This window comes from Pseudomonas sp. Ost2 (genome assembly GCF_018326065.1).
Taxonomy (GTDB): domain Bacteria; phylum Pseudomonadota; class Gammaproteobacteria; order Pseudomonadales; family Pseudomonadaceae; genus Aquipseudomonas; species Aquipseudomonas gingeri.
Window position 1 is genome coordinate 820,001 of sequence record NZ_AP021904.1, and the last position, 56,904, is coordinate 876,904.

Here is a 56,904-nt window from a genome sequence, read left to right on the forward strand (position 1 = left end):
TTCTGGTTATTGCGATGGAGGGACGGAGAAGGCTAGGCCAGCTTGGCGTTGGTTGTCCAAGTTTAAGGTGGTAGGCTGAGATCTTAGGTAAATCCGGGATCTTAAGGCCGAGAGCTGATGACGAGTGTTCTTTTAGAACACGAAGTGGTTGATGCCATGCTTCCAAGAAAAGCTTCTAAGCTTCAGGTAACCAGGAACCGTACCCCAAACCGACACAGGTGGTTGGGTAGAGAATACCAAGGCGCTTGAGAGAACTCGGGTGAAGGAACTAGGCAAAATGGCACCGTAACTTCGGGAGAAGGTGCGCCGGTGAGGGTGAAGGACTTGCTCCGTAAGCTCATGCCGGTCGAAGATACCAGGCCGCTGCGACTGTTTATTAAAAACACAGCACTCTGCAAACACGAAAGTGGACGTATAGGGTGTGACGCCTGCCCGGTGCCGGAAGGTTAATTGATGGGGTTAGCTAACGCGAAGCTCTTGATCGAAGCCCCGGTAAACGGCGGCCGTAACTATAACGGTCCTAAGGTAGCGAAATTCCTTGTCGGGTAAGTTCCGACCTGCACGAATGGCGTAACGATGGCGGCGCTGTCTCCACCCGAGACTCAGTGAAATTGAAATCGCTGTGAAGATGCAGTGTATCCGCGGCTAGACGGAAAGACCCCGTGAACCTTTACTATAGCTTTGCACTGGACTTTGAATTTGCTTGTGTAGGATAGGTGGGAGGCTTTGAAGCGTGGACGCCAGTTCGCGTGGAGCCATCCTTGAAATACCACCCTGGCAACTTTGAGGTTCTAACTCAGGTCCGTTATCCGGATCGAGGACAGTGTATGGTGGGTAGTTTGACTGGGGCGGTCTCCTCCTAAAGAGTAACGGAGGAGTACGAAGGTGCGCTCAGACCGGTCGGAAATCGGTCGTAGAGTATAAAGGCAAAAGCGCGCTTGACTGCGAGACAGACACGTCGAGCAGGTACGAAAGTAGGTCTTAGTGATCCGGTGGTTCTGTATGGAAGGGCCATCGCTCAACGGATAAAAGGTACTCCGGGGATAACAGGCTGATACCGCCCAAGAGTTCATATCGACGGCGGTGTTTGGCACCTCGATGTCGGCTCATCACATCCTGGGGCTGAAGCCGGTCCCAAGGGTATGGCTGTTCGCCATTTAAAGTGGTACGCGAGCTGGGTTTAGAACGTCGTGAGACAGTTCGGTCCCTATCTGCCGTGGACGTTTGAGATTTGAGAGGGGCTGCTCCTAGTACGAGAGGACCGGAGTGGACGAACCTCTGGTGTTCCGGTTGTCACGCCAGTGGCATTGCCGGGTAGCTATGTTCGGAAAAGATAACCGCTGAAAGCATCTAAGCGGGAAACTTGCCTCAAGATGAGATCTCACTGGAACCTTGAGTTCCCTGAAGGGCCGTCGAAGACTACGACGTTGATAGGCAGGGTGTGTAAGCGCTGTGAGGCGTTGAGCTAACCTGTACTAATTGCCCGTGAGGCTTGACCATATAACACCCAAGCAATCTGCTGCTTTGAGCTGAAAGGCGAAAGAGACCAGATTGCGGTGTATGAAGACGAAACGAACCGAAAGTTTGCGGCTCACAAAACACCGAATATCGATCACATACCCGATTTGCTGAAGCGCGGCCTCAAGGCCACGACTCGGTACCCGAATTTCTTGACGACCATAGAGCATTGGAACCACCTGATCCCATCCCGAACTCAGCAGTGAAACGATGCATCGCCGATGGTAGTGTGGGGTTTCCCCATGTGAGAGTAGGTCATCGTCAAGATTAAATTCCGAAACCCCAATTGCGAAAGCAGTTGGGGTTTTGTTTTTGGGGGCCAAAAGAGCGGCAAGCGGTCAGCTTCAAGCGGCAAGCCAGGGTGGGTGCGGCCGCAAGAACGATACAGGACTTGTGGGAGCGGGCTTGCCCGCGAAGAGGCCGGCAAGGGCGACGCAAGCCTCAAGGGCCTCTTCGTGGGCAAGCCCACTCCCACAGCGCCAGACCGTCTGCAGTATGCAAGGCTCCGGCTCATCGCCGGCAAGCCGGCTCCTACAAGGGACGGGGATGAGGCAATCTCTACGGCGTCCCGACAAGCCTGCTCCCACAGGAGGTGCTAAAGTCCTGCCTTCGTTTTGAATTCTCCAAGGAAGTCGGCATGCCGGACGCGACATCACTCAACCCTGCCTTCATGGTTGTCCAGAGCAACAGCCCTGAAGAACTGCGCAGCCTGGTGATCAACGTGATGCGGCGTTACCCCCTGGCGCCCCTGGAGAATGAGATCGCCCTGGTTCAGAGCAACGGCATTGTCCAGTGGCTGAAGCTGGCCCTGGCCGAAGACGCCGAAGACGATGACTCGGGAGGCTGCGGCATCGCCGCCGCCATCGACGTGCAACTGCCCGGCACCTTCATGTGGCAGCTCTACCGCATGGTCCTGGGCCGTGACGAGATCCCGGCCAAGTCGCTGCTCGACAAGGCCCCGCTGACCTGGCGCCTGATGCGCCTGCTGCCGGAACTGATCGACCAGCCGCACTTCGAGCCCCTGCAGCGCTTCCTTACCCATGACAGCGACCTGCGCAAGCGCTACCAGTTGGCTGAACGCCTGGCCGACCTGTTCGACCAGTACCAGGTCTACCGCGCCGACTGGCTGGAAGACTGGGCCGCCGGTCGTCACCAGTTGCGCAGTGGCCGTGGTGAAGCCAAGCCGCTGAGTCCGGCCAATTGCTGGCAGGCCGAACTCTGGCGTGCGTTGCTGCTGGATGTCGGCACCGAGGGCATGGCCCAGAGCCGCGCGGGCGTGCACCAGCGCTTTATCGAGCGCATCAACAGCCTGACCGCGGCGCCAGCGGGCCTGCCTTCACGGGTGATCGTCTTCGGCATTTCCTCATTGCCGGCCCAGGCCCTCGAAGCCCTCGCCGGCCTGGCACGTTTCAGCCAGGTGCTGCTGTGCGTACACAACCCCTGTCGCCACCACTGGACCGATATCGTCGCCGACAAGGACCTGCTGCGTAACGAATACAAGCGCCAGTCGCGCAAAGCCGGCATGCCGCTCGCCCTCGATCCCGAAACCCTGCACCAGCACGCCCACCCGCTGCTGGCCGCCTGGGGCAAGCAGGGGCGCGACTACATCAACCTGCTCGACAGCTACGACGACCCCAACAGCTACCGCGCGGCCTTTCGCGACGGTCGGATCGACCTGTTCAGCGAGAGCCTTCCGGCGACCTTGCTCAACCAGTTGCAGGACGACATCCTCGAACTGCGTCCCCTTGGCGAAACCCGCGAACTCTGGCCGGCCGTCGACCTCGATCAGGACCACTCGATCCGTTTCGAGATCGCCCACAGCGCCCAGCGCGAAGTGGAAATCCTCCACGACCAGTTGCTCGCCCGCTTCAGTGCCAATCCCGACCTGCGCCCCCGCGACGTGATTGTCATGGTCCCGGATATCGACAGCTACGCCCCACACATCCGTGCGGTGTTCGGCCAGCTCGAACGCAACGACCCGCGCTTTATCCCGTTCACCCTGGCCGACCAGGGCCAGCGTGGTCGCGACCCCTTGCTGATCGCCGTCGAACACCTGCTGAAACTGCCGGACAGCCGTTTCCCGGTCAGCGAGATTCTCGACCTGCTGGACGTTCCCGCCCTGCGCGCCCGCTTCAATATCGAAGAGCGCGACCTGCCGACCCTGCATCGCTGGATCGAAGGCGCCGGTATTCGCTGGGGACTGAACGCCGAGCAACGTGCTGGCCTCGGCCTGCCCGGCGAACTGGAACAGAACAGCTGGCGTTTCGGCTCGCGGCGCATGCTGCTGGGCTACGCGGTCGGTAGCGGCGACGGTTGCGAAGGCATCGAACCGTACGACGAGATTGGCGGTCTCGATGCTGCCTTGATCGGCCCGTTGATCGCGCTGCTCGATGCCCTGGAAATCGCCCACCAGGAACTCTCCGAACCGGCCCGTCCGCAACAGTGGGGCGAGCGCCTGCAAGCGCTGATCCAGCTGTTCTTCCTGGCCAGTACCGAGCACGACGATTACCTGCTGATCCAGCTCGAACAACTGCGCGCCACTTGGCTGGAAACCTGCGAAGCCGTCGACCTGCAGGAAGAACTGCCGCTGACCGTGGTGCGTGAAGCCTGGCTGGCCGGCCTCGACCAGGGCCGCCTGTCCCAGCGCTTCCTCGCCGGCGCGGTGAACTTCTGCACGCTGATGCCGATGCGCGCAATTCCCTTCAAGCTGGTGTGCCTGCTCGGCATGAACGACGGCGATTACCCGCGGGCCCAGCCACCACTGGACTTCGACCTGATGGGCAGCGACTACCGTCCCGGCGACCGCTCACGCCGTGAAGACGATCGTTACCTGCTGCTCGAAGCCCTGCTCTCGGCACGGGAACAGCTGTACATCAGTTGGGTCGGCCGCAGTATCCGCGATAACAGCGAGCGCCCGGCCTCGGTACTGATCGGCCAATTGCGCGACCATATCGCCAGCGGCTGGCGACTGCCCGACGCCGGCGGCGAACAGCTGTTGCACGCCCTGACCCAGGAACACCCGCTGCAACCGTTCAGTGCCCGCTATTTCCACGAAGGCGACAGCGGCCTGTTCAGCTATGCCCGGGAATGGCAGCAACTGCACGAACTGCAAGAGACGAGCCCGCCCATCTACGAACTGGCCGCCTACCTCCAGGAAGAACCGCTGACCCTGGCGCAACTGCAAGATTTCCTGCGCAACCCGGTCCGGCACTTCTTCAGCCAGCGCCTGAAAGTCTTCTTCGAAGCGGCCGAAGCACCTTTGGCCGACGAAGAACCCTTTGTCCTCGATGCGCTGCAACGCTACAGCCTCAGCGACAGCCTGCTGGGCGCAGCCCTGATGCACGCCGACAATCCCGAGCAAGCGCTGCGCCAGCAGGCCCGGCGCCTGCAAGGCAGCGGCCTGCTGCCGATGGCCGGCTTCGGCGAGTTGCTGCAAGACGAACTGATCGAGCCGCTGCCCGACCTGCTGCAACGCTACCAGCAACTGTTGACGCTGTGGCCGACGCCGGTGACCAGCGCCGTGCCGGTCAGTGTCGATGCCAGCGGCGTGCGTCTCGAAGGCTGGCTTGCCGGCTTGCACCAGCGCAGCGATGGCGGCTACCTCGCCGTCACCACCATTCCCAACAGCATCGGTTCGCTCAAGACCCGCAAATGGCATCGCCTGACCCGGCCCTGGGTCGAGCATCTGGTGGCCTGTGCCTGTGACCTGTCGATGACCACGGCGCTGGTCGCCAGTGACGATACCCTGCTGCTGCCGCCGTTCGAGCCGGAGCGGGCCCGCACCATTCTCGGCGAGCTGCTGCTGGCCTGGCAGGCCGGCATGCGCCGGCCATTGCCGGTGGCGGTGAAGACCGCCTTCGCCTGGCTGTCCCAGCCCGACCCGCTCAAGGCCGACGCCGCCGCCCGCAAGGCCTACGACGGCGACGGTATCAACAGTGAGGGCGAGCGCCGCGAAAGCGCCGCCCTGGCCCGGCAGTTCGCCGACTACGATGCGCTGATCGCCAGCGAAGAATTCACCGGCTGGTGCGATACCCTCTATCGACCGCTGCTCGAAGCGCCGTGGCGCGCCCTCGCGGCCGAGGAGGCGCGCCCATGACCGCTACCAAGACCCCGCTGGCCCTGGCCTTTCCATTGCGCGGCAGCCAGTTGATCGAAGCGAGCGCCGGTACCGGCAAGACCTTTACCATCTCCGCGCTGTACCTGCGCCTGGTGCTCGGCCACGGCGGCGAAGCGGCCGGTTTCGGGCGCGAACTGCTGCCACCACAGATCCTCGTGGTGACCTTTACCGACGCCGCCACCAAGGAACTGCGCGACCGGATCCGCACGCGCCTGGCCGAAGCCGCGCGCTTCTTCCGCAACGAGACGGCCGCCCCGGACGACCTGATCGCGCAATTGCGCGCGCAATACAGCATCGAGCAGTGGCCCGCCTGCGCGAACCGCCTGGACATCGCCGCGCAATGGATGGACGAAGCGGCCGTATCGACCATTCACGGCTGGTGCCAGCGCATGCTGCGCGAACATGCCTTCGACAGCGGCAGCCTGTTTACCCAGACCCTGGAAACCGACCACAGCGACCTGCTCGGCGAAGTGCTGCGCGATTACTGGCGGCTCTACTGCTACAAGATGCAGGGCGACGCGTTGAACTGGGTGCGCGCCAACTGGGGCGGCCCGGCGGCCTTGTTGCCAAGGGTCAGGGCCCTGTTCGGCAGCGACAGATCCGCTGGCGAACGACAGGATGATGTCGAGCCCGCCGAACTGATCGATGCCTGCCTGCGCGAGCGCCGCGCTGCCCTGGTGCAGCTCAAGGCCCCCTGGAAACAATGGGCGGCCGAACTGCGGGAGATCTGCCTGCAAGGCGTGGCGAACAAGACGGTCGACGGCCGCAAGATGCAGGCACGTTACTTCGAACCCTGGTTCGACAAGCTCACTGCCTGGGCCGACGACGATACCCAGGAGCAACTGGATATCGGCACCGGCTTCACTCGCCTGACCGCCGATGGCCTGGCCGAGGCCTGGAAGGGCGACGCCCCGCGGCATCCCGGTCTCGACGCCATGCCTGGGCTCAAGGCCAGCCTCGATGCCCTGCCGACGCCCGACGCCGCGGTGCTGGAACATGCCGCCCGTTGGGTCGGTGCACGCTTCGAAGACGAGAAGCGCCGCCGCGCCGAAATGGGCTTCGACGATATGCTGCTGCGCCTCGACGCGGCATTGCAGGCCGACGGCGGCGAACGTCTGGCGAGCCTGATCCGCGAACAGTTCCCGGTGGCCCTGATCGACGAATTCCAGGACACCGACCCGGTGCAGTACCGGATCTTCGAAAGCATCTACCGCATCGAAGACAACAACCCCGACGGCGGCCTGTTCCTGATCGGCGACCCCAAGCAGGCGATCTACGCTTTCCGTGGCGCCGATATCTACACCTACCTGCGTGCCCGCCAGGCCACCAGCGGGCGCCTGCACACCCTGGGCACCAACTTCCGTTCCAGCCATGCCATGGTCGACTCGGTCAACCACGTCTTCGCGTGCGCCGAGCAGCGTGAACAGGGGCGCGGCGCGTTCCTGTTCCGCGATGGCGCGCAGAACCCGGTGCCGTTCCTGTCGGTGGCCTCCCAGGGCCGCAAGGAAGTGTTCGAGATCGACGGACAGCCACCGGCGGCGCTGAATCTCTGGCAGTTGTCCTCCGAGCAGCCGTTGTCCGGCGCAGTCTATCGCCAGCAACTGGCAGCGACCTGCGCCAGCGAAATCGTCGCCCTGCTCAATGGCGGGCAACAGGGCCGCATCGGTTTCAGCCGCGATGGCCAACTCAAGGGCGTCCTGCCTTCCGATATCGCCATCCTGGTCCGGGACGGCAAGGAAGCCCAGGCGGTGCGCGGCGAACTGGCCGCTCGTGGTGTGCGCAGTGTCTACCTGTCGGACAAGGATTCGGTCTTCGCCGCCCAGGAGGCCCACGACCTGCTGGCCTGGCTCAAGGCCTGCGCCGAGCCGGATGTCGAACGTCCGCTGCGGGCGGCCCTGGCCTGTATCACCTTGAACCTGCCGCTGGCCGAACTGGAGCGCTTGAACCAGGACGAACTGGCCTGGGAAGCGCGGGTCATGCAGTTCCGCGGCTATCGCACGCTGTGGCGCACCCAGGGTGTGCTACCGATGCTGCGGCGCCTGCTCCACGACTTCCAGTTGCCCCAGGCCCTCATCGCCCGCAGCGACGGCGAACGGGTGCTGACTAACCTGTTGCACCTGTCCGAGCTGTTGCAACAGGCGGCCGGCGAGCTGGATGGCGAACAGGCGCTGATCCGCCATCTGGGCGAACACCTGGCGCTGTCCGGCCAGGCTGGCGAAGAACAGATCCTGCGTCTGGAAAGCGACGAGCAACTGGTCAAGGTGGTGACTATCCACAAATCCAAGGGCCTGGAATATCCGCTGGTGTTCCTGCCCTTTATCTGTTCGGTCAAGCCGGTGGACGGCAGTCGCCTGCCGCTGCATTACCACGACAGCGAAGGCCGCGCCCAGGTCAGCCTCAAGCCCACCGCCGAACTGATCGCCCAGGCCGACGACGAGCGCCTGGCCGAAGACCTGCGCCTGCTCTATGTGGCGCTGACCCGCGCGCAGCATGCCTGCTGGCTGGGTGTCGCCGACTTGAAGCGCGGCAATAACAACAGCTCGGTGCTGCACCTGTCGGCTCTCGGTTACCTGCTGGGTGGCGGTGCCGTGCTGGGCGAGTCCACCGGCCTGGCGGGCTGGCTGGCGCAACTGCAACAGGACTGCCCGACCCTGGCCTGGGGAGAGCTGCCAGAGCCCACCGATGCCTCGTTCCAGCCGCCACGCAACCAGGCAACCCTGCTCGAACCGTTGCTGCCCAAGCGCCGTGCCGCCGAGCACTGGTGGATCGCCTCCTACAGTGCCCTGCGCATCGGCGATCAGCTCAGCAGCGACAGTGACGAAGCGCCGGAAAGCCCCCAGGCGCAGAAACTCTTCGACGATGAGCGCCTGGACCCGGACGCGCCCCGCGAAGTCGCCGCCAGTGGTGGCGATATCCATCGCTTCCCGCGGGGCCCGAACCCCGGCACCTTTCTCCACGGTCTGCTGGAATGGGCCGGTGAGGAGCGCTTCACGGCCGATCGCACGCTGATCGAAAAGGCTGTCGCGCCGCGCTGCAACCTGCGGGGCTGGAAGGGCTGGATCGAGACCCTCAGCGACTGGCTCGCCCATCTGCTGCAAGTACCGTTGCGCCTCGGCAACGACCAGCCACCGGTGATCCTCGCGGGCCTGGACAGCTATCAGGTCGAGATGGAGTTCTGGTTCGCCAGCCACAAGGTCGACGTGCACCAGGTCGACGAACTGGTGCGTCGCCATACCCATGGCGGCGTGGCGCGGGCGGCGGCCGAGCCGGTGTTGCTCAACGGCATGTTCAAGGGCTTTATCGACCTGACCTTCGAACACCAGGGCCGCTATTACGTGGCCGACTACAAGTCCAACTGGCTGGGCGCCGACGATACCGCCTACACCGAGCAGGCCATGGCCGCGTCGATCCTGGAAAACCGCTACGACCTGCAATACGTGCTGTACCTGCTGGCCCTGCATCGCCAGCTCAAGGCCCGTCTGGTCGACTATGACTACGACCGGCACATGGGCGGCGCGCTGTACCTGTTCCTGCGCGGCACCCGTTCGCCCAGCCAGGGCGCGTATTTCGCCCGGCCGCCACGGGAGCTTATCGAACACCTGGACCTGCTGTTCCAGGGCAAGCCCGTGCCGAAATCCGCGCCCGCCTGGGAACAGGGGAGTCTGCTATGAAACGTTCCTTCGCCGAATTGCTGCCCACCGCGTTGAGCGACGACAGCCTGGCCGAACTGGCGCCGCTGAGTCGCGCCGAAGACCTGCTGCTGTTGCTCGAACGCTGGCTCGAACGCGGCTGGGTGCGGGCGCTGGACAAGGCCTTCGTGGCCTTTCTCCATGAGCTCGATCCGAGCGGCGATCCGCTGGTGCTGCTGGCGGCGGCCCTGACCAGTCACCAACTGGGCCACGGGCATGTCTGCCTCGACCTGTTCGAAACCCTCAAGGAACCGGACTTCGCCCTGTCGCTGCCACCGGAAGGCGATGTGCAGAGCGGTGCGATGCTGTTGCCCTCGCAACTGCTGGTGGCCCTGGACGGTGACGCGTGGTGCCGGGCCTTGCAGGCCAGTTCGCTGGTGGCGCTGGCCGACGATCATGGCGCCGGGGCCGGGCAGCGGCCGCTGGTCCTGAGTGGTCGGCGCCTGTACCTGCGACGTTATTGGGGCTACGAGCGGCGCATCGACAACGCCTTGCGCCAGCGCCTCGCCGAACACGAAGCCAGCCCCGACGATCTGCCGCGGCGCCTGAGCGAACTGTTCGGCGTGGCGGCTGCCGGCGAGCGCATCGACTGGCAGAAGCTGGCCTGCGCCCTGGCGACCCGTGGTGCCTTCAGCATCGTCACCGGCGGTCCCGGTACCGGCAAGACCACCACCGTGGTGCGCCTGCTGGCCTTGCTCCAGGCCCCGGCGGTGGAAGCCGGGAAACCGCTGCGCATTCGCCTTGCGGCGCCGACCGGCAAGGCCGCCGCGCGCCTGACCGAATCCATCAGTGCCCAGGTGCGCTCATTGCACATCGATGAAGCGGTGCGCGCGCGGATCCCCAGCGAAGTGACCACGGTGCACCGCCTGCTGGGCAGTCGTCCCGGCACCCGGCACTTCCGCCATCACGCCGGCAACCGCCTGCCGCTGGACGTGCTGGTGGTGGACGAAGCCTCGATGATCGACCTGGAAATGATGGCCAACCTGCTGGACGCCTTGCCGGTGCATGCACGGCTGGTGCTGCTGGGGGACAAGGACCAGCTCGCCTCGGTGGAAGCCGGCGCGGTGCTCGGCGACCTGTGTCGCGATGCCGAGGAGGGCTGGTACAGCGCGCAGACCCGCGACTGGCTGCAAGCGGTCAGCGGCGAGGACCTGAGCGCCAGCGGTTTGCGCGAAGACCTCGATCACAGCCATCCGCTGGCCCAGCAAGTGGTGATGTTGCGTCACTCGCGACGCTTTGGCGAAGGCAGCGGCATCGGCCGGTTGTCGCGGCTGGTCAACCAGCAGGCGGCGGACGAGGCGCGTGCCCTGCTGGCGGCGGGCAGTCATGCCGATCTGTTCGCGCTGGCCCTCAAGGGCGAGCAGGACCGCGCGTTCGAGAAGCTGGTGCTCGACGGCCAGGGCAGCGAGCGCAAGGGTTATCGGCACTACCTCGGGGTGATGCGCGGCCAGCGCCCGGCGGCGGGCGTCGACCTTGATGATCCGCGCTGGTCGGACTGGGCCCGCGCCGTGTTGCAGTCCTTCGACGAATTCCAGTTGCTCTGTGCCGTGCGCAAGGGCCCATGGGGCGTCGAAGGCCTGAACCAGCGCATCACCGCGGCGCTGTTCGCCCATCGCCTGATCGACAGCGACCAGCACTGGTACGAAGGGCGCCCGGTGCTGATGACCCGCAACGACTACGGCCTGGGGTTGATGAACGGCGATATCGGCATCGCCTTGCGCCTGCCGGAGCGCGACGGACCGCAAGCCGGCCAGCAGGTGCTGCGCGTGGCGTTCCCGCGCAACGACGGCCAGGGCGGCGTGCGATTTGTCCTGCCGAGCCGGCTGAACGACGTGGAAACCGTCTACGCCATGACCGTGCACAAATCCCAGGGCTCGGAGTTCGCCCATACCGCGCTGATCCTGCCGGAGGCGCTGAACCCGGTGCTGACCAAGGAACTGATCTACACCGGGATCACCCGGGCCAAGGACTGGTTCAGCCTGATCGAACCCCGCGGCGGCGTGTTCGAAGAGGCCGTGCGGCGCAAGGTCAAGCGGCTGAGCGGGTTGATGCTGGAGCTGGGAGAGTAGTTGCCTGTACCGGCCTCCTCGCTGGCAAACTGCACTGAGAACCTTGTGGGAGCGGGCTTGCCCGCGAAGGGGCCCGCGAGATCGCTGAAGACTTCCAGGCAATCCCGATTCCCACAGGCACCGCGTTCGCTTCAGTCGAGCTGCGCCACCGCCACCTTCGCGGCCGCCTCGATCCCCATGAAGCGCCGCACCCGTTCACCCCGCGGCTCTTCACGAATCGCCCCGGGACTGGCATCCAGTTGCACCACGCCGTTCTCCATGAAAATCACCCGGTCGGAAATCGACATCGCAAAATCCATCTCATGGGTGACGATCAGCATGGTCATGCCTTCATCGGCCAGGTCGCGAATCACCTTCAGGACATCGCCCACCAACTCCGGGTCCAGTGCCGAGGTCGGTTCGTCGAACAGCATCACTTCCGGCTCCATCGCCAGCGCACGGGCGATCGCCACCCGCTGCTGCTGGCCACCGGACAACTGATGCGGATACTTGTGGGCATGGGCCAGCAGGCCGACCTTGTCCAGCAGCGCCAGGGCCCGCTGTTCGCCCGATACGCGCGCCGCGCCGTGGTAACGCGGGGCCAGGGTGATGTTGTCGAGAATGCTGCGGTGCGGGAACAGATTGAAGTTCTGGAACACCATGCCGATGCGCCGTACGCCGCGGCGTACCTGCGCACTGTTGGGATGGTCGGCGGCACTGATGAAGCTTTCGCCGAACAGCACGATCTCGCCCTGATCGATGCTTTCCAGGCCGTTGATGGTGCGGATCAGCGACGTCTTGCCCGAGCCGGACGGGCCGATGATCGACAGCACCTGGCCGCTGCCGACGTTCAGGTCGATGCCCTTGAGCACCTCATGGTCGCCATAGCGCTTGTGGATATTCTGCAATTGCAGGGCCGGCGCGGCCCCGGCGACGGCCTTCGTACGGGCTGCCGCGGCCAGCGCTGGCAAGCTCGCCCGCAGGCTGGCGGCGGCGCTGTCGATGAGGGTCCGAGGCTTGCGCTGGCTGAGGTCCAGATACTGTTCCAGGCGCTGCAACAGCCAGCCGAACAGACTGACGATCAGCACGTAGTACACCGCCACCGCGCCAAGGGTTTCCATCACCAGGAAGTTTTGCGCGTAGAGGCGCTGGCCCACCGTGAGGATCTCGGTCAGGGAAATCACCGAGATCAGCGACGTCAGCTTCACCACCGTGATGTATTCGTTGATCAGCGTCGGCAGCGAGATGCGGAAGGCCTGGGGAATCACGATCAGGCGTTGCAGCCCGAGCAGGCCGACGCCCAGGGCCCGGCCGGCCTCCTTCTGGCCCTTGGCGACCGAGATCAACCCGCCGCGATGAATCTCGGCCATGTAGGCCGCTTCCGTGACCACCAGGGCGAACAAGCCCGAATAGAACGGGTTCGACAGTACACGGCCGGTAACCGGAAACAGCTGAGGCAGGTTGTAGACGAACACCACCAGCACCAGCAGCGGGATACTGCGGAAGAACCAGATGTACACCACTGCCGGCAGACGGAACCAGGCCGCGCTCGACAGCTTGGCCGAGGCCAGGACAAAGCCCAGCAGCATGCCGATAAACCAGGCCAGGGCGCTGAGCTCGACCACCGTGACACAGGCCTGCCAGAAGGCCGGCATCGAGAACAGCGAGAAGAAATAGGGCCAATCGAATTGCATGGGAACCTCGGTGTGGCTGTATCGCAGGTTGCGGGGGATCCTTTGCATCCACTATCCCTGTAGGAGCCGGTTTGCCGGCGATGAGGCCCTCGAGCCTTGCATCGCCTGACCGGTCGCTATCGCCGGCAAGCCAGCTCCCACAGTTGATCGTTCCCACGCTCCGCGTGGGCATGCAGCCCGTGACGCTCCGCGTCACAAGCGCCGACGCGAGCGCCCGGCGAGGCATTCCCTTGCCGCGCGCGGGAACGATCAGGGCGGTTGTTACTCCGCCGCCTCCAGACTGTACTTGCTCAGGATCGCCGCATACTCGCCGCTCTTCTTCGTTTCCTCGAAGGCCTTGAGCAAGGCCTGGTACACCGCGTCATTGCCCTTCTTCACGAAGATCCCGAGGGTCTGCTGGTAGATCGGATGCTCGGTGGTCACTACCACCCGGCCCTTGGTCCGTTCGGCGATCATCTTCGCCGCGCCGGCAATCTCCACCTGCGCCTGGATATTGCTCGACAACAGCGCCTGGGTGACTTCCGGCGCCGACGGATATTCACTGACCGTGATCGCGCCCTTGCCCTTGGGCACGCAGTAATCGGTGGACAGCTTCTGGAACTGCGCGACCCAGGTCGTGCCCTGCTCCAGCCCGACCTTCAGCCCGCAGAGGTCTTCCGGAGTGGTCGGTTTCAGCGCGCTGTCCTTGGGCACCATGATTGCCGCGCCGGTCTTGGCGTAGGCAATCGTCATGGCCTGGGTCTGGCGCTCGGGAGTGATGTACATGCCGGAAATGATCGCGTCGAACTTGCCGGCATTGAGGCCCATGATCAGGCTCGGGAACTTGGTGTCGATAAATTCCGCCTTGCTGTCCATGTGCCTGGCCAGCGCCTGGGACAGCTCCGGATCGGAGCCGACCACGTTCTTCTCGGCGTCATAGGACTCGAACGGCGGGTAGGTGATTTCCATGCCGACTTTCAGTTGGCCGGGGGTGGCGGTCGCGGCGGCGAAAACGCTGCCGGCGCAGAGCAGGCCGGTGGCGACCAGGGTCAGGCGGGGGAGGTGCTTGAGCATGTGCGATAACTCCAGGATGAGAAGGTAAGCGGCAGGTTCAGGAAGGCTGCGCCTGGTTTTTCAAATGACCGAAGCTCGATGGCTTGCGGGCTTTTTCCGGCAGGGCGATCTCGCCGTTTTCCACGCGCTTGCGCAGGTACTGGTAGGTCTGCAGGGCCTGGCCATACATGTGTTCGCCGATGGCGATCTGTTCGTATTCCTGGCCGGCCCGGGCAAAGCTGGGCAGCGGCTGGATCAGGGTATGGAAGTCGCAGGCATAGAACAGCGGGAAGGAGTAGCGCTCCTCGCTCACGGTGCGCACGCGGTGGGCGGTGGCGACAAAGGTGCCGGCGGTCATCACTTCGAGCATGTCGCCGATGTTCACCACGAACGCGCCGGGAATCGGCGGCGCGTCGATCCACTGGCCCAGGTCGTTCATCACCTCCAGGCCGGGCTTGTCGGCCAGCAGGATGGTGAAACACTCGTAGTCGGTGTGGGCACCGATACCGGGGGCGTCCTGGGCGGCATCGTCGAACGGGTAGTGGATCAGTCGCAGCTTCGATGGCGGCCGGCTGACCAGGCTGTCGAAAGTGTTTTCCTCCAGCCCCAGGGCCAGGGCGAAACCGCCGAACAGCTTGCGCCCGAGGGCGAACACGGCGGCGTAGTAGGCCTGCACGGCTTCCTTGAAACCGGGCAATGACGGCCACTCGTTCGGCCCCAGCAGAGGCGTGCCGGCGAGCACCAGCGGATCGTCCGCCGGCACTTCGAAACCGATGTCGAAGGCTTCCTTGTGGTCCGGCTTGCCCTTGGCGTACACCTCTTCGCCCTCGGGCACGAAACCCTTGTGGCTCTTCGACGTGCCGATGTAGTGCTGCATCTTGGCTTCGAGCGGCTGGGCGAAGTAGTCCTTCGCCGCCTGGCGCAGGTTGGCGATCAGTTGCGGATCGATGCCGTGCTCGGTGATGTAGAGGAAGCCGACCTCGCTGGCGGCGGCCCCCAGTTGCTCGGCGACCGCCAGGCGATGCTCCAGCTCGACGCTGAACAGCCCGGCGATATTCACCACCGGAATGCTCTTGAAGTTGGCTTGGGCCGGACTGTTATGGCTGTTCTCAGGCATGACGCAAACACCTCACGGGTGGGTTGATTGGCTGAAGCGGTCGAAGTGCGCGCGTTCGGTCCCGGCCATCCAGACGTTCAGCGACCACAGGTCGGCGACCGGGACATTGGTGAAGGGCAGGTGATGCAGATAGCCGTCGGCGCCGAACTCCGGGGTCAGGGTGCTGACGGCATAGCCGCGGGCCTGCTGGGAACGCCAGATGCTTTCCCAGTGGGCCTGGTGGAAGGCCAGTTCGCGGGCGTATTCCGGGGCGCCGGGGTGTGGCACCTGAGGGCCCTGGTCATAGCCGACCCGGGCCTGGATATGGTGGACGCGTTCGACAAACGGCCCCAGGTCATCGGCCGGATCGTCCAGCAGGCGTTCGCAGGTGACGATCCAGTGGCTGATATCGCTGGTGAAGCGCAGGTCGGGCAGTTGGCGGATCAGTTCGAGGGTCAGCCAGGGGTTGAACAGCGAACGCGAGCGGTGGGTTTCGAAGCAGCAGGTCTGCCCCGATTGGCGAGCCAGGTCCATGGCCGCACCGAAGAATTCCACCTGTTGCGCCAGGGGCCAGCGGTCGTTGCCGGCCAGCACGTTGACGAAGCGCGGCTCCAGTTCGGCGGCCCAGGCCAGTTTCTGTTCGAGATCGCGCAGGTGCTCGGCGGGCGGCGCGGCCTGCTCGGGGAGCACGTCGTAGGCGGTGAAGACCGTGCTGATATAGCCCAGTCGATTGGCCCGCAGGAAGGCGGCGAACTCGGCGCGTTCCCGGGCCTGCAACGGCAGGCGCGCTTCCATGCCGTCGAAGCCGGCGCCCAGCAACTCGTCGAGTGCCTGGGCCTTGCTCGCGGTGTAGCCCCAGAGGGTGCGGAAAATCTCCAGTTTCATCGGTGAACCTCAACCAGACCTTGAGCTGCTCGAAGCACGCCACGGCACATGGCCAGGGCGGGCGGTTACGGCAGTAGCAAAAGGTTTCGTCGAGCCGGCTCTCTGTGGAGCCGGTCTCACCGCGAGGCGGGGAGGGATCAATCACGCTGGCGTCGATCTTAGACAGCCACGGACGCAGAGAAGAATAGGAAACCTCAAATCCATACTTCAGAGATTCATGAACTATTAGCCGGCTATCTACCGCCTTGGCTTGACGCTGGCAGGCCAGTGATATGCTATCGTTGCGGCATCATTCCTACATAGTTTCAAGAGAATCCCTGCATGAACGTGGCTGTCTGGACGACAGAGCGGTGGTTTGGCTGGAGACAGCTGGGGCTGTCCGCCATGCTCTGTTTGTTCACGCACTTGAGTAGTGCCCAGGACACCGTCGCCCCTGGCGCCGCCGACCAGCGCGCCCAGGCCGTCACCCAGGTGGTGCTCGGCATCCTCAGTTATGCGCGCTGGCCGGTGGAGCCCGCGCAGCTGCGCTTGTGCATCATCGGTCCCACCGAATACACCGACGACCTGGTCAAGGGCACCACCCAGGCCACCGGCCGGCCGGTGCTGGTGCAGCGCCTGCTGGCCGACAACGCCACCGTCGCCAGCGCCTGTGATGCGGTGTATATCGGCAAGCTCACCAGTGACGAACGCAGCCGCCTGTTCAACGCCCTCAACGGCCATGCCGTGCTGAGCATCAGCGAAGGTGGCGATCAATGTACCGTCGGCAGCCTGTTCTGCCTGCGCGTGGCGGACAGCCAGGTGTCGTTCGAGGTCAACCTGGATTCGGTGGCCCGCAGCGGCGTGCGCATTCACCCGAGTGTCCTGCAACTGTCCCGTCGTCGGGCCGCACAGCCATGATCGGTCTGCACAAGCCGGAAGTCCGCCGCAGCCTGCGCTCGGTGCTGGGGCGCGGGCACCTGATGGCGGCGCTGGCGGCGGTCGGGCTGGTCAGCGTGTCCCTGACCTTTCTCGGCGTGCTGGCGCTGCGGGTCTATGCCGATCACAACCTGCACCTGATCGCCCGCTCCATCAGCTACACCGTCGAGGCGGCGGTGGTGTTCAACGACAGCAGCGCGGCGACCGAAGCCCTCGACGTGATCGCCGCCACCGAGGAAGTGGCCGACGCCCAGGTGTTCACCGCCAACGGCCAGCGCCTGGCCCACTGGCAGCGACCGGAGACCGGTCTGATGTCGCAGTTGGAAACGCAATTGGCGCGGTCTCTGCTCGAACAACCCATCGAACTGCCGATCCTGCACCAAGACCGCGAAATCGGCAGCGTGCGCCTGACCGGCCATGGCGGCAGCATGCTGCGCTTCCTGCTCAGCGGGCTGGCGGGGATCCTGGTCTGCAGCGTGCTGGCCGCCTGGCTGGGCCTGTACCTGGCCCGCCGGTTGTTGCGCGGGATCATCGTTCCGCTGCGCAGCCTCGCCGAAGTGGCCCACGCGGCCCGCAGCGAGCGGGCCTTCGATCGTCGCGTGCCGGCGGCGGAGATCGTCGAGCTGGACAACCTCGGCACCGACTTCAATGCCCTGCTCGACGAACTGGAAGCCTGGCAGACCCACATCCAGAGCGAGAACGAATCCCTCGCCCACCAGGCCAGCCACGACAGCCTGACCGGCCTGCCCAACCGGGCGTTTTTCGAGGGCCGCCTGATGCGTGCCCTGCGCAATGGCGCCAAGCAGGGCGAGCGGGTCGGCGTGCTGTTTCTCGACAGCGACCGCTTCAAGCAGATCAACGACAACTTCGGCCATGCCGCGGGCGATGCGGTGCTGATGGCCGTGGCCACGCGGGTGCGGGCGCAGTTGCGCGAGGACGACCTGGTGGCGCGCCTGGGCGGTGACGAGTTCGCCGTGCTGCTGACACCGCTGCACGCGATCGAAGACGCCGAGCGCATCGCCGACAAGATCATCGCCAGCATGGAAATGCCGATTGCCGTGCCCGGTCAGGCCCAGGTCGTGACCTCCCTCAGTATCGGTATCGCCGTCTACCCCGATCATGGCACCAGCCCCGGCACCCTGCTCAATGCAGCCGATGCCGCGATGTACCAAGCCAAGCGCCTTTCCCGAGGCGGGCAACACACGGCGGAGTCGGAGCACTCCGCAGCCACTGTTCAGATCAGGAGTTGAACCCTTGTATACCTTTACCCAGCGTTCCCTGCGATTCTTCGGTGTCTTCCTGTTCACGGCGCTGCTGGCCCTGGCCGGCTGCCAGACCGCCCCGCAAAAAGGCCTGAGCCCGGCGCAGATCGCCGTGCTCAAGCAACAGGGGTTCGAACTGACGGACGAGGGCTGGGCCTTCGGCCTGTCGGGCAAGGTGTTGTTCGGCAGTGACCTGGAAGTACTGAACAAGGAAAGCCACGACATCGTCGAGCGCATCGCCAAGGCCCTGCTCGGCGTGGACATCCAGCGGGTGCGGGTCGACGGTCACACCGATGCGTCGGGCAAGGAAGCCTACAACGAACAGCTCTCCGTACGGCGCGCCAACAGCGTGGCGACGGTGCTGGAGCAGACCGGCATGAAGAAGGAAAACATCGAGATCCGTGGCCTGGGCAGCCGCGAGCCGGTGGCCTCCAACAGCACGGCCGCCGGTCGTACGGAGAACCGTCGGGTGTCGATCGTGGTGATTGCCGACTGAGTATCAGGCGCCTGACGATCTGGACACATTATGAAATAACATACGCCGCTCTTTCTCGAGTTGTACCCATGCGGGTATAAGTGATGGCCCTGCCAGGCAGGGGCGTCGACTGAGAGGAAGTTTGAATGGCAACTGTTCAATGGGTCAGTCGGGCAGCTTTGATCCCGTCCGTGTTATGGGACACCTGTTTCAACCATGTCGAAGGTCGCTGGTGGTACGAGGCGCTGGAGGCTAGCGGTCTCGATGACCAGTTCGAATTCGCCTATGCGGTGGTCGAGCGCGACGGCCAGCCCATCGGCCTGGCCCCGACCTTTATCATGGACGTGCCGATGGAACTGGTGGTGCCGCCACTGATCGCCAGGCTGATGCGGGTGATCCCGGCGTTGCGTTACCAGCGCACCCTGTTCGTCGGCTCGCCCTGTTCGGACGAAGGCGCGGTGGGCGTGATGCCCGGTTATTCCCTCGGCGATATCCTGCTGCCGCTGCAAGATGCGCTGACCCGCCGTGGCCATGAGAAAAAGGTCGCGATGACGGTCTGGAAGGACTTCGGCGAAGCCGAGAAGCCGGCGCTCGAAGCCCTCAGCCAGGCTCGCCGGTTGTTTCCCATGGTCAGCTTTCCCGGCACGACGGTCGAGTTGGCGGCGGGCGGTTTCGAGGGTTACCTCAAGGGGCTCAAGAGCCGTCATCGTTATCGCCTGAAAAAGAAGCTCAAGGACGGCCTGGCCCACGGCGCCCACGAAGTGCGGGTGCTGCAGCAACCGGACGAGCAGACCCTGGACGCGGTATTCGCGCTGTTCCAGCAGACCTACGAAAAGGGCAAGACCAAGTTCGAGCGTCTGAATATCGAGTTCTTCCGCCAGATCGCCGCCAAGCCCCAGTCCCACTTCATCCTGATGACCGATGCGCACAGCGGCAAGCTGGTGGCGTTCATGTTGTGCTTCCTGGTGGGCGACAAGGCCATCAACAAATTCATCGGCATCGACTATGCCGTGGGCATGCAGTCGCACCTGTACTTCCAGCTTTGGGAGCAGGCGGTGAAATGGGCCTGCGGTGTTGGCGCCACCCGCCTGGAAAGCGGCCAGACCGGCTACAGCGCCAAGCGCGAGGTCGGCCATCAACTGGTCCCGCTGGACTGCTACTGCCGGCACCGCAACCCATTGCTGCACCGCGTATTCGGCGCGGTGGCCAAGGGCATCAACTGGCAGAACCTGGATCCCGACCTGCGGCAGATGGCCGAGGCTGAATAGCACCGCGACCTGTGGGAGCGGGCCTGTCGGCGAAGAGGCCCGGAAGGCTTGCACCCTGTGGGAGCGGGCTTGCCCGCGAAAGCGGTGGTGGGGCTGGCATCGTCATCGCTGGCAAGCCAGCTCCTACAGGGTTCCAGGCTGGACGACAGTCCGTGGTGAGCCCCCATCCTGTGGGAGCGGGCTTGCCCGCGAAAGCGGTGGTGGGGCTGGTATCGTCATCGCTGGCAAGCCAGCTCCTACAGGGTTCCAGGCTGGACGACAGTCCGTGGTGAGCCCACATCCTGTGGGAGCGGGCTTGCCCGCGAAAGCGGCGGCGCGGCTGGCATCGTCATCGCTGGCAAGCCTCCAGGCTGGACGACAGTCCGTGGTGAGCCCCCCATCCTGTGGGAGCGGGCTTGCCCGCGAAAGCGGTGGTGCGGCTGGCATCGTCATCGCCGGCAAGCCAGCTCCTACAGGGTTCGTCACGATCGTTCCCACGCTCCGCGTGGGAATGCAGCCCGTGACGCTCTGCGTCACAAGAGCGGACGCAGAGCGTCCAGTAAGGCATCCCTTTGCCGCGCCTGGGAACGATCAGCCGTCACCGTAATGGCACCTGTTTCAGGGTGTAAAAGTGGCAGCTATTCGGCAGATCGCTGGACTATAGTTCGGCAGTCATCGACGAATCGGTGACCGGTCTTAGCCGACTGAAACTACTACGAAACGCAGAAGCGCCCTATGATATTGGCGCTTTTTGCTGTCTGGCTTTTTGTCATGGCGGCTGTGCGTGGGACACCCTCGGGTGTGCCGGGTTTCGTAATAGTCCCGGTCGGCTAACCCGCGTACAGCTGCCACCTTCGTTTGTTTAGCCGCAGATGTTGGTGACTCCATAACTATTACGGAGTTACACCATGACCAATTTCCGCCCGCTACAAAGCAATCTCACCCAAGTCCCCGTGCTCTACCTCAACCTCGACGCCCCGGTGCGCGATCTCTACGAGCTGGCCGTACAACGCATCAAGGCGGCTCGCGACCTGAGCCACAGCCTGACCTGCATGAGCATCGGCAATACCTGTGACCGTGACCTCTATCACTTTGCCGGCGCGGCCTATCTACTGTTGCAGGACGGTTGTGACGCCCTCGATGCGTTGCAGCGGCGGATCCCCGATCCCCAGCCCGACGCGTTGCGGGCCTGATGGGGTACACCCCAAAACGCTGAAAACGCCACCTGACTTGTAGGAGCCGGGCTTGCCCGCGAAGCTTTTAGCGATCTCAAGGGCCCCTTCGCGGCGATGCTGCGCCCCGACAAGCCCCGCTCCTACAGGGGCCCGCGCCCGGCCTTGCTGAGCGCCAGGCCTCAATGCGTGTTGTCGGTATCCGGCGTCCAGAATTCCTTGGGTTTAACGATATTCGTGAGCGTTTGTGGATCGCCATTGCGCTGTTTCGTGGAAACACCGTGCATTTATTTTTTTGATGTCCAGTGGTTATCGACGGGGCTAAATAAATCCCGCTGCAGAGGTTCTACACCAGCGAACTGCCAAGGGCTACACACACATCATCAAACGGGCTATAGTGTATGTACAAAAGTAAATACAGGATGTCCCATGCATTTTGAATGGGACGAGATCAAGAACCAGGCCAACATCCGTAAGCACGGCATTGACTTCAACGACGTGCCGGATATTTTCCAGCATCCAATGCTGGCCTTGCGTGATGATCGAACGGATTACGGTGAGGAGCGCTGGATCAGCATTGGATGGATCAAGATATTGCTTGGCGTGGTCGTCTATACCGAACGGCGGGGCGATGCGATCCGCATTATCTCTGCCCGAAAAGCTACCAAGCAGGAGGCCAAATACTATGCCGAAAGAATCGAAAACTGATTGGGAGCGCCTGGACAAGCTGAGCGACCAGGAAATCGATACCAGCGAAATTCCCGAACTGGGCGAAGACTTCTTCCGCCGCGCCGAATTGCGTGTGCCGGTGAAGCGGGCGGTCACCATCCGTCTGGACGCTGACGTGCTGGAGTGGTTCAAGGGGCAAGGTACCGGCTACCAGACGCGTATCAACCAGCTACTGCGCCAATATATGCAGGCTCATCAGAGCCGATAGGGCTAGCGCCCCACACCCACCCTCAATCGTGAAACACCATGCTCCGCGTCTCTCCCATCAGCAGCGCCTGGTTGCGCTCGGTCACTTCGCGGATGTAATCCCACAACAAGGTAATGCGCTTCAACTTGCGCAGGTCCTCCCGGCAGTACATCCAGAATTGTCGGGTGATGTTCACTTCGTCCGGCAGCACCGGTAGCAGGTTCGGGTCCTGGGCCGCGAGGAAGCAGGGCAGGATCGCCAGCGCGCGGCCCTGCTGCGCGGCGACGAACTGGGCGATCACGCTGGTGCTGCGCAGGTTGGCGGTGGCGCTGGGCAGGACGTTCGCCAGGTACAGCAGCTCGTTGCTGAAGGCCAGGTCGTCGACATAACTGACAAACCGATGCCGGCCCAGGTCGCTGGCGCGACGGATCGCCGGGTGCTGGTCCAGATACTCGCGGGTCGCGTACAACTGCAGGCGGTAGTCGCAGAGCTTGCAGCAGACATACGGCCCATGCTCCGGGCGCTCCAGGGCAATGACGATATCCGCCTCGCGCTTGGACAGGCTGATGAAGTGCGGCAGCGGCAGGATATCGACGGAGATCGCCGGGTACGCCTCGACGAAATGACTCAACTGCGGGGTGATGAAGAAACTGCCGAAGCCTTCCGTGCAACCCATGCGCACATGCCCGGAAAGCGCTACACCCGAGCCGGAAACCTGCTCGCAGGCCATGTGCAGGGTGCTTTCGATGGACTCGGCGTAGCCCAGCAGACGCTGGCCTTCGGCGGTCAGGACAAAGCCGTTGGTCCGCGACTTCTCGAACAGCAAGGTGCCGAGCGCCGCCTCCAGCGAACTGATGCGCCGCGACACCGTGGTGTAGTCCACCGCCAGGCGCTTGGCCGCGCTGCTGGCCTTGCGGGTACGAGCGACCTCGAGGAAAAACTTCAGGTCGTCCCAGTTCAATGAACCCAAAGACGTGATGTTTTTTTGCATGTTGGTCCGGTTTTTATGTGCGTTCTTATTAGAAGAATGCACATCTATACTCCAAAAACAGTCCAGTCACCATGCTCGGCGCTGCCTCGCCCGTCTCGGACCCTTGCACCAGGATTCGCCCCTACAATAATTCAGGAGACTTCCATGAACGTTTCTCTCAAGCCCGACGCTACCCTCAAGACCGCCAGGTTGCTGATCGACGGTGAATGGGTCGAATCCAGGACCAGCGAATGGCATGACATCGTCAATCCGGCGACCCAGGAAGTCCTGGCCAAGGTCCCGTTCGCCACCGCCGATGAAGTCGACGCCGCCATCGCCGCCGCGCACCGTGCCTTCCAGACCTGGAAGCTGACCCCGATCGGCGCGCGCATGCGCATCATGCTCAAGTTGCAGGCACTGATCCGCGAACACTCCAGGCGCATCGCCGTGGTCCTCAGCGCCGAGCAGGGCAAGACCATCGCCGACGCCGAGGGCGATATCTTCCGCGGCCTGGAAGTGGTGGAGCACGCCTGTTCCATCGGCACCCTGCAAATGGGCGAGTTCGCCGAGAACGTCGCCGGTGGTGTCGATACCTACACCCTGCGCCAACCCATCGGCGTCTGCGCCGGGATCACCCCGTTCAACTTCCCGGCGATGATTCCGCTGTGGATGTTCCCGATGGCGATCGCCTGCGGCAATACCTTCGTGCTCAAGCCTTCCGAGCAGGACCCGCTGTCGACGCTGCTGCTGGTGGAGCTGGCGCTGGAAGCCGGGGTTCCGCCGGGCGTGCTGAACGTGGTGCACGGCGGCAAGGACGTGGTGGACGCCTTGTGCACCCACAAGGACATCAAGGCGGTGTCCTTTGTCGGTTCGACCGCAGTCGGCACCCATGTCTATGACCTCGCCGGTCGTCACGGCAAGCGCGTACAGTCGATGATGGGCGCGAAGAACCATGCGGTGGTGCTGCCCGATGCCAACCGCGAACAGACCCTCAATGCCCTGGTCGGTGCCGGTTTCGGCGCGGCCGGCCAACGCTGCATGGCCACTTCGGTGGTGGTGCTGGTGGGCGCGGCGAAACAATGGCTGCCGGACCTCAAGGCCCTGGCGCAGAAACTCAAGGTCAACGCCGGCAGCGAGCCGGGCACCGATGTCGGCCCGCTGATTTCCAAGCGGGCGAAAGAGCGCGTGCTGGGCCTGATCGAAAGCGGCATCGAGGAAGGCGCCAAGCTCGAGCTGGACGGTCGCGACATCCAGGTGCCGGGCTTCGAGCATGGCAACTTCGTCGGCCCGACCCTGTTCTCCGGGGTGACCACCGACATGCAGATCTACACCCAGGAAATCTTCGGCCCGGTGCTGGTGGTGCTGGAAGTCGACACCCTCGACGAGGCGATTGCCCTGGTCAACGCCAATCCGTTCGGCAACGGCACCGGCCTGTTCACCCAGAGCGGCGCGTCGGCGCGCAAGTTCCAGAGTGAAATCGACATCGGCCAGGTGGGCATCAACATCCCGATCCCGGTGCCGGTACCGTTCTTCAGCTTCACCGGTTCGCGCGGTTCCAAGCTCGGCGACCTCGGCCCGTACGGCAAGCAGGTGGTGCAGTTCTACACTCAGACCAAGACCGTCACCAGTCGCTGGTTCGACGATGACAGCGTCAATCACGGTGTGAACACCACCATCAACCTGCGCTGAGGGAGGAACGGGCCATGAAGATCGCATTTATCGGACTGGGCAACATGGGCGCGCCGATGGCGCGCAACCTGATCAAGGCCGGGCACAGCCTGAATCTGTTCGACCTGAACAAGACCGTGCTGGAAGAGCTGGCGGCCCTTGGCGGGACCATCAGCGGCTCGCCGAAAGCCGCGGCCCAGGGCAGCGAGCTGGTGATCACCATGCTGCCGGCCGCCGCCCATGTGCGCAGTGTCTGGCTGGGCGAGGACGGCGTCCTGGCGGGTATCGCCAGCGGCGTGCCGGCGGTGGATTGCAGCACCATCGACCCGCAGACCGCCAAGGATGTCGCGGCCGCCGCGGCGAAACAGGGCGTGGCCATGGCTGATGCGCCGGTGTCCGGCGGTACCGGCGGTGCCGCGGCCGGGACCCTGACCTTCATGGTCGGCGCCTCCGTCGAACTGTTCGCCACCCTGCAGCCGGTGCTGGCGCAGATGGGCCGCAATATCGTCCATTGCGGCGAAGTCGGCACCGGGCAGATCGCCAAGATCTGCAACAACCTGCTGCTGGGCATTTCCATGGTCGGGGTCAGCGAAGCGATGGCCCTCGGTGCGGCGCTGGGCATCGACACCCAGGTGTTGGCCGGCGTGATCAACAGCTCCACCGGGCGCTGCTGGAGTTCCGACACCTACAATCCGTGGCCGGGGATCATCGAAACGGCGCCGGCTTCCCGGGGTTATACCGGTGGTTTCGGTGCCGAGCTGATGCTCAAGGACCTCGGCCTGGCCACCGAGGCCGGGCGCCAGGCCCACCAGCCGGTGGTGCTCGGTGCCGTGGCGCAGCAGCTTTACCAGGCCATGAGCCTGCGCGGCGAAGGCGGCAAGGACTTCTCGGCGATCATCAACAGCTATCGCAAACCCGAATAAGGGTTTTTTCCGGGGGCTCGCGTCGGGCGGGCCGCCGGTTTTTTCCGTGCATGGAATAAACGCCGCGTTCAAACGTTAACTGCTCAACACCCGACACTAAAGAGCACGTCATGCACTATCACTTCCGCTTGGCCGCCGATCAGGATGTCGACACCCTGGTCTGCCTGATCAATGCTGCGTATCGCCCCGGCGCCGACCTCAGCGGCTGGACCCACGAGGGCGCCATCCTCGACGGGCCGCGCATCGACGCCGGGCAACTGCGCGAATCCCTCGCCACCCCGGGCGTGGTCCTGCTGGTGATGGAAATCGACGATGTGCTCACCGCCTGTGTCGAGGTCCGGCACCAGGGCGACGATGCCTATATCGGCACCCTCGCCGTATTGCCCGGACAGCAGAACAGCGGCATCGGCAAGATGATGCTGGGCGCGGCCGAGGCCTATGCCATCGAACAGCTCAAGGCCACGCGGCTGGTGATGAGCGTGCTGTCGGGGCGCGTGGAACTGATCAATTTCTATGTGCGACGCGGTTATGTGCGCAGCGGCAAGCTGCAGGATTTTCCGCTGGACGCCGGAGTCGGGGTGCCGAAAGTGTCTAGACTGGTCCTGGAGACGCTCTACAAGACGGTGCCGCAAACCGCAGACGCGTGAATGTGCCGTGCCGCCAGGCAGCGGTATTGACCTGCCCCGAGACTCGATGTGGCCCCGTCCATGGATAAACCCGTACTGCCGTTCTCCTATGAACAACTGGACCATTGGGTCGCGTCGCTGCGCTCCCGGCTGGTCGACGAGGCCTTTGCCTGTGTGGTCGGCATCCTGCGTGGTGGGGCGCCGCTGGCGCTGATGGTGTCGCACACCACCGGGCTGGCACCGGCCTTCCTGCGCTATGAGCGTGGCAGTCGCACCGTCACCTGGGATTCTTCATTGCCGATGCCCGCGCCGGGCAGCAAGGTGCTGTTGTGCGAGGACATCGCCGGCGCCGGGCACACCCTCGCCGACTGTATCGAGTTCCTGCAAGGCCATGGCCTGACCCTGAAAACCATGACAGCGGGCTTCGACGACCTCAGCCGGATCCGTCCCGACTACAGCATCGATGGCCGGGGCGCCTTCCTGCTGTTTCCCTGGGAGCGCCATTCCCATACCGCCGAATACCGCGCCCGCTGGCAGGCCACCGGCGGCGGCCTGACCGGGCCGGTGGGTGAGGATCACGAATACGAAACCTACGGCATCGACCTCGATGGCATCCTGTTGCCCGATATCGCCCCGGAGCGTTATGCCGCCGACCTGCGCCGGGCGTTGCGCGAGCGAGACCACCAGGAACCCTTCGAGCGCCCGTCCTGGCTGGCCTTGTCACGGGTCAGGGCGATCATCACCGGGCGTCCGGAAATGGATCGCGAGCGCACCCGGCATTGGCTCGACCTTCACGGTTACGCCGGAATCACGCTGCTGATGCGCGATATCGCCACCTACGACGACAGCCCGGAACAGGTGGCTACCCACAAGGCCGCGGCGGCATTGCAGCAGGGCTGCACGCATTTTGTCGAAAGCGATGCGCAGCAGGCGATCCTGATTTCGACGCGCCTGCCGCTGCTGCGAGTGATCTGGTGGGATGCCCTGGTGCGCAGGGGGCGATTGATCGGTGCCCATGACTGGAGCCACGTCCCGCAGCGACAGGAAGACGCGCAACTGGCGTGAGAGAGGGGCGCCCCGGCGGGCAATGACGAGTAGAATTGCTACCTGGAATCGGTTTCGAGGTAGTGGTGGTGGATCTACAGCAGGGTTTTGTCCTGACCCGGCATTGGCGCGACACCCCTGCGGGGACGCAGGTCGAATTCTGGCTGGCCACCGATGACGGCCCGCGCCATGTTCGCCTGCCACCGCAACCCTCGGTCGCGTTTATCCCCGCTGCCCAGCGCGAGCGCGCCGAAAACCTGTTGCGCAACGAGCGTGGCGTCGAGCTGCGACCGCTGGAACTGCTGGATTTTCATCACCGCCCGGTGCTCGGCGTCTACTGCCAGCAGCACCGGCAGTTGATAAATATCGAGAAACTGCTGCGCTCGGCCGGCGTGGATGTCTACGAAGCCGATATTCGTCCGCCCGAGCGTTACCTGATGGAGCGCTTTATCACCGCGCCGGTGCAGTTCGGCGGCACGGCGAACGTCGATGGGCCGCTGCTCGACGCGCAGATGAAGCCGGCGCCGGACTATCGGCCACGGCTGCGGCTGGTATCCCTGGATATCGAGACCACCATGCAGGGCGAGTTGTATTCCATCGCCCTGGAAGGTTGCGGCGAACGCCAGGTGTACATGCTCGGGCCGGAAAACGGCGAAGCCGGCGAGCTGGATTTCAAGCTCGACTATCGCCAGAGCCGTGGCGAACTGCTCGAAGCCCTCAACGACTGGCTGGTCCGCCACGACCCCGATGCGATCATCGGCTGGAACCTGGTGCAGTTCGACCTGCGGGTCCTGCATGAACATGCCCAGCGCCTCAAGGTGCCGCTGCGCCTGGGGCGCGGCGGCGATGTCATGGGCTGGCGCGATAACGGCGCGCGCAACACCCACTATTTCGCGGCCGCCGCCGGGCGCCTGATCATCGACGGTATCGAGGCCCTGCGTTCGGCGACCTGGAGCTTTGCGTCGTTCAGCCTCGAATACGTGGCGCAGAACCTGCTGGGCGAGGGCAAGGCGATCGACAACCCCTATCAGCGCATGGACGAGATCGACCGCATGTTCGCCGAGGACAAGCCCGCCCTGGCGCGCTACAACCTCAAGGACTGCGAGCTGGTGACGCGGATCTTCGACAAGACCCAGTTGCTCACCTTCCTGCTCGAACGTGCCACCGTCACCGGCCTGCCGACCGACCGCAGCGGCGGCTCGGTGGCGGCCTTCACCCACCTGTACCTGCCGCTGATGCATCGCCAGGGGTTCGTCGCGCCCAATCTCGGCGAGCGCACGCCCGAAGCCAGCCCCGGCGGCTTTGTCATGGATTCTCGCCCGGGGCTGTACGAGTCGGTACTGGTGCTGGACTACAAGAGTCTCTATCCGTCGATCATCCGCACCTTCCTGATCGACCCGGTGGGCCTGATCGAGGGCCTGAAGCATCCCGATGACAGTGAGTCGGTGGCAGGTTTTCGTGGCGCGCGATTTTCCCGCACGCGGCATTGCCTGCCGGCGATTGTCGAGACGGTCTGGCAGGGGCGCGAGGCGGCCAAGCGCGAGCACAATGCGCCGCTGTCCCAGGCGCTGAAGATCATCATGAACGCTTTCTACGGGGTGCTCGGTTCCAGCGGTTGCCGTTTCTTCGATACCCGGCTGGCGTCGTCGATCACCTTGCGCGGCCACGAGATCATGCGCCGCACCCGGCAACTGATCGAGGCCCAGGGCTACACGGTGATCTATGGCGACACCGACTCAACCTTCGTCTGGCTCAAGCGCGCCCATGACCAGGAAGAGGCCGCGCGGATCGGCCGCGCGCTGGTGGCCGGGGTCAATGACTGGTGGCGCGAGCATCTGCACCAGGAGCATGGCCTGACCAGTGCCCTGGAGTTGCAGTTCGAAACCCACTTCAGCCGTTTCCTGATGCCGACCATCCGTGGCGCCGAGGAGGGCAGCAAGAAGCGCTATGCCGGGTTGGTCACGCGGGCCGACGGCAGCGAGGAAATGGTCTACAAGGGCCTGGAAACCGTGCGCAGCGACTGGTCGCCGCTGGCCCAGGAGTTCCAGCAGGAACTGTATCTGCGCATCTTCAATCGCCAGCCCTACCAGGACTATGTGCGCGACTATGTGCGACGCACCCTGGCGGGCGAACTGGACCCGCTGCTGGTATACCGCAAGCGCCTGCGCCGGCAACTGGGCGACTATCAGCGCAATGTCCCGCCCCATGTGCGGGCGGCGCGGCTGGCCGATGAGTACAACGATGCCCAGGGGCGTCCACGGCAATACCAGAGCGGTGGCTGGATCAGCTACGTGATCAGCCTGGCCGGGCCGGAACCGCTGGAGGTCCGGCGCGCGCCGATCGACTACGACCACTACATCACCCGGCAATTGCAGCCGGTGGCGGATGCGATCCTGCCGTTCGTGCAGGACGATTTCAGCACCCTGATCGGCGGCCAGCTCGGGTTGTTCTGACGGGCCCTCGATCAAGGTGATGTTCGTGTATTGCAATGTATCTGGCCCCGTCCGCGATACGTGCTGACTTCCGCGACCCGGCTGGCGAACACATTCGAGATACCTCAAGGGCGTTCAATAGGTTCCAGGGAGACAGACAGCTCTGACTCCAGCCCATCGAATCGAACCTTGAGGAAATCATCATGAAACTGAAAGCCTTCATTGCCTCCGGCCTGTTCTGCGCCCTGAGCGTTCTCGCCGTGATCGCGCCGGTCCAGGCCGCCAGCCAATCCGCCAGCGCCAAGCCGGATATCCAGCGGGTACTGTCGGTGGTGACCGACGCCACGGGTGGCTGCGGCGTGGTCAACGCCCACATGACCTACCTGGACTCCCACGGCGAGCAGCACACCCTCGACTACGGCAAGTTCGCCAACAACTGCAACCTGGGCAGCTGATCCCCTGGTGATCACGTTTGTGCCCGACCTCCCTCTCGCCTGAAACCGTGCCGTACCCCGCTCGGTTCCAGGCTCGCCTCTGTCTGGTGACGCCATGCTGCTTATCGCTTTTCTGGGCGGGATACTGACGGTCCTCAGCCCTTGTATCCTGCCGGTTGTACCTTTTCTCTTCGCCCGCGCGGACCGCTCGCGCGCGTCGGTCGTGCTGACGCTGGTCGGCATGGTGCTGACCTTCGCGCTGGTTTCCAGCCTGGCCGTGGTCAGCAGCGAATGGGTGATCCAGGCCAACAATGCCGGACGCCAACTGGCCCTGGTGGTGATGGTGCTGTTCGCCCTGTCGCTGATTTCCGCCCGCGCCGGTGCCTGGCTGTCACGGCCATTCGTCATGCTGGGCAATCGCATCGACCCGGCGGCCCGCCAGTTGTCCGGCCCCTTGGCTTCGCTGCTGGTGGGTGTGGCCACGGGATTGCTGTGGGCGCCATGTGCCGGCCCGATCCTGGGCGTCATTCTTACCAGCGCGATGCTGCAAGGCGCCAATGCGCAGACCAGCCTGTTGCTGCTGGCCTATGGATTGGGCAGTGCGCTGTCCCTGGGCACGCTGATTTTCGCCGGGCGCGGGCTGGTCAACCGGCTTCGCCCGTCGATTCCGGTGACCGGCTGGTTGCGGCGTGGCGCCGGTGTGGCGGTGCTGTTGTCGGCGGTGGTGATTTCCACCGGCGCGGATAACACGCTGCTGGCCGGCACCTCGTCCCAGGGCGCCGCCACGGTGGAGCAGAACCTGCTGAAGCAGATTCCCCGGGCCATCGACTATGTGATCAGCAAGGCCAATGCCGCCACGGCGGTCGACCTGGAGCCCAAGGGCGCCATGCCGTCGCTGGCGGGTGCGGTGGAATGGTTGAACTCGCCGCCGCTGGATCGCGAGTCCCTGCGCGGCAAGGTGGTGCTGGTGGACTTCTGGACCTTCGACTGCATCAACTGCCTGCATACCCTGCCGTATGTGAACAGCTGGGCGAAGAAGTACGAGAAGGACGGACTGGTGGTGATCGGCGTGCATACGCCCGAGTACGCCTTCGAGAAGATCCTCGGCAATGTGCGCCAGCAGGTGATGAAGCTCGGTATCGGTTACCCGGTGGCCATCGACAACGACTACAGGATCTGGCGTGCTTTCGACAACCAGTACTGGCCGGCCCATTACCTGATCGATGCCAAGGGGCAGGTGCGCTACAGCCATTTCGGCGAGGGTCGTTATGACGAACAGGAGCAAGTGATCCAGACCTTGCTGCAGGAAGCCAAGGGCGTTGTGCCAGCGGGTAACGCCGGCTGAGATTCAAGTCCGGGCCACCCAGGCCGCAAAACCCCTGGCCGGGTTTTGCGGCTTTTTCGTGGGCGCCGGCTTGCCGGCAATGACGTGTGATCGATCGTTCCCACGCTTTGCGTGGGAATGCCCCTCTGGACGCTCTGCGTCCGCTCTTGTGACGCGGAGCGTCACGGGCTGCATTCCCACGGGGACCGTGGGAACGATCACGGTGTGTTCCGGTTTGAGGGCGTGTCTTTCGGTCGGCCATGAAAAAGCCCCGGTCGGATGAGCGGGGCTTTTTCTCGAGGAACCGTTCAGCGCGTTGCAGGCTTCAGACACGGCGATCAGCGTGATGATCGGCATCGCCGGCAGCCAGGCGACGTTCCAGCAAACGATCGGAACCGCCTTCAGCGACACGACGTTCCAGCAAACGATCGGAACCACCTTCAGCGACACGGCGTTCCAGCAGACGATCGGAACCGCCTTCGGCGACACGACGCTCCAGCAGACGATCGGAACCGCCTTCGGCGACACGGCGCTCCAGCAAGCGATCGGAACCACCTTCCGCCAGTTGCTGCTGGTTGACGTGGCTGAATTCGACGGCCGGGACATTGGCCGAAGCGACATTGGACAGGCCGAGGCCGCCGGCCAGTGCCAGGGCGAGGGTCAGGGAAACGGTCGGGAACTTGAACATGGGGTGAGACTCCTGCGTTGTGGGTAAGACTCACGGGGTATGAGTCGAGGGCCTGGATCGGCGTTGCCGATCGACAGGCCCATTTCAACGCGGGGGTGTATCCGCCGTGTGTCGCCGGCGGACGACAACGTGCCTCAGTGTATGGCGGGGGACTGCGTACACAGTCTGATACGTGGCTCAGATCGAGAAGCGTGCCACCAGCCCGTGCATGTCCGCCGCCAGGCGCGACAACTCGGCACTCGCCACCGAAGTCTGCTGGGCACCGCTGGCGCTGTGCATCGACAGGTCGCGGATGCTGCTCAGGTTGCGGTCCACGGTGCGCGCCACTTCGGCCTGTTCTTCGGAACCGGCGGCAATGCGCAGGTTCATGTCGTTGATCTGGCCGATGGCGCCGGCGATCTCCGTTAGGGCCGCGCCGGCCTCATGGGCGATGCGCAAGGTGTCGCGGGCTTCCTCGCAACTGTCCTGCATGGCCCGGGTCACCTGCTCGGTGCCCTGGCGGATACGCTCGATGATCTGGGCGATTTCCCCGGTCGATTGCTGCGTGCGCCCGGCCAGGGCACGGACCTCATCGGCCACCACGGCAAAGCCGCGGCCCTGTTCGCCGGCCCGCGCCGCCTCGATGGCGGCGTTCAGGGCCAGCAGGTTGGTCTGCTCGGCGATGGTGCGAATCACCTCCAGGACCTGGCTGATATCCTGGGATTGGGTCGCCAGCTGCTGCACATCGCTGCTGGTGTTCTGCACCGTCGAGCTGAGTTTCTCGATGGCGACGACGGTGTGCATGACCCGGTCCGCACCGGTCTGGCTCGACTCGCCCGAGGAGCGCGCCGCCGTCGATGCCGAGGCGGCATTGCGCGCTACGTCGTTGACCGCCACGGTCATCTGGTTCACCGCCGTGGCCGCCTGTTCGATCTCCTGGTTCTGCCGTTGCAGGCCGCGACTGGATTCGCCGGTCACCGCGCTCATTTCTTCCGCGGCCGAGGCCAGTTGGGTCGACGAGTCGCCGATCAGGCGGATCGTGTCGCGCAGGTTGCCCTGCATGGTCCGCGCCGATTGCAGCAGGGCCGAGAGTTCGTCCTTGCCTTCGATGACGATCTCGCTGCGCAGGTCGCCGCGGGCAATGGTGTCGTTGATCGACAGGGCGTATTTCAACGGCACGGTGATGCTGCGGGTGAAGCGGTACGCCAGGGCCAGGGTGGCCAGCGAGGCGAAGATGATCATGGCAATGGTGAAGTCGAGGCTGACGTTGTAGGTGTGGGCCGAGTCGAGCCCGGACTGCCTGGCCTTGTCGATATTCAACTGCACCAACTGGTCGATGGCCTGCTGCATCAGCTTGTTCAGGGGCACTTGCTCATCCAGCAGCAACGCGCCTTCGGCGTACTGCCCCTTCTGGCTGAAGTCGATGCAACTGTCGGCCAAACGGGTCAGGCGCTGGATGCCGTCGCTGACCACCTTGAACAACTGCTGCTCGTGCTCGTCGCTGATATAGGCGCTGTAGTCCTGCAACTGGCCGAGGAGGGTGGCGCGAAACGCACGGATATTCTCGATGGTGGTGTCCCGAGTCGACGCATTGGACTGGGCGATCAGCCGGCGGCTTTCCAGCAGCAGCTTCAAGGCGGTCGAGTTGACCCGGTCGGCGGCGATGACGCTGGCCATCGAGCGTTCCTCGAGCTGGGCCGCCAGGGTGCGGATGGCGCTCATGTTCCACAGGGAAACCAGGCCCAGCACGATCAACAGCGAAGTAATGACAGCGAAACTCAGTGCGGAACGTACGGGGATCTTCAGATTCCTCAACAGCATGACAACCGGCTCCTGGATTCCGCCAAGTGAAAGTGGGTGTTACGAAAGGCTTCGATGATGGCACGAGAGCTTTGCCGTTTCAGAGCGGTGTTCATTGAATTAACTAATGCCTTCCATAGTTTTTCCCGTGGTTTTGCCGGGGGCGCGAGGCCCAGTGGCCGGGGCTGACAGCCTGCCCATGTCCCCCATAAAGGGGGCAGTGGCGGCCATGCCCAGCGGATGCCCGTCAATGTTCATTGGTTGTTCTCCGGGCATCACGGGCGTACCGTGGCGCAGACCGCATAAGGGGGCCTGCCTGGGTGGTGGTGGCTTCGCCGATGAAAAAACCGGCTCGTTCGCAGGTGAGTGGTTCGCCGGGCGAAATGAGTTCCATGAAAAATCATCATTGCACTTGCGGTATCGATCACATGACATCTCTAGTGCTGGCACTCTAAAGTTTGTAATGCCAGTGCTTTGACATTGCCGGGGCTTTCAGGAGTATTTTGTCCATTGCCCGGTATTTGAACTTCAGTGTTCGAAAACGGGGCAGGGGAGAATAACTCGCACTGGCATCTGTCGATGTAAGATTACGGTTGACAGGCATAAGTACGAATGTATTCTTTCGCCCACTACCGGGAACCACTCTGCTTTGCCGGCCTCAGTTATCGTGGGATGCCGATCTTTATCGGTCAATGGAGCGTGAATGATAAGGTGGCCTTTCAAACGTTTGTACGAATCGTTCAAAGAAGATATTTCAGGTTTTTTGTGCGCGTGCTCTTATTTTAATGCCCTGTTAATAGCGCCGGTTTCCGAATAGTGTTAGCGGAAAAGCGAACTTGCTGAATATCAGTACTCGTCGGTTCTGTTTCAAGTATAGGGCAATCATGTTGTCTTAAATAAGCGGCTTGCCAATTTTTGGGCGCACTAAGCCTGTCCTGATGTTTTTTTGGCGTTGTGGAAAATAAAAACATAATGGATTTTTCTGCTCGGTAAGTTGTTCCGAGTGCGGGGTTCTGTTCGCAACAGCTGCCGGTGCGATGCAAATGTCACCAGGTGGTTACAAAGGAAGCGACGGCCTCGCCTGGCGGGGAATTTAATAGAGCGGACCGATCTGGAGATCGTAGATGGGTGTGTACGATTGCTTTGATTGTGAGCTTGACTCCGAGAAGGAGATTCCCAATATAAAGATCATTGCGCAAAGCACGTCTCAGCTGGGCATCGACCTGCTGCTCTCGGGTGAGACGGGGACGGGCAAGGATACCCTGGCCCAGCGGATCCACGGGCTTTCCGGCCGTAGCGGTCCCTTTGTGGCGATGAACTGCGCGGCGATTCCCGAATCCCTCGCCGAGAGCGAATTGTTCGGGGTGGTCAGCGGCGCCTTTACCGGGGCCAGCCGGTCGCGCATGGGCTACATCGAGGCGGCCCAGGGCGGCACGCTCTATCTCGACGAGATCGACAGCATGCCGTTGAGCCTGCAGGCCAAGCTGCTGCGTGTGCTCGAGGTGCGGGCCATCGAGCGCCTGGGGTCGACCACCGTGATCCCCCTGGACCTGTGCGTGATCGCCTCGGCGCAGCGGCCCCTGGGGAAGATGGTCGAGGACGGGCTGTTTCGTCGCGACCTGTACTTTCGCCTCAATGTCCTGACCATCCAGTTGCCGGCATTGCGTGAGCGTCGCGAGCAGATCATCCCGCTGTTTTCCAAGTTCGTCAGTGCCGCCACCCGCGATCTCGGACGGGGCCAGAAGCCGTTGAACGCCTCGCTGGCGCAGATGCTGCTCAGCCATTCCTGGCCGGGCAATATCCGTGAGCTGAAGTCGGCGGCCAAGCGCTTTGTGCTGGGGTTCCCGCTGCTGGGCGGCGATGCGCCGGACGATGTCGAGGGGCAGACCCTCAAGGCGCAGATGCGGGTGATCGAACGCACGCTGATCCAGGAGGCGCTCAAGCGCCACGGCCAGTCCGTCGATGCGGTCAGCATGGAGCTGGGCGTGCCGCGGCGGACCCTGTACCACCGGATCAAGACCCTGGATATTTTCCTGAAGAACGATGGCCTGGAAAAAAAGATGGAACTCAAATCGCTGGGGGTTCCACTCATGGATATCCCGCACTGACGTGGGTGAACAATCAGGAGTTGTAGAAGATTATGAAACTTCCAGGTATCGGCGGTATGGTGAATTCGGCGGTCAATGGTTTCAACTCTGTCAAGGAAACCGCCAACTCTATCCAGGGTAACGCGCAAAACCAGTCAGCGGCGGCGGATTTGTCCGGTGGCGGCAAGGCCGCCGACGCACAGATGAAGATGATGCAGATGCAGGACGAGCAGTCCGCGCGCAATATCATGTTGCAAGGCCAGGCCGCGATGCAGACCGAGCAGCGCAACACTCTGCAGGCCATCAGCTCCGCTCAGACCGACGCCGCGAACAAGGAAATCTCGAACGTGGCGCAAACCGCCAAGGGCATCAGCTATTAATCATCCCCCGGCCCCCTGATTGTTCAGGGGGCATTGTGATCGTTAGCGAGATTCTTCCATGTTAAATTCTGTTTCCAGCTCTGCCGGTGCATTCGGGCGGATAGGCACTGTCATTCCGTCAGCTTCAACTTCGGACGCTTCCGGTTCGCCCCAGACCCTCAAGGGCGTTATCGAAAAGTTAAGCAATGCCTTAATGTCAGGAGGCCATCTTTCCACCGATTCGCCGTTGGGGAAAATGGTTGAACAGCAACTAAAGAAAGATAATCCGCTGGCGGCATTAATGGGCAACAGCGATAGCGGTGCAGTTAAAAAAGCATTGGGCGAAGTTATCAAGGACAAGCTGGGCAGCAACTTCGGTGCTGCCGCCGACGCCGGAATCGGTGGCGGGCAGGGCGGTCCGGACCTGTTGTCGCAGGTCATGAACGGCCTGAGCAAGTCGATCCTGGATCACGCCCTGACCGACAAGGGTGACGGCTCGACCTTTTCCAACGCCGACAAACCGGTCCTGCAACAGGTCGCCGACTACATGGACAAGAACAAGGCGCTGTTCGGCGCGCCTGATTCCGGCTCATGGAGCAAGGAGCTGGACGAGGACAACTACCTCGACAAGGGCGAAACGGCGAAATTCAGGGCGGCGCTCGACCAGATTTCCCAGCAGTTGGACGGGGGCGACGCTGGCGATGCCTCGACCCAGCCGGCCAATGCCGGTGGCCTGGGCAGCCCGCAGGGCTCGTCCGATGGCGGCGGTCTCGGTGGCCCGCAAGAGGATCTGTCCGGCAACGGCGGCCTCGGCACCCCACAGCAGGAGCCTGCCGACAACGGCGGCCTGGGCAGTCCCCAGCAAGCGTCGCCACGTGGTGATCTGGCCAAGGTCGTCAACAGCCTCGAAGACCAGTTGGCGAAATTGATGGGCGCGAAGAATCCGATGGATATCTTCAAGCAGGGCCTGGAGATGGGCCTGGGCCTGGCCAGTGGCTTGCAGTCCGGTGGCCTGGGGCATCATCTGCAGCAGCATGACCTGCAGAACTCCGCTGCCCAGGCTGCGCAAAACATCCTCGACGTGATGACCAGCAGCCTGGGCTGATGCCCGGTTCGCTGTGGCGTTATTCCACCATTCGACACTGTCTGCCGGAGAAGTCCCGTGAGCCTAGCCCCCATCCACTCCTTCAAGGGTTTGCCCGTCGACCATGAGCAGGGGCTGGTTTCCGGGCCCGCGCAGGCGGATGTCGACCTGTTCAACAACGCCATGCGTCAGGACCACGGGGTCTCCGGACACCTGGCCGACGGCATGGTCAATGCCATTTCCGACCGCCTGCAGTCCCAGGGACGTCTGTCCGAGCAGGCCATGCGGGCGATGAAGGTCGCCGCCGGTTCGGCCGATCCGATGGACGTGGTCAAGATGAGCCGCTCCCTGTCCCAGTACTCCCTGCAGATGGCGATGACCACCAAGGTGGTGAGCAAGGGTGCCCAGGCACTCGACAAGCTCACCAACCTGCAATAGGACCGCGTGTGAGATCGCTCTGGCCGCTCCTGCTGTTGTGCCTGTCGCTGCTCGCCGGCTGCAGCGATGAAAGCAAGCTCTTCGGTGGCCTGTCCGAGCAGGATGCCAACGAGGTGATCGCGCAACTGGCCGACCAGCATATCGAGGCGCACAAACAGGCGGAGAAGGTCGGCGTGACGGTGATCGTCTCCAGTCACGACATCAATCGCGCGGTGCGTGTCCTCGACGCGGCGGGCCTGCCGCGGCGGACCCGCACCAGCCTGGGGGAAATCTTCAAGAAGGAAGGGGTGATCTCCACGCCGCTTGAAGAGCGGGCACGCTACATCTACGCCTTGTCCCAGGAACTGGAGTCGACCCTGTCGCAGATCGACGGGGTGGTCGTGGCCCGGGTGCATGTGGTGCTGCCCGAACGCATCGCGCCGGGCGAACCGGTGCAGCCGGCCTCGGCGGCGGTGTTTATCAAGCACACCTCGGCGCTGGACCCGGACAGTGTGCGCGGGCGTATCCAGCAGATGGTCGCCAGCAGCATTCCCGGGATGTCCCAGGAAACCCTGAACTCGAAGAAATTCGCCATCGTCTTCGTGCCAGCGGTGGAGTTCGAAGACAAACAGAAACTGGTGGCGTTCGGGCCGTTCCTGGTGGACAGCCGCGACCAGGGCTTCTGGAACTCGGCGCTGCTCGTGGCAGTGGCCGGCGTCTTGCTGTTGCTGCTGCTGATCGTCCTGATCCTGCGGGCCGACTGGCGCCAGGCGCTGCTGGGGCGCTTGCTTCCCGGTCGGCGCAACGCCTCCCGGTACCCGGCGCGGCTGTGAGCGAACTCGACTGGGTGAACTGGTGGTGTTGCACCTGGCGCTGGGCCCATCCCGACTGGCGCCTGCGACTCCTCGCGGCACGCGGGCTGGATGCCGGCCACGCCGCGGCCCTGGCCGGCAGCCGACACGGTGAACTGCTGGAGGCGCTGGGGGTGATGCCCAGCCAGCCGCCGCCTGTCGATGCCGATGTCGCGTTGTGGTTGTCCCTGACCGCCGAGCAGCGCGAGCAGGCGCTGTTGCTCGCCAGGTCGATCTGCTGCGCGCCGCTCCCGCACCAGCCCACGGTTCCCGAACGTCACGGGCAATGGTGCCGCAGCCTGGCGAAAGCCCTGCGCCCTGGCCTGTGGCTCGATCAGCCGACGGTGGACGCACGGGTGTTGCTGGCCAGCTGGCTGGGCGCGCCGTTCTGGTCACGCCTGCGCCTGGCCTGGGCGCCGGATGAGCAGCTGGAGCCGCTGGCGGATCTGCCACGGCAGAAACTCGATACCCTCTGGCGCGCCATACTCTGGCGGGTCGGAACCCCATGAGCCGCCCCTGGAGCCCGTTATCGTGCTGAGTCTCAGACGCTTGTCCCTCGGCGCCTCGGCGCTGCCACACTCGCCCATCGTGCGCCTGGAACAACTGGCCCAGGCGCAGGAAGCCACGGATGTCCTGGCGGCGGCCCGGGCAGAGGCCGAGCGTTTGCTGGCGGACGCCCGCGAACAATGCCAGCGCTATCTTGACCAGGCCCTCGGCCAGTTCTGGGAACAGGCCAATGATTTTCTCCAGGCCCTCGACAGCGAGCGCGAAGCCTTGCACCAGGAAGTGCTGGTGTCGGCCGAGAGCGTGCTGGTCGCCGCCATGACCCGCCTGTTTGGCGAAACCGGTCCCGCCGAGCGGGTCCGCGCCCTGGTCGGCCACCTCGCGGGCAGTCAGCGCCAGGCGGTGAGTGCGGTGCTCAGTTGTTCCCCCGGGCTGTTCGACGAGGTCCAGGCCTGGTTGGCTAGCAGTCGCTTCGCGCAGCTCTGGCAACTGCGCGAAGACGCCTTTCTCGGGCCCCAGGCGCTGCGCCTGAGCAGCGACACCGGGACCTTCGAGCTGGATTGGGAAGGCCTGGTGCGTTGCCTGTCGCTGCGCGGTGAATGACAGCGGGTGCGCCTGGCGGTCATCGGCCGTGGAAAAAGTGGAACCCACTGGCGGCTTTGCTCCACTCACAGGCATCACCTCGCTGGAGCGACCTCGATGATCAGTTTCAAAGCCTTGCAACATCGCCTCGATCACTCGTTTACCCACAACCAGACCGGCACCGATGACGCCGCCATGGCCGCCGCCGAAAGCGGTTCGGTGGAGGACATGATGGCGTTTACCGATGCGGCGCAGAAAATGGCCACCGCCACTTCGGTGATGAGCGAAGGGCTGCGCGCCCAACATGGCCTGACAAAGTCGATCATCGATGGAATTCAGTGATTTTACGGCGATCGTCGTCCAGTGGTGCGAGCAGTCTTCCGGCACCCCGCTGGACTGCTGGATCGATGATGCGAACGCCCGGCTCGTCGCCATCGAAGGCGGCGTGCGCTGCAGTATCGATGTGCTGGATCCCTATGATGCGGCCGACCCGGAACGGGTGACGGCACTCCTGAACCAGGGGGCGGCCAGCGTGGCCTGCCACTGCGAGGGCGCATTGGCCATCGATCCCGACAGCCATTGCCTGGTCCTGGTCAGTTGGCAGCCACGGCCGTGTCCGCCGCAACGCCTGCTCGAACGCCTGGAGAACCTGGCCAACCAACGGGCGGCGATGCTCAGCCTGTTGCGCACCACCCTCGACAGCCTGGCGGCCAGCGCCTCCGGGCGTCCGACCCTTCACAGCTGGCAGCCGGGAGTCTGAAATGCGCAAGGTTGCCTGGTGGTTACCGTGGTTGTTGATGTGGGCCGGTGCCCCGGCCCTGGCGGTGGTTCCGCCGGCGTGGAAACATACGGCGTATGCCTATGACGCCAAGCAGGCTGATGTGGCGACGACCCTGGAGGACTTTGCCCGGGAATTCGGCATCGGCCTGGAAATGGGCCCGCTGGACGGCGTGGTCGACGGTCGTATCCGCGCCGCCAGTCCCCAGGCCTTTCTCGATCGGCTGGGGCAGGAGCATCACTTCCAGTGGTTCGTGTACAACGAAACGCTGTATGTCAGTCCGACCGACCAGCAGACCTCGGCCCGTATCGAGGTGTCCCAGGATGCGGCGGATGACCTCAAGAGCGCACTGACCGATGTCGGCCTGCTCGATCCGCGTTTCGGCTGGGGCGCCTTGCCCGACGAGGGCGTGGTGCTGGTCAGCGGACCGCCGCGCTACGTCGAGATGATTCGCGAGTACAGCCGCAAGGTCGACACCCCGGACGAAAAACAGGATGTCGTGGTGCTGCCGCTGCGTTACGCCAACGCCGCCGACCGCACCATCCGCTACCGCGACCAGCAACTAACGGTGGCCGGCGTGGCGACCATTCTCCAGGACCTGCTGGAAAGTCGTGCACGGGGAGACACGGTGAACGCCGCCAACCTCTTGCAGGGTGCGGGCCTGGGCGGCGGCCAGGGCAGCAATCCCTACGGTGCCTCGTCGACCCTGCTCGGCGGCCTGGATAACGACAGCCTCCAGCAAGGCCTGGACCGGGTCCTGGCCAACACCACCGCTGGCGCCAAGAACAGCCATGGCGGCACGCCCGGCGGCAGCAAGTCGCGGATCCGCGTCAGCGCCGATGTGCGCAACAACGCCGTGCTGATCTATGACCTGCCCAAGCGCAAGGCCTTGTACCAGGAACTGGTCAAGCAGCTCGACCAGCCGCGCAACCTGATCGAGATCGACGCGGTGATCCTCGACATCAACCGCGATGACCTGGCCGAACTCTCCAGCAGCTGGAACGTCTGGGCCGGCGGTACCAATGTCAGCGGTTCGCTGCTCGATTCGGGGGCGACCCTGTCGGCGGAAAACTCCGGGCGGTTCGCCCTGGCGGTGCATGCGCTGGAGGCCAGGGGCGCCGCGACCGTGGTGGGCAACCCGTCGATCCTGACCCTGGAAAACCAGCCGGCGGTCATCGACTTCAGCCGCACCGAGTACATCACCGCCACCGGTGAGCGGGTCGCCGATATCCAGCCGATCACCGCCGGTACCAGCCTGCAGGTGATCCCGCGCTCGCTGAACGGCAATGGCAAGTCGCAGGTGCAGTTGATCCTCGATATCGAGGACGGGCAGATCGACCAGTCGGTGCTCAATGTCACCCAGCCCAGCGTGCGCAAGGGCAACGTCAGCACCCAGGCGATCGTTGCCGAGCGTGGTTCGCTGGTGGTCGGCGGGTTTCACGGCCTGGAGTCCAACGACAAGATCAGCCGGATTCCCTGGCTCAGCGATATCCCGGTGATCGGCAAGGTGCTGTTCACCTCCACCAGCCATCGCACCACCAAGCGCGAGCGGTTGTTCATTCTCACGCCGCGGCTGATCGGCGACCAGGTCGACCCGGCGCGGTATGTCGAGAACGGCAACCCCGACGATATCGACGCCGCCGGCCAGCGCATCGACAAGCGCCGCAGCGAGGCGCAGCCGACGCGGATCCAGGTGCAGAACACCTTTACCCAGTTGCTCGACGGCCTGCAGCCGAGCGGCTTCAGCAGCGGCGGCGCCTTGCCGTTCGTGCCGGACAGTCTCTGCGATTCCGGCGGTGGCCTGGTCATCGACCGCCAGCGCGCCCAGTGGTACGGCCACAAGACCTGGGGCGTGGCGGTGGTGGTGGCGCGCAATACCGGGACCCAGCCGGTGCGTGTCGACGAGAGCGGCTGTGGCGGGCGCTGGGTGCTCGGGGTCGCGGCCTGGCCCCATGCCTGGTTGCAACCGGGAGAGGAAAGCGAAGTGTTCATCGCCCTGCGCCAGCCCAGGGCCGCCCAGGGCAATGCCCAGGTCCGCGCTTCACTGCTCAAGGGAGCGAAACCATGAACAAGTTGATCTGTCTCGCGCTGGCGGGACTGGGGGTCATGCTGGCCGGCTGCAGTACCGCGCCGCCGCCGGTGGGTTGTACGGGCCTGGCGTGCAGCCGGCCGGATTCCACCGATCGCAGCCTGGTGATCTGGTGGCCCGAGGAGATGCGCCACGGTCTGGAAGGCCCCGAACGAGTACTCGATTTTACAGTCGTGCCATTGAAGGACTAAGCGTCATGATTCGCGTTTCCGGTAAGGCGGCGTTTTACGAGCGGGTAGCAGCAGAGCAGGATGCGATCTGGCCTCTGGTCAGCGGGGTGTCCTTCCTCAGTCGACGTGAGCATCACGACTGGGGGATTGCCCTGCATATCGAGAAGCGTGCGCTGAAACCTCAACAACTGCGTGAAACCCTCGAGCGGCGTTTCACCCAATCCCATCGCTTCCCCGATTACTTCCTGTTCCTCGATCCCCAGCGCAACTTTGTCGTCTGGCACGCGGTGCCGGGCGGTGGCGAGGGGAGCCCGTCACTCGATCAGATCCGCCAGCATCAACTGATGCTGGCGGGGCTTGAACACCTCAACGACTCCCCGCACTGACGCGGCCTAGACCGCGTCGTCCGCCAGGGCGGCGCGGGCGACCCGTGTGTTGCCCCTGCGGTTGACCATCCCCGCCTGAGCCTCGATCCGCGCCTGCACCGGTTCCACCGCCGTGGCGGCCGGTGGCGGGGCGTCGATGGCCTTGCGCACGCTGCCATGGGCCTGGAATGTCTGGTTCATGGTGCGATAGGCCAGGCCCATGGCCAGGGCGGTGCCGCTGTTGCCGAGGAAGCTGGACAGGGCCGGTGTCGTCCCGCCCCGCGTCAATTCCCCCATGGCCATGTTGATGGCGCTGGCCAGCGAGGTCCAGGCCACCCGCGCCGGCGACTGATCGAACAGACGCCCATAATCCTTGAGCGGCAGGCTGGCCTCGAACTGCTGGGTGGTGCCCGCCTGCCGGGTGTCGAAATGCTTTTGCAGGTGGCCGTCGATAATTGCCGTGACGGTGTTGAACGCCGCGCGGGTGCCCGCCAAGGTCTGGATCGAGCGGGCCAGGGCGTCGCCGCGCAACGGCTGGTGGTCGGCGCCGGTCAGGGCCGGGCTCGACAGGGTCTGGCCCGGTGGCAGGGTCTTGGGGCTGATGGAGTCCTGGATAAACCCCATGGTCAGGGTCATGGTGCCGTAGGCCCAGCCCAGCAGCGCCATGTTGTCTTCGTTGACGCCGTGGGTCTTGGTGTCGTCGTGCTTGCCGGTCATGCTCAGGCTGGCCTGCATGGTTTCCCGCGACAGGGCATAGATCACGTTGCGCAGCTGGGTCGCCAGGATCCGCGCGCTCAGGGCACCGTCGCCCCGGGCCGCGCCAAGGGCGCCGAGGCCGAGGTAGATCGCTTCGGCGGCAATCTGGTTGCGGGTGACATTGCGCGAGTCGCGCTGCATCTGCTCGCGCCGGGCCTGCTGCTGATCGGCACCGAGGGCGTTCCATTGCCGCTCGCTGAGGGCGAAATGCCCGCGCACGGCGACGGTGGATTCGGCGCCCAGGCGATCCAGGCGCGGCTGGCGGACATACACATGGCTGGCGACGGTGGCCAGCGAGATTGCCGCCTGCAAGGCCAGCGCACCGCCCGGACTCTTCTGCGCCAGACCCTCGGCCAGGGCGCTGTAGGTGTGCATGAAGGCGACTTCACGGGCGTAGGTCGGCAGCCCGCAGGTGACCATCTGTTGCAGGGTCTGCCCGGCGGCGGCCAGGGTGCTGCGCCCGGACGGCAGGTTGGCGGCGGTGTCGGCCCAGCTTTGCACGGCGGTGTGCCGGATGCTGTTGCCGGCGCTGACGCCACCCTGGTACATCGCCGTTCCCGCGGCATTCATGCCCTTCCACGCGGGCGCCAGGCACTGGCGATGAAACGCCTGGCCCATGCCGCTTGCCGCCTGGGCCGCACGGGCGGTGAAGCCGGGGGGCGCGACGGCCACCTGGGCGTTTTCCACTGCGCCCGGAGTACGCACCGCCAGTTCGATGGCCGCTGTCGGCGGCGTGGCGTTGACCGTGGGCGCCTGTGTTCTCAAGACCATGTCGGGTTCCTCAGCTGGGTTCTGGTGGGCGTGGTTTCTGGCGCGGAAGGCGTGGCGAAACTTTCGGCGAAGGCGGCGAAGTCCAGCAGCCAGTCGACAAAGGCCTGGGCGTCCAGGCCCTGGCTGTCCCAGCGGGCCTGCAGGCAGGCACCCTGTGGGGCAAGGGCGATGGCACAACCGGTAAGCGTCATCAGTTGCAGGTTGGCGCGCAGGGCGAGTTCGCGCTGGTCGCTGCCGTGCAGCGGGGCATCGATGGCGGTGCTGACCAGCAGGTGACGCTGGTCGCTGTCGGCGATGATTTCCAGCGCGCGGCCGTTGAGCCGGATCACACCGACGGTTTCCGGGGCCGCCGGCGGCGGGGCGATGCCAAGGTGGCGCAGGACCTGTTCCAGCAGCGGGCGATGCCAAGTCTGCGCCATGGCCGCTTGCGCCTGTGCCCGGGCCGCGGGACTTGCCGCCGGTGGCGGGCCGGCCGCTGCGTTGCCGGTGGCGAGAGGCGAGCTCAAGGCCGTGGCGCCGGCAATCAGGCTTTCGCCCAGGGCCAGCAAGTGACTGAGTTCGGCGGCCAGGTAGCGGGTGTCCGAGTACGGCTGGTATTGCAGGCGCGAGACCAGTACCGCGTTGCCGTGATCATCCAGTGCGCCGGCGCAGGCGCTCATCGCACTGGTGGCGCAATTGGCCCGCAACAGCAGTTCGCTCCACAGTGCCGGGGTGCAGTCGAGGGGGCGTTGCAACCAGCCCAGTGCCAGCCATTGTGCCACCGGTTGCTGCTGCCACTGCACCAGTTGCAGGGTCAGGCCCGGCAGGGGCAATTCACCGCTGCGGGCGAAGTCGCGAGCCTGCGGATCCGCCAGCCCGAGCTGCCTCGCCGCGTTCAGGAACCAGCTCGCCGCGGCGTCTGGAATGGGGATTTGCGGGCCTTTTGCAGCGGGTGGGCGAACATGTGATTGCATGGGCTCTACCTGTGGGGCTTTTGAAGCCCATTTGAGCGCAACAACATGTCAGTTTGATGAATCGGAAGGCTCTGGATCAGTCTTCTTCGAGCTGAATGATCTCGTCGGTGACTTCATCGAGCTGGCGGATCACCTGGTAGATATGAGCCACGTCGAGCAGGGTCGGACGGGGGATGTATTTGCCGGTCCTGACCTTGTACAAGGTGCGCGCCAGCCACACGCTCTGCACCACCGGAATCTTCGCGCGCCGGGCACGTTCGATCAGCGCCAGGGCATCGGCATCCTCGCCCTTGCAGTGGATCAGCGGCAGCGGTGTCTGGCCGGGGCGGTAGTAGAGCGCCACGGCGAAGTGGGTCGGATTGACCAGCAGCATGTCCGCGTCTTCCACCGGCTTGGGCGGCGTGCGCGGTTCCTCGTTGAGCAGCTCATGGGCCAGTTGGCGGCGATGGCCCTTGACGTGCGGATCGCCCTCGGACTCCTTGTATTCCTTCTTGATGTCCTCGTGGCTCATGCGCATTTTCTTCGCGTGGAAATACTTCTGCAGGGCGAAGTCGATCATGCCGATCGCCAGCAGCAGGCCGAGGGTGGTGCGCAGGACACTGCGCAACAGCGTCAGCAGGGCATGCCAATAGGTGTTCAGGTCCGAATCCGCCAGCAGCACCAGGGTGCCCAGCACCGGCTTGATCGAGACATAGAGGGTGGTGCCGATCGCCACCGCCTTGAGGATGCTCAGCAGCAGGTTCATCAGGTTCTGCCCGGAGAACATCTGCTTCAGGTGGCTGATGGGATTGAGCTTGCCGAAGTCGATTTTCAGGGCCTTGGGCGCGAACAGGAAACCGATCTGCACCCAGCTGCCGACCATGCGCATCAGCATCGCCAGGCCGACGCTCATCAGGATGAAGCTGATCAGCAGCCAGGTGGCCTCGCCGGTCATTTCCGTCAGGCTGCTGAGGAACGGCTGGTTGATGCGCCGCAGGGTCAGCGACATCAGGTGTTCCAGGCGCGCCACGCTGTCGTCGGCCATGCCCAGGGCGACCTCGCTGACCACCATCAGCACCAGCAGCTTGCCCAGGTCCTGGCTTTGTCCCACCTGGCCTTTTTCACGGGCGTCGCGCAGCTTCTTGGGCGTGGCCTTTTCGGTTTTTTCGCTCATGGCACCTGCACCAGCAGGCCGAGCAGATGCTTGAGGTCCAGCAGTTGCCGCAACTGGCCGTTGCCCAGTTCCAGCAGGGTCGGCAGGTAGATCAGCAGGAACGCCAGGCCGGCCATGCTCTTGGCCGGCATCGCCAGGACCGAGACGTTCAGTTGCTGGGCGTAGAGACCGATGATGGCGAATGCCACTTCGATCAACAGCAGCAGGCCGATAAAGGGCGCGGCATACAGCAGCGCGTGTTGCAGGGTCTGGTTGAGTTGGCCGAGAAAGACGTCCAGGCCGCCGACATTCAGCCCCGGCACCCAGACGGTGGGCGGCCAGACTTCATAGCTGTCCCAGATCACCTGGGTGATCAATGACAGCCCGCCGCTGAGGATCACCAGCATGATCAGCGCCTCCTGGAACAACTCGCCCAGGGGCGTCGCGTCCGGCCCGAGGGACGGGTTGAGCTGGCCGCCGCTGAGGGCGCCGCGCTGGCTGTCGAGCAAGGCGCCGACGGTGGCGAACATCCAGAACGGCGCGTACAGCAACAGGCCCAGGAGAATGCCCAGTACCGATTCCTTCAGGAGCAGCCCGGCGATGGTGAACCAGGCGTCGTTTTCCAGGGCCAGGGCGCGACCGATGCTCGGCGCCGGGATCAACGCCAGGGCGCAGGTCACGCCATAGCGCAGCGGGCCCTTGAGGTGCTTGAAGCAAAAGGCCGGGACCAGGATCAGGCAGGGCAGGATCCGCGCCATGGCCAGGCCCATGCCGAGCATCAGCTCGAAGGCGCTCTCGGCGTTGAACGGCATCAATGGGCACCACCGGTGCGGGCGATCAGGTCGAAGGACAGGTTGATGAACTGGATCAGTTCGACCCCGATCCAGCGGCCGGTCGCGGCCAGGGTCAGGCCGACGGCGGCGAGCTTGATGCCGAACGGCAGCGTCTGGTCCTGGATCTGCATCAACGCCTGCAAGAGTGAGGTGATCACCCCCACCAGGACCGCCACGCCGAGGGGCGGCGCGGTGAGGATCACCACCAGGAACATGCCTTGCTTGAACAGTGCCAACGCTTCCACGGCAGGTCTCACAGATAGGAATAGAAAAGGCTGTCGAGCAGGCGCGACCAGCCCTGGACCAGCACGAACAGCAACAGCTTGAGAGGCAGCGAGATGGTCATCGGCGAGACCATCTGCATGCCCAGGGCCAGCAGCAGGTTGGAGACGATCAGGTCGATGACGATAAACGGGATGTAGATCAGGAAACCGATCTGGAACCCGGCCTGCAGCTCCGACAGCACGAACGCCGGGATCGCCAGCAGCAGGTCGCTGCTGCTGGCCTTCTCGGCCATCTCGGCGGGCCACATGCGGTGGGTGTTTTCCAGCAGGTGGGCCTGCACGTCGGGGTCGGTGTTGCGGGTCATGAAGCGCTCGATCGGTTCCATGACGGTGTTGGCGCTGAATTGCAGTTTTTCCGTGCTGCCGATTTCCAGCGGGTTGTCGTGGACCCGTTGCTGGATCTGATGGGCCACCGGCGCCATGACGAACATCGTCGCGGCCAGGGCAATGCCGTACATCGCCATGTTCGGCGGTACCTGCTGCACACCGATGGCGTTGCGGGTGATCAGCAGCACCATGGAAATCTTCAGGAACGCGGTGCAGACGATCAGGAACAGCGGGATCAGGGACAACGCGCCGAGAAACAGCGCGAGCATGATCGGGTTCATGCCATCCAGGATCATCGGTCGAATACCATCCGGGTGATCTGCAGGCCGAGCCGGCCTTCCACGTCCACCAGCTCGCCGTGGGCCACCACGCGCTCGCCATGGCACAGGGTCGCCTCGCCGGGGACCACGCCGGTGACTTCCAGCACCACCCCCGGCGCCAGGCGCTGGAGGGCGTACAGGGGCAGGCTGATGCTGCCGCTGCGGATGGTCAGGTCCAGGTTCAGGCCAGCCAGGGGCGATGGCGGTTGTTCGGGTTGCTGCTCCAGCCCCAGCTCCTGTGCCGGGTGCTGTGCCTCGTCCTGGTCGTCCGGTGCCACCGGCACGTCTTCGTACAGTGCATCATTGTCCATCGTGCGGGGTTTCCTCATGGTTGAGCTGTACAAGTAGCGTGTCGTTGGCGACGCCGGTGGCGACGCGCCAGGTCCGGGCGGCGAGGTGCAGCACGCCTTGCCCGGCGCAATCGAAGTAGGTGCGGCCGGGTAGCAGGACATCGCCGGGGCGCAGCGAGCGCAGTTCGTTCAGGGTCAGGCTCAGCTCGCCGAGGACCAGCGGCGCGGGCAGCGGCCAATCCTCGGGCAACGGTTGTTCGAGGACCTGCCAGGGCAGGGCGTCCAGCAGGTGGATCAGGGTCTGCGCATCGCAACTCAGGCGTGCCTGCACCGACTCGTCGGCGCAGTGCACCACGAGTCGGCAGGCGATGTGTCCGGCGCGCTCGTCATCCGCCGGCAGCCGCGGTTCCAGGGGCGCCAGCAAGGCGGCCAGCGGTGGGCTCAGTTGCTGGTTCAGGTATTGCCAGTACCAGGCCTGCAACGGTCCGCCGGTCACCGCAGGCACTTCGCCGAACAGGCTCAGCACGGCGTCGGCGTCGGTCAGGTGCAAGCGGCCCTGGGCGCTGTCGAGGGTGGTCCAGGCGCGGTCGTCCGGCGTGAGCTGATCGGCCGCGAGCAACGGGCTCAGGCTCAGCCGGGCCACAGCGCCACGCAGCGGATATTCCAGCCAGCGGCCACGGCCGAGCAGGCGGCTGGCGCTGGCCAGTGTCCGCGACACCGGGCGCAATGCCAGGGGCGTCATGCCGTTCCGGTTCCGTGCAGGGACAGGTTCACTTCCCGGCCCAGGGCCTGGCTGAAGGCGTCCTCGCAGGCCTGCCGATTGTTGCTCAGGCGATTGAGCACATCAGCGCGTTCAAAGCCCAGGTCGATGGTCCACTGGTTGTCCCGTCTGCCGGCACGGACCTGGACCTTGCCCAGGTTGGGCATCAGCAAGGTGGCGCTGAAAGGCCGGTCGCCGCGGGCCGGCAGTTGCAGCGCCAGTTCGTCGATCAACTGCGTGGGAATGGCCTCGGCGGCCTGGAACAGGCTGAAACCCGAGCCGCCGTGCTGCTCAGATTGGTCGCCCTGGTCGCTGGCGGACGGCGCCAGCAATTGTTCGAAGAACAGGCCGTCGGCGGTCATCTCGCCGCTGTCGCGACTGGCACCGAACGCACCCCCGGACTGGCGTGCGCGCTCGGTCTCGGCGCGGCGCGGAAAGGCCGGTGAGGGCAGGCGGTTCTCGGCCTGCGGGGCCCGTGCGGCGGGTGCCGGCCGGTGCGCCGGGTGCGGGGCGACGGGCTTGATCGGAGTGGTCATCGCGGAGTCATTCCTCATTCAGGTTCTCGCTCATGCAGGCGAGTTTTTCCACGGCGCGCTGACGGGCCCTGGCTTCCATCCGGGCCTGCTCCAGGCGCTGCTGGTGCTGCTCGATCTGCTGGCGCAACTGGCTGACGTCCTGCTGGATAAAGGCCAGTCGGTCGAGCATGCGCCGCTCTTTTTCATGCCAGCGCTCGACCTCGTTCAACTCCAGGGTCTGCTGCAGGTGCGCCTGGGACAGCTGCCGGCGGCGAACCCGCTGGTTGTCGCGCTCCTGGAGCCAGGACTGCTCGCTGTGCAGGAGCTGCTGGTGCAGTGTTTCCAGCTCCTGCTGCAAGCGGCGCTGGGCGCGCTCGGCGCTGGCCTGGCGGTGCTGGCGCAACGGCGTGAGGATCTGGATCACCTGGGCCATGGCGACGTGGTTGGGGTCGGCTTCGAGTTCTTCGTCCATGGTCACTCGGGCAACTGCGAGGTCAGGCGGGTGAGCAGGTCCATCGTGGTTTCCAGCGGCACCGGCTCACGCAGGTCCTGGCGCAGGAAATCATTGATGGCGTCGTTGAGCTGCACCGCGCAATCGGTGACCGGATCGGCGCCGGGCTGGTATTCGCCCAGGCGCAGGAGCATCTCCACCTGGCGATAGGCGGCCATCAGCCGACGCAGGCGGTTGTTGGCCTGCTGGTGCGCGCGGCCGGTGACGTTGCTGAGGATCCGGCTGATGCTGGCGGGCACGTCGATGGCCGGGTAGTGCCCGCGCTCGGCGAGTTTGCGCGACAGCACGATATGACCGTCGAGCAGCGAGCGGACCTCGTCGGCCACCGGGTCGTTCATCGAGTCCTGTTCGATCAGTACGGTGTAGAGGGCGGTGATCGAGCCGTTCTCGCTCATGCCCGCGCGCTCCACCAGGCGCGGCAGCAGGGTGTAGACCGAAGGGGGCAGGCCGCCACGACCGAGCGGCTCGCCGGCGGCAATGCCGATTTCGCGCTGGGCGCGGGCGAAACGGGTCAGCGAGTCGATCAGCAGCAGCACCTTCAGGCCGCGCTGCCGGTAGGCCTCGGCAATGGCCGTGGCGGTAAACGCCGCGCGGGCGCGCTCCATGCTCGAACGGTCGGAGGTGGCGCAGACCAGTACCGAGCGCCGGCGCAGGGTGTCATCCAGTTCGTGGTCGAGGAACTCACGCAACTCCCGGCCACGCTCGCCGATCAGGCCGAAGACGATCACATCGCAGGCCATGTTGCGGGCCATTTCCGCGAGCAGGGTGGTCTTGCCGCAACCGGCCCCGGCAAACAGGCCGACCCGCTGGCCTTCGCCGAGCAGGATCGCGCTGTCGATGGCGCGGATGCCGGTGGGCAGCGCGGCGGTGATCCGCGGACGCTGGGTCGGCGGCAGCGCATCGGCGATCACCGGCATGGTTTCGCGGGTGTCATAGGGGCCGGCGAAAGCGCCTTCGCCATCGCCCAGCAGTGGCCGACCGAAACCGTCGAGGACACAACCGAGCAGGCTGTCGTCGACGCCGATCCGGTGGGCCATGCCCAGGGGCCGGATCTGCGCCCCGACCTGGATGCCATCGGGCGTGCCCAGGGCGCTGAGCAGGGTGCACTGGGTGGTGAAGCCGACGATCTCGGCCAGCATGCTGCTGCCGTCGGCCTTGCTCACTTCGCACAGGTCGCCGATCTTCGCCGCAGGAATCTGGCACTCCAGCAGGATGCCGTTGACCGCCGAGACCCGCCCGCTGACCTGCACCGCCGACAGTTGCGTCAGGCGGCGGGTCTGCTCGCGGGTCCACTGGGCGAGGGCGGCACTCACCAGCGCACCTCGTAGTGCTGGTCGCCTTCGAATTCGATGCGCTGGTCGTCGATGCGGGTCAGGCGCAGCCCGTTGAGTTCGTCACCGACATACAGGCGGTGGCCGTCATCGGTGACCAGGTGACCGTTGGCGCCGGAAATCACCTGGACGATGACGAAAGGCAGGCCGCTGCTGACCGGGACCACGCTGTCGACAATCGGCACGGCCGATTCATAGCGTTCGTGGAAACGCTGGAGCATCCGTTGATAGACCGACAGGGCATCGCCCTTGAGGCCGCCTGCGAGGGTCAGGCCGTCGACGCTGTCTTCGATGCGCACGTCGGTCAGCAGGCGATCGCTGAGCAGGGTATTGAGCAGGCGGCGGGTGTCTTCGCGGCTGGCCAGGCGGGTCTTGCCCGGAGCCGGTGGTTCGACGTGCGCAGCCTTCGCCGGGCTGGCAATGGGCGGCGCCGGTGGTACGGTCGGCTGGCTGACGCTGCTGCGGTTCCAGGCCCAGGCGCCGCCGAGCAGGCTCAACAGCACGCCGACCAGCAGGGCATTGCGCCGGCTGAACCAGCCCGCGCGGGCACTGACTTTCTCCAGCGGCGCGGAGGCGGCGAACTCATCGGCCCGTGGGTCGAAGGCCGCCGGGCGGGAAGCGTTGTCATGGGCCACCGGCACCAGCGGCCAGGCGTCTTCGGCGGGTGCCAGGCACAGCCAGACATTGCCCAGGGCAAAGGTCTGGTTCGGCGTCAGTTCGGTGAGGCTGTGGGCGTGGCCCTCATCGTCGTTGATCAGGCTGTCTTCGGCGCTCAGGGTCCAGCCATCGGCACTGCGTGTCAGCCGGCAATGCCGGGCCGCCACGCCGGGATCGTAGAGGGCCAGGTCGTGATCGGCGTCGGCACCGATCAACCACTGCTCGCCCACCAGCGGCAACGCGGCGCCCTGGTGCAGGCCGTTCAATACCCGCAGTTCGTACATCATGCGGGGCTCCCTGCAGTATCAGGCCGCATACTCGTCCTCCAGCGGTTGCATATCGTCTTCCAGGTCGAAGCGACCCAGGACCTTGACTTCGGCGGCGTTGCTGATTTCGGCGAACGACAGCACGGGCACGTGGTGGAACTCGTCCTGCAACAGGGTGCGCAACGGGCTGCGCAGGTCCTGGGCCACCAGCAGCACGGCGCGCTCGCTGGTGCGCAGGGGAAAGGCGATGCGCAGTTGCTGCACCAGCAACAGGCTGGTCTCGCTGCTCAAGGCAAAGAAAGTCTCGGTCTGGGTCTGGCGCAGGCCGTCGCGCAGGATGCCTTCGCTTTCCGGGGTCAGCAGCCACACCAGCAGGCCGGCGGGGCTGCTGTACTGGTTGTAGATCAACGACTTCAAGGCGATGCGCACGTAGTCGGTGAGGGCGGTGATATCCCGTTCGTGCTGGCCGTGTTCGATCAGGGTTTCGGCGATGACGCGGATCGCCCGCAGCGGCACGCACTCCGAGGCCAGGCGTTGCAGCACGGCGGAGAACCGCGCCAGCGGCAGGACCCGCTGCATCTCCTGGGCCAGCTCGGGTTGCTCGGACTCCAGCCAGCCGAGGATCGCCTTGGTCTCCTGCAAGCCAATGAACTGCGGACCGCAGGCCTGCAAGGCCCGCTCCATGCGTTCGACGATCAGGGTGCTGGCGCTGACGGTTTCCAGCCGTTCGGCTTGCAGCTGCGGCGCATCGGCCGGCATCCACACCCACTGGTTTTCCTGGCGGTCGAGGCTGCCGGCCACCGCCTGTTCGACCTGGCTCGCATCGAGCACCTGGGCGTCGACCGCGACGTGGGTCTGGTTGAAGGTGGCCTTGAGCAGCGGTACTTCGTAGACCGAAAAACGAAACTCGTCGGGCTCCAGGTGCTCGGCGGTCTCGATGATGAAGGACGGCAGCGTCAGGCCGTACTGCACTACCAGGCGGTTGCGCCGCTGGCGGATCTCGCTGACCAGTTCCTCGATCTGCGCCGCGTTCTGTTGCGGATGGAACTGCAACAGGAACTGGCGGCTGGGGATAAAGGTGCGCAGGTCTTCCTTGCCGTTGTTTTCCGGCGCGACGAAGATCGGCTGGGCCTGGGGCGCCTTGGGCCTGGCCCGTTGCAGTTGCAGCATGCCGCCGCAGCCGCATATCAGGGCAATGATGACAAACACCGCGGTGGGCATGCCGGGCAGGGCGGCGAAGCCGAGCATCGCCACCGAGGCGATGATCCAGGCCTTGGGCTGGCTGGTGATCTGCTCGGCGATCTCGCGGCCGATATTGGCTTCCACGCCCGGCGTGTCGTTGTTGGAGACGCGGGTGATGATCATCCCCGAGGTCACCGAAATCAGCAGCGCCGGGATCTGTGCGATCAGGCCGTCACCGATGGTCAGCACGGTGTACAGCTGCACTGCGTCGCCGGCGCTCATGCCATGCTGGACCACGCCGATGGCGATGCCGCCGATCATGTTGATCGCGACAATGATCAGGCTGGCGATGGCGTCGCCGTTGACGAATTTCATCGCGCCGTCCATGGCCCCGAACAACTGGCTTTCCTTGCCCAGTTCGGAGCGCCGGCGGCGGGCTTCGTGGACGCTGATCAGGTTGGCGCGCAGGTCGCTGTCGATGGACATCTGCTTGCCGGGCATGGCGTCGAGGGTGAACCGCGCGCCGACTTCGGCGACCCGCTCGGAGCCCTTGGTGATCACGAGGAAGTTCACCACCGTGAGGATCATGAAGATCACCATGCCGACCGCCAGGTTGCCGCCGACGACGAACTGGCCGAAGGCTTCGACGATGTGCCCGGCATCCTGGTTCAGCAGGATCAGGCGTGTGGTAGAGATCGACAGCGCCAGGCGGAACATCGTGGTGATCAGCAGCACCGAGGGAAAGGTCGAGAACGCCAGGGGGCGCGGCAGGTGCATCGCCAGCATGATCAGCAGGCAGGAAATACAGATGTTGATCGCGATCAGCACATCCACCAGGCCGGTCGGCAACGGCGTGATCATCATGAAGACGATGGCGAGCACGACGAACGCGCCGACGATTTCCGAACGGCGCATGGCCGCCAGGGCGACCTGGTTGAGCAGGTTGATCAGGTGATCCATCAGGCGCTTTTTCCCTTGGGCAGGCTCTGTTCCTGGCGGGTCAGCTCGGCCATCAGCAACAGCAGGTTGCCGAGGGCGTTCTGGCGCGCCTTGAGGTCACGCCAGAGCAGGATCGGCAACTGTTGCAGCATCGGTCGCAGGCCATTGAGAAAGGCCAGCTGGTGCCGGAGTTTGGGGCCGCCGATGTACTGCGTCAGTTGCAGGGTTTCCTGCAGGTTCATGCCCTTGCCCGAGAGGGTCAGCAAGTGCTTGAGAAAGGACGGCGCGCTCAGTTGCAGGGTCGGGTTCTTGCCGCGCATGCGCCCCAGCAGGTGTTCGCTGTTCTGCAGCAGGGTGGCGACGTGGCGCGCGGTGTTCAGGCCGTGCATGAGGTTGCGCAGTTGCTGCTGGGTGCTGGACGGGCTCAGGGCCGCGAGGTCGTCGGCGATGGCGCCGCGCAGGTCGCGCAGGGTCGGTTCGAATTGCCGCTCGCCTTCCTCCAGGCCCAGCAGGGTGTCGATCAGGCTGGAGATGGTCTGCTGGCCGACCACCCCGGAGTAGTACAGGTCGCGCAGGTTCTGCCGACGTCGCGGGTTCAGGGTGGAACGGGCGAAGGCCCGCGCGGTGTTCATGCCGGCCTGGGCACGACTGCCATGTTCGCGGCGCAGCAATTTGAGCTGCTGGCTCAGCACCACGTGCTCGTTGTCGTCGCCTTCGTCCTGGGCCTGCCGGGCGGCGGCCTGGAGCGTCACATGGGCCTTGGCCGCGTCGCCACCGCTGAATGCAAGAACTTGCGCGAGGGTCGCGGCCTGGTTTTTCAACTGCCGCCGCAGCGCCCGGGCCGCCTCGTCGAGGCCCTTGTCCTGGGTGCCCATCAGCAACTGATACAGCTCGCCGAGCTTGACCGCCTTGGATTGCAGGGCGGTGCTGCTGGCCATCAGGTCGCGCTGGCTCAGGCTGAGGCTCTGCTGCACCAGGGCCGAGGCGAAGCGGGTGACCTGCTGGGCCGAGTTGTCCTGGTGGGGCGTGCTCTGCGCGATCAGCGCCGCCGGCTTGGCCGGGGCGTTGATAACCGGTGGCTGGACAGGCGATAGGGTCGGAGCGGCGATCTTCATGGCGCATGACTTCGAGGGGCGATAACCCATGAGTGGTCAGGTGCGCCATCCGGTTCCATCGAGTCTTCGGCCGGGAAGGATTTGTGCAAGAAAGGTTGTACGGAGCAAGGTGATTTGTGCAACTAATTGCAAAGAAACCTTCGGTAACAAAAAATAAAATTCATAAAAATCATGCAGTTATTTTTGTGTAACAGGTGGCATACATATCGCTATAGGCATTGGACATATCCTGAAATGGTTTATCTCTATGCTCTCCAGCGATTCGATTGCCCATTCATCCCAGGCCTCCGGCATCCGTCAGCTCAATACCGAACAGGTGCAGAAACTGCGATCGTTCATCAAGCGACGGGTGATGAACCCTGATGATGTGGAGGACATCATGCAGTGCACCTTTCTCGAAGCGCTGCGCAACGAGCACAAATTCCGTTTCGATTCCCGACCGCAGACCTGGCTGTGCGGCATAGCCCTGAACCTGATCCGCAACCATTTCCGCCGTCAGTACAAACAGCCGCTCCAGGAGCGCTGGGAGGATCGCGAGGACATGGAACTGTCCGATGGCGTCGATATCGGCGCGCAGATCGATGGTCATCGGCAACTGGCGCGGGTGGTCCGGGCCATCGGCACCTTGCCGCTGACCATGCAGCAGGTGATCCAGGTCAGCCTGGAAATGGATGGCAACTACCAGGACACCGCCCTGAGCCTCGGTGTGCCGATCGGCACTG

Annotated in this window: 51 protein-coding genes and 2 rRNA genes (2 of these 53 only partly in view); 32 read left to right on the forward strand and 21 right to left on the reverse strand. The window is 64.4% G+C overall.

The window, feature by feature from the left end; genetic code table 11:
• From KI243_RS03540 to recD, 5 genes are all read left to right on the forward strand, one after another.
• Positions 1-1,500: ribosomal RNA gene (locus KI243_RS03540) — 23S ribosomal RNA — on the forward strand (it extends 1,392 nt beyond the left edge of the window).
• Positions 1,501-1,669: 169 nt separating this feature from the next.
• Positions 1,670-1,785: ribosomal RNA gene (rrf, locus tag KI243_RS03545) — 5S ribosomal RNA — on the forward strand.
• A gap of 370 nt (positions 1,786-2,155) precedes the next feature.
• The gene (gene recC / locus KI243_RS03550; RefSeq protein WP_212810455.1) at positions 2,156-5,614 is read left to right on the forward strand and encodes an exodeoxyribonuclease V subunit gamma; all 3,459 of its coding nucleotides are present in this window, start codon (positions 2,156-2,158) and stop codon (positions 5,612-5,614) included.
• A complete protein-coding gene (recB, locus tag KI243_RS03555) occupies positions 5,611-9,306 on the forward strand; it encodes an exodeoxyribonuclease V subunit beta (protein WP_212810456.1) in 3,696 nt (1,231 codons plus the stop codon). The genes recC and recB overlap by 4 nt, the downstream gene beginning before the upstream one ends.
• Positions 9,303-11,393, forward strand: coding sequence for an exodeoxyribonuclease V subunit alpha (recD, locus tag KI243_RS03560; protein ID WP_017126676.1), 2,091 nt, complete (start codon positions 9,303-9,305; stop codon positions 11,391-11,393). The genes recB and recD overlap by 4 nt, the downstream gene beginning before the upstream one ends.
• Before the next feature lie 131 nt (positions 11,394-11,524).
• Here recD and KI243_RS03565 read toward each other — a convergent pair whose 3' ends face one another.
• The 4 genes from KI243_RS03565 to KI243_RS03580 all read right to left on the reverse strand — a co-directional run bounded on the left by KI243_RS03565 (position 11,525) and on the right by KI243_RS03580 (position 16,079).
• Positions 11,525-13,066: an amino acid ABC transporter permease/ATP-binding protein gene (locus tag KI243_RS03565; protein WP_212810457.1), complete on the reverse strand. Its 1,542-nt coding sequence runs from the start codon at positions 13,064-13,066 to the stop codon at positions 11,525-11,527.
• Positions 13,067-13,327: 261 nt separating this feature from the next.
• Positions 13,328-14,119, reverse strand: a complete 792-nt coding sequence (locus tag KI243_RS03570) for an ABC transporter substrate-binding protein (protein WP_017126677.1) — start codon at positions 14,117-14,119, stop codon at positions 13,328-13,330.
• A 37-nt stretch (positions 14,120-14,156) separates the two neighbouring features.
• Positions 14,157-15,215, reverse strand: coding sequence for a 2-oxoglutarate and iron-dependent oxygenase domain-containing protein (locus KI243_RS03575; RefSeq protein WP_017126678.1), 1,059 nt, complete (start codon positions 15,213-15,215; stop codon positions 14,157-14,159).
• A 12-nt stretch (positions 15,216-15,227) separates the two neighbouring features.
• Positions 15,228-16,079, reverse strand: a complete 852-nt coding sequence (locus KI243_RS03580; protein ID WP_017126679.1) for a TIM barrel protein — start codon at positions 16,077-16,079, stop codon at positions 15,228-15,230.
• 321 nt (positions 16,080-16,400) lie between these two features.
• Between KI243_RS03580 and KI243_RS03585 the strand changes: the two genes are divergently transcribed.
• The 7 genes from KI243_RS03585 to KI243_RS03615 all read left to right on the forward strand — a co-directional run bounded on the left by KI243_RS03585 (position 16,401) and on the right by KI243_RS03615 (position 22,087).
• Positions 16,401-16,976 carry a YfiR family protein gene (locus KI243_RS03585; RefSeq protein ID WP_042935512.1) on the forward strand — a complete coding sequence of 192 codons (576 nt, stop codon included), beginning with the start codon at positions 16,401-16,403 and terminating at the stop codon, positions 16,974-16,976.
• Positions 16,973-18,244, forward strand: a complete 1,272-nt coding sequence (locus KI243_RS03590; RefSeq protein WP_212810458.1) for a diguanylate cyclase — start codon at positions 16,973-16,975, stop codon at positions 18,242-18,244. Before KI243_RS03585 ends, KI243_RS03590 begins: the two co-directional genes overlap by 4 nt.
• A gap of 4 nt (positions 18,245-18,248) precedes the next feature.
• Entirely contained in the window at positions 18,249-18,752 is a 504-nt protein-coding gene (locus KI243_RS03595; protein ID WP_017126682.1) for an OmpA family protein, read from the forward strand.
• Between the two features lie 125 nt (positions 18,753-18,877).
• On the forward strand, positions 18,878-19,999 hold the full coding sequence (locus KI243_RS03600) for a GNAT family N-acetyltransferase (protein ID WP_083875353.1): 1,122 nt from the start codon (positions 18,878-18,880) through the stop codon (positions 19,997-19,999).
• 887 nt (positions 20,000-20,886) lie between these two features.
• Positions 20,887-21,171, forward strand: a complete 285-nt coding sequence (locus tag KI243_RS03605; protein WP_017126684.1) for a hypothetical protein — start codon at positions 20,887-20,889, stop codon at positions 21,169-21,171.
• 408 nt (positions 21,172-21,579) lie between these two features.
• The gene (locus tag KI243_RS03610) at positions 21,580-21,858 is read left to right on the forward strand and encodes a BrnT family toxin (RefSeq protein WP_177059473.1); all 279 of its coding nucleotides are present in this window, start codon (positions 21,580-21,582) and stop codon (positions 21,856-21,858) included.
• Positions 21,836-22,087 carry a BrnA antitoxin family protein gene (locus tag KI243_RS03615; RefSeq protein WP_212810459.1) on the forward strand — a complete coding sequence of 84 codons (252 nt, stop codon included), beginning with the start codon at positions 21,836-21,838 and terminating at the stop codon, positions 22,085-22,087. The genes KI243_RS03610 and KI243_RS03615 overlap by 23 nt, the downstream gene beginning before the upstream one ends.
• A gap of 22 nt (positions 22,088-22,109) precedes the next feature.
• Here KI243_RS03615 and KI243_RS03620 read toward each other — a convergent pair whose 3' ends face one another.
• Positions 22,110-23,057, reverse strand: coding sequence for a LysR family transcriptional regulator (locus tag KI243_RS03620; RefSeq protein ID WP_017126687.1), 948 nt, complete (start codon positions 23,055-23,057; stop codon positions 22,110-22,112).
• A gap of 144 nt (positions 23,058-23,201) precedes the next feature.
• Here KI243_RS03620 and KI243_RS03625 point away from each other — a divergent pair, with 144 nt between their 5' ends.
• The 7 genes from KI243_RS03625 to KI243_RS03655 all read left to right on the forward strand — a co-directional run bounded on the left by KI243_RS03625 (position 23,202) and on the right by KI243_RS03655 (position 31,508).
• The gene (locus KI243_RS03625) at positions 23,202-24,725 is read left to right on the forward strand and encodes a CoA-acylating methylmalonate-semialdehyde dehydrogenase (RefSeq protein ID WP_212810460.1); all 1,524 of its coding nucleotides are present in this window, start codon (positions 23,202-23,204) and stop codon (positions 24,723-24,725) included.
• Positions 24,726-24,739: 14 nt separating this feature from the next.
• Positions 24,740-25,627 carry a 3-hydroxyisobutyrate dehydrogenase gene (mmsB, locus tag KI243_RS03630; RefSeq protein ID WP_212810461.1) on the forward strand — a complete coding sequence of 296 codons (888 nt, stop codon included), beginning with the start codon at positions 24,740-24,742 and terminating at the stop codon, positions 25,625-25,627.
• Between the two features lie 110 nt (positions 25,628-25,737).
• Positions 25,738-26,274 (forward strand): GNAT family N-acetyltransferase, encoded by a 537-nt coding sequence (locus KI243_RS03635; protein ID WP_017126690.1) that lies wholly within the window; start codon positions 25,738-25,740, stop codon positions 26,272-26,274.
• Between the two features lie 60 nt (positions 26,275-26,334).
• Positions 26,335-27,318 (forward strand): phosphoribosyltransferase, encoded by a 984-nt coding sequence (locus tag KI243_RS03640; protein WP_212810462.1) that lies wholly within the window; start codon positions 26,335-26,337, stop codon positions 27,316-27,318.
• 68 nt (positions 27,319-27,386) lie between these two features.
• Positions 27,387-29,750 (forward strand): DNA polymerase II, encoded by a 2,364-nt coding sequence (locus KI243_RS03645; protein WP_212811167.1) that lies wholly within the window; start codon positions 27,387-27,389, stop codon positions 29,748-29,750.
• 182 nt (positions 29,751-29,932) lie between these two features.
• Positions 29,933-30,184, forward strand: a complete 252-nt coding sequence (locus KI243_RS03650; RefSeq protein ID WP_212810463.1) for a DUF2790 domain-containing protein — start codon at positions 29,933-29,935, stop codon at positions 30,182-30,184.
• A 94-nt stretch (positions 30,185-30,278) separates the two neighbouring features.
• Entirely contained in the window at positions 30,279-31,508 is a 1,230-nt protein-coding gene (locus KI243_RS03655) for a cytochrome c biogenesis protein DipZ (protein WP_212810464.1), read from the forward strand.
• 304 nt (positions 31,509-31,812) lie between these two features.
• Here KI243_RS03655 and KI243_RS03660 read toward each other — a convergent pair whose 3' ends face one another.
• Both KI243_RS03660 and KI243_RS03665 read right to left on the reverse strand, forming a co-directional pair.
• On the reverse strand, positions 31,813-32,175 hold the full coding sequence (locus KI243_RS03660; RefSeq protein WP_177107902.1) for a hypothetical protein: 363 nt from the start codon (positions 32,173-32,175) through the stop codon (positions 31,813-31,815).
• Positions 32,176-32,352: 177 nt separating this feature from the next.
• Complete coding sequence (locus KI243_RS03665; RefSeq protein ID WP_244861810.1) at positions 32,353-33,975, reverse strand: methyl-accepting chemotaxis protein; 1,623 nt, start codon at positions 33,973-33,975, stop codon at positions 32,353-32,355.
• A gap of 1,103 nt (positions 33,976-35,078) precedes the next feature.
• Between KI243_RS03665 and KI243_RS03670 the strand changes: the two genes are divergently transcribed.
• The 12 genes from KI243_RS03670 to KI243_RS03725 all read left to right on the forward strand — a co-directional run bounded on the left by KI243_RS03670 (position 35,079) and on the right by KI243_RS03725 (position 43,261).
• Entirely contained in the window at positions 35,079-36,062 is a 984-nt protein-coding gene (locus KI243_RS03670) for a sigma-54-dependent Fis family transcriptional regulator (RefSeq protein ID WP_017126697.1), read from the forward strand.
• Positions 36,063-36,094: 32 nt separating this feature from the next.
• Positions 36,095-36,421 carry a hypothetical protein gene (locus tag KI243_RS03675; protein ID WP_017126698.1) on the forward strand — a complete coding sequence of 109 codons (327 nt, stop codon included), beginning with the start codon at positions 36,095-36,097 and terminating at the stop codon, positions 36,419-36,421.
• A gap of 58 nt (positions 36,422-36,479) precedes the next feature.
• Positions 36,480-37,505: a hypothetical protein gene (locus KI243_RS03680; protein WP_178992005.1), complete on the forward strand. Its 1,026-nt coding sequence runs from the start codon at positions 36,480-36,482 to the stop codon at positions 37,503-37,505.
• Positions 37,506-37,562: 57 nt separating this feature from the next.
• The gene (sctI, locus tag KI243_RS03685; RefSeq protein WP_017126700.1) at positions 37,563-37,922 is read left to right on the forward strand and encodes a type III secretion system inner rod subunit SctI; all 360 of its coding nucleotides are present in this window, start codon (positions 37,563-37,565) and stop codon (positions 37,920-37,922) included.
• 8 nt (positions 37,923-37,930) lie between these two features.
• The gene (gene sctJ, locus KI243_RS03690; protein ID WP_177119293.1) at positions 37,931-38,734 is read left to right on the forward strand and encodes a type III secretion inner membrane ring lipoprotein SctJ; all 804 of its coding nucleotides are present in this window, start codon (positions 37,931-37,933) and stop codon (positions 38,732-38,734) included.
• Positions 38,731-39,261 carry a type III secretion protein gene (locus KI243_RS03695; protein WP_177146568.1) on the forward strand — a complete coding sequence of 177 codons (531 nt, stop codon included), beginning with the start codon at positions 38,731-38,733 and terminating at the stop codon, positions 39,259-39,261. Before sctJ ends, KI243_RS03695 begins: the two co-directional genes overlap by 4 nt.
• Before the next feature lie 22 nt (positions 39,262-39,283).
• On the forward strand, positions 39,284-39,859 hold the full coding sequence (gene sctL / locus KI243_RS03700) for a type III secretion system stator protein SctL (RefSeq protein ID WP_244861811.1): 576 nt from the start codon (positions 39,284-39,286) through the stop codon (positions 39,857-39,859).
• Positions 39,860-39,955: 96 nt separating this feature from the next.
• The gene (locus KI243_RS03705) at positions 39,956-40,180 is read left to right on the forward strand and encodes a hypothetical protein (protein WP_017126704.1); all 225 of its coding nucleotides are present in this window, start codon (positions 39,956-39,958) and stop codon (positions 40,178-40,180) included.
• Positions 40,167-40,598, forward strand: a complete 432-nt coding sequence (locus KI243_RS03710) for a hypothetical protein (RefSeq protein ID WP_017126705.1) — start codon at positions 40,167-40,169, stop codon at positions 40,596-40,598. The genes KI243_RS03705 and KI243_RS03710 overlap by 14 nt, the downstream gene beginning before the upstream one ends.
• Before the next feature lies 1 nt (position 40,599).
• Positions 40,600-42,684 (forward strand): type III secretion system outer membrane ring subunit SctC, encoded by a 2,085-nt coding sequence (sctC, locus tag KI243_RS03715; RefSeq protein WP_178992473.1) that lies wholly within the window; start codon positions 40,600-40,602, stop codon positions 42,682-42,684.
• Between the two features lie 38 nt (positions 42,685-42,722).
• On the forward strand, positions 42,723-42,896 hold the full coding sequence (gene hrpT, locus KI243_RS03720) for an HrpT family type III secretion system protein (protein ID WP_244861882.1): 174 nt from the start codon (positions 42,723-42,725) through the stop codon (positions 42,894-42,896).
• Between the two features lie 5 nt (positions 42,897-42,901).
• On the forward strand, positions 42,902-43,261 hold the full coding sequence (locus KI243_RS03725; RefSeq protein ID WP_177086935.1) for a type III secretion protein HrpV: 360 nt from the start codon (positions 42,902-42,904) through the stop codon (positions 43,259-43,261).
• Positions 43,262-43,267: 6 nt separating this feature from the next.
• Here the strand turns inward: KI243_RS03725 and KI243_RS03730 are convergent, their stop codons facing one another.
• From KI243_RS03730 to sctW, 14 genes are all read right to left on the reverse strand, one after another.
• The gene (locus KI243_RS03730) at positions 43,268-44,767 is read right to left on the reverse strand and encodes a hypothetical protein (protein WP_017126709.1); all 1,500 of its coding nucleotides are present in this window, start codon (positions 44,765-44,767) and stop codon (positions 43,268-43,270) included.
• Entirely contained in the window at positions 44,758-45,720 is a 963-nt protein-coding gene (locus KI243_RS03735) for a type III secretion system chaperone (protein ID WP_212810465.1), read from the reverse strand. Before KI243_RS03735 ends, KI243_RS03730 begins: the two co-directional genes overlap by 10 nt.
• Before the next feature lie 76 nt (positions 45,721-45,796).
• A complete protein-coding gene (gene sctU, locus KI243_RS03740) occupies positions 45,797-46,873 on the reverse strand; it encodes a type III secretion system export apparatus subunit SctU (protein ID WP_017126711.1) in 1,077 nt (358 codons plus the stop codon).
• Positions 46,870-47,664 carry a type III secretion system export apparatus subunit SctT gene (sctT, locus tag KI243_RS03745; RefSeq protein WP_017126712.1) on the reverse strand — a complete coding sequence of 265 codons (795 nt, stop codon included), beginning with the start codon at positions 47,662-47,664 and terminating at the stop codon, positions 46,870-46,872. The genes sctU and sctT overlap by 4 nt, the downstream gene beginning before the upstream one ends.
• The gene (gene sctS, locus KI243_RS03750; protein ID WP_017126713.1) at positions 47,664-47,930 is read right to left on the reverse strand and encodes a type III secretion system export apparatus subunit SctS; all 267 of its coding nucleotides are present in this window, start codon (positions 47,928-47,930) and stop codon (positions 47,664-47,666) included. Before sctS ends, sctT begins: the two co-directional genes overlap by 1 nt.
• A gap of 8 nt (positions 47,931-47,938) precedes the next feature.
• A complete protein-coding gene (gene sctR, locus KI243_RS03755) occupies positions 47,939-48,592 on the reverse strand; it encodes a type III secretion system export apparatus subunit SctR (protein ID WP_017126714.1) in 654 nt (217 codons plus the stop codon).
• Positions 48,589-48,927, reverse strand: coding sequence for a FliM/FliN family flagellar motor switch protein (locus tag KI243_RS03760; protein WP_177108722.1), 339 nt, complete (start codon positions 48,925-48,927; stop codon positions 48,589-48,591). Before KI243_RS03760 ends, sctR begins: the two co-directional genes overlap by 4 nt.
• Positions 48,917-49,648 carry a type III secretion system protein gene (locus KI243_RS03765; RefSeq protein ID WP_212810466.1) on the reverse strand — a complete coding sequence of 244 codons (732 nt, stop codon included), beginning with the start codon at positions 49,646-49,648 and terminating at the stop codon, positions 48,917-48,919. Before KI243_RS03765 ends, KI243_RS03760 begins: the two co-directional genes overlap by 11 nt.
• Positions 49,645-50,202, reverse strand: coding sequence for a type III secretion system HrpP C-terminal domain-containing protein (locus tag KI243_RS03770; RefSeq protein WP_244861812.1), 558 nt, complete (start codon positions 50,200-50,202; stop codon positions 49,645-49,647). The genes KI243_RS03765 and KI243_RS03770 overlap by 4 nt, the downstream gene beginning before the upstream one ends.
• A 7-nt stretch (positions 50,203-50,209) precedes the next feature.
• A complete protein-coding gene (locus KI243_RS03775; protein WP_017126718.1) occupies positions 50,210-50,653 on the reverse strand; it encodes a hypothetical protein in 444 nt (147 codons plus the stop codon).
• Positions 50,654-50,655: 2 nt separating this feature from the next.
• Positions 50,656-52,005 carry a FliI/YscN family ATPase gene (locus KI243_RS03780; protein WP_017126719.1) on the reverse strand — a complete coding sequence of 450 codons (1,350 nt, stop codon included), beginning with the start codon at positions 52,003-52,005 and terminating at the stop codon, positions 50,656-50,658.
• Positions 52,002-52,964 carry an FHA domain-containing protein gene (locus KI243_RS03785; protein WP_177109607.1) on the reverse strand — a complete coding sequence of 321 codons (963 nt, stop codon included), beginning with the start codon at positions 52,962-52,964 and terminating at the stop codon, positions 52,002-52,004. The genes KI243_RS03780 and KI243_RS03785 overlap by 4 nt, the downstream gene beginning before the upstream one ends.
• A gap of 21 nt (positions 52,965-52,985) precedes the next feature.
• Positions 52,986-55,088 carry a type III secretion system export apparatus subunit SctV gene (gene sctV, locus KI243_RS03790; RefSeq protein WP_177086945.1) on the reverse strand — a complete coding sequence of 701 codons (2,103 nt, stop codon included), beginning with the start codon at positions 55,086-55,088 and terminating at the stop codon, positions 52,986-52,988.
• Positions 55,088-56,182, reverse strand: a complete 1,095-nt coding sequence (gene sctW / locus KI243_RS03795; protein ID WP_177086947.1) for a type III secretion system gatekeeper subunit SctW — start codon at positions 56,180-56,182, stop codon at positions 55,088-55,090. Before sctW ends, sctV begins: the two co-directional genes overlap by 1 nt.
• A 247-nt stretch (positions 56,183-56,429) precedes the next feature.
• Between sctW and KI243_RS03800 the strand changes: the two genes are divergently transcribed.
• A protein-coding gene (locus KI243_RS03800) for a sigma-70 family RNA polymerase sigma factor (RefSeq protein ID WP_017126722.1) crosses the window boundary here: on the forward strand, positions 56,430-56,904 show its 5' portion. 62 nt of this gene lie beyond the right edge of the window; the window shows 475 of its 537 coding nt (coding positions 1-475); the start codon lies at positions 56,430-56,432; its stop codon lies off the right edge, out of view.

What these genes read in the sequence shown, in the direction of transcription:
- recC (WP_212810455.1), top strand. Translation starts at nt 2,156, where the DNA reads ATGCCGGACGCGACATCACTCAACCCTGCCTTCATGGTTGTCCAGAGC.
- recB (WP_212810456.1), top strand. Translation starts at nt 5,611, where the DNA reads ATGACCGCTACCAAGACCCCGCTGGCCCTGGCCTTTCCATTGCGCGGC.
- recD (WP_017126676.1), top strand. Translation starts at nt 9,303, where the DNA reads ATGAAACGTTCCTTCGCCGAATTGCTGCCCACCGCGTTGAGCGACGAC.
- KI243_RS03565 (WP_212810457.1), bottom strand. Translation starts at nt 13,066, where the DNA reads ATGCAATTCGATTGGCCCTATTTCTTCTCGCTGTTCTCGATGCCGGCC.
- KI243_RS03570 (WP_017126677.1), bottom strand. Translation starts at nt 14,119, where the DNA reads ATGCTCAAGCACCTCCCCCGCCTGACCCTGGTCGCCACCGGCCTGCTC.
- KI243_RS03575 (WP_017126678.1), bottom strand. Translation starts at nt 15,215, where the DNA reads ATGCCTGAGAACAGCCATAACAGTCCGGCCCAAGCCAACTTCAAGAGC.
- KI243_RS03580 (WP_017126679.1), bottom strand. Translation starts at nt 16,079, where the DNA reads ATGAAACTGGAGATTTTCCGCACCCTCTGGGGCTACACCGCGAGCAAG.
- KI243_RS03585 (WP_042935512.1), top strand. Translation starts at nt 16,401, where the DNA reads ATGAACGTGGCTGTCTGGACGACAGAGCGGTGGTTTGGCTGGAGACAG.
- KI243_RS03590 (WP_212810458.1), top strand. Translation starts at nt 16,973, where the DNA reads ATGATCGGTCTGCACAAGCCGGAAGTCCGCCGCAGCCTGCGCTCGGTG.
- KI243_RS03600 (WP_083875353.1), top strand. Translation starts at nt 18,878, where the DNA reads ATGGCAACTGTTCAATGGGTCAGTCGGGCAGCTTTGATCCCGTCCGTG.
- KI243_RS03605 (WP_017126684.1), top strand. Translation starts at nt 20,887, where the DNA reads ATGACCAATTTCCGCCCGCTACAAAGCAATCTCACCCAAGTCCCCGTG.
- KI243_RS03610 (WP_177059473.1), top strand. Translation starts at nt 21,580, where the DNA reads ATGCATTTTGAATGGGACGAGATCAAGAACCAGGCCAACATCCGTAAG.
- KI243_RS03615 (WP_212810459.1), top strand. Translation starts at nt 21,836, where the DNA reads ATGCCGAAAGAATCGAAAACTGATTGGGAGCGCCTGGACAAGCTGAGC.
- KI243_RS03620 (WP_017126687.1), bottom strand. Translation starts at nt 23,057, where the DNA reads ATGCAAAAAAACATCACGTCTTTGGGTTCATTGAACTGGGACGACCTG.
- KI243_RS03625 (WP_212810460.1), top strand. Translation starts at nt 23,202, where the DNA reads ATGAACGTTTCTCTCAAGCCCGACGCTACCCTCAAGACCGCCAGGTTG.
- mmsB (WP_212810461.1), top strand. Translation starts at nt 24,740, where the DNA reads ATGAAGATCGCATTTATCGGACTGGGCAACATGGGCGCGCCGATGGCG.
- KI243_RS03635 (WP_017126690.1), top strand. Translation starts at nt 25,738, where the DNA reads ATGCACTATCACTTCCGCTTGGCCGCCGATCAGGATGTCGACACCCTG.
- KI243_RS03640 (WP_212810462.1), top strand. Translation starts at nt 26,335, where the DNA reads ATGGATAAACCCGTACTGCCGTTCTCCTATGAACAACTGGACCATTGG.
- KI243_RS03650 (WP_212810463.1), top strand. Translation starts at nt 29,933, where the DNA reads ATGAAACTGAAAGCCTTCATTGCCTCCGGCCTGTTCTGCGCCCTGAGC.
- KI243_RS03655 (WP_212810464.1), top strand. Translation starts at nt 30,279, where the DNA reads ATGCTGCTTATCGCTTTTCTGGGCGGGATACTGACGGTCCTCAGCCCT.
- KI243_RS03660 (WP_177107902.1), bottom strand. Translation starts at nt 32,175, where the DNA reads ATGTTCAAGTTCCCGACCGTTTCCCTGACCCTCGCCCTGGCACTGGCC.
- KI243_RS03665 (WP_244861810.1), bottom strand. Translation starts at nt 33,975, where the DNA reads ATGCTGTTGAGGAATCTGAAGATCCCCGTACGTTCCGCACTGAGTTTC.
- KI243_RS03670 (WP_017126697.1), top strand. Translation starts at nt 35,079, where the DNA reads ATGGGTGTGTACGATTGCTTTGATTGTGAGCTTGACTCCGAGAAGGAG.
- KI243_RS03675 (WP_017126698.1), top strand. Translation starts at nt 36,095, where the DNA reads ATGAAACTTCCAGGTATCGGCGGTATGGTGAATTCGGCGGTCAATGGT.
- KI243_RS03680 (WP_178992005.1), top strand. Translation starts at nt 36,480, where the DNA reads ATGTTAAATTCTGTTTCCAGCTCTGCCGGTGCATTCGGGCGGATAGGC.
- KI243_RS03705 (WP_017126704.1), top strand. Translation starts at nt 39,956, where the DNA reads ATGATCAGTTTCAAAGCCTTGCAACATCGCCTCGATCACTCGTTTACC.
- KI243_RS03710 (WP_017126705.1), top strand. Translation starts at nt 40,167, where the DNA reads ATGGAATTCAGTGATTTTACGGCGATCGTCGTCCAGTGGTGCGAGCAG.
- sctC (WP_178992473.1), top strand. Translation starts at nt 40,600, where the DNA reads ATGCGCAAGGTTGCCTGGTGGTTACCGTGGTTGTTGATGTGGGCCGGT.
- hrpT (WP_244861882.1), top strand. Translation starts at nt 42,723, where the DNA reads ATGCTGGCCGGCTGCAGTACCGCGCCGCCGCCGGTGGGTTGTACGGGC.
- KI243_RS03725 (WP_177086935.1), top strand. Translation starts at nt 42,902, where the DNA reads ATGATTCGCGTTTCCGGTAAGGCGGCGTTTTACGAGCGGGTAGCAGCA.
- KI243_RS03730 (WP_017126709.1), bottom strand. Translation starts at nt 44,767, where the DNA reads ATGGTCTTGAGAACACAGGCGCCCACGGTCAACGCCACGCCGCCGACA.
- KI243_RS03735 (WP_212810465.1), bottom strand. Translation starts at nt 45,720, where the DNA reads ATGCAATCACATGTTCGCCCACCCGCTGCAAAAGGCCCGCAAATCCCC.
- sctU (WP_017126711.1), bottom strand. Translation starts at nt 46,873, where the DNA reads ATGAGCGAAAAAACCGAAAAGGCCACGCCCAAGAAGCTGCGCGACGCC.
- sctT (WP_017126712.1), bottom strand. Translation starts at nt 47,664, where the DNA reads ATGCCGTTCAACGCCGAGAGCGCCTTCGAGCTGATGCTCGGCATGGGC.
- sctR (WP_017126714.1), bottom strand. Translation starts at nt 48,592, where the DNA reads ATGATCCTGGATGGCATGAACCCGATCATGCTCGCGCTGTTTCTCGGC.
- KI243_RS03760 (WP_177108722.1), bottom strand. Translation starts at nt 48,927, where the DNA reads ATGGACAATGATGCACTGTACGAAGACGTGCCGGTGGCACCGGACGAC.
- KI243_RS03765 (WP_212810466.1), bottom strand. Translation starts at nt 49,648, where the DNA reads ATGACGCCCCTGGCATTGCGCCCGGTGTCGCGGACACTGGCCAGCGCC.
- KI243_RS03770 (WP_244861812.1), bottom strand. Translation starts at nt 50,202, where the DNA reads ATGACCACTCCGATCAAGCCCGTCGCCCCGCACCCGGCGCACCGGCCG.
- KI243_RS03775 (WP_017126718.1), bottom strand. Translation starts at nt 50,653, where the DNA reads ATGGACGAAGAACTCGAAGCCGACCCCAACCACGTCGCCATGGCCCAG.
- KI243_RS03785 (WP_177109607.1), bottom strand. Translation starts at nt 52,964, where the DNA reads ATGTACGAACTGCGGGTATTGAACGGCCTGCACCAGGGCGCCGCGTTG.
- sctV (WP_177086945.1), bottom strand. Translation starts at nt 55,088, where the DNA reads ATGGATCACCTGATCAACCTGCTCAACCAGGTCGCCCTGGCGGCCATG.
- sctW (WP_177086947.1), bottom strand. Translation starts at nt 56,182, where the DNA reads ATGAAGATCGCCGCTCCGACCCTATCGCCTGTCCAGCCACCGGTTATC.